Genomic DNA, 55,509 nt, shown 5'->3' on the forward strand with positions numbered 1-55,509 from the left:
CCCTGCCCGCCCCCGGCGGCGCGGGGGCGCGGGGCGGCCCGCCGCCGCCGCCGGTGGCCGTGCCCGCGCCCGCGCCGCCCGGCGTCGGCCTGAACCCGCTGGCGCGCGCCGCCGCGCCGCTGCTCGAACTCGTGGTGCCGCTGCGTATGCTCGCCACCGCGCCCGACCTAACGGCACTACGCGCACAGCTGAGCGAGGCCGTTCGCCGTTTCGAAAACGATGCCCGCGACGCCCGCATCGACGCCGAGACCATCGCCGCCGCGCGCTATGCGCTGTGCACCCTGGTCGACGAGACCATCTCCAGCACGCCCTGGGGCGGCGGGGTGTGGGGCGGGCGCAGCCTGCTGGTGGAGTTCCACAATGAGGCCTGGGGCGGCGAGAAATTCTTCCTGGTCCTGCAGCGCCTGAGCGCCGATCCGCGGCGCCACCTGGACGTGCTGGAACTGATGTACCTGTGCCTGGCGCTGGGCCTGGAAGGACGCTACCGGGTGCTGGAGCGCGGCCACGAGCAGCTGGCCTTGCTGCGCGAGCGCCTGCTGGCGCTGATCGACCAGCAGCGCGGCCAGCGCGAGCAAGACCTGTCGCCGCACTGGCGCGGACACGAAAAGGCGCAGCCTCGCATGCTGATCTGGCCGCCGTGGGTGATGGCGGTATGCGCCGGCGTGGTCCTGCTGCTGCTCCAGCTCACCTATGGCGCGCTGCTCAACCGCGCGTCCGACCCGGTCTACGCCCGCATGGCGGCGCTGCGCGCGGCGCCGCCGGCGCGCGTGCTGGCCGCGCCCGCGCCGGCGCCCGGCCCGACGCCGTTGGCGGCCGCGCTGGCGCTGGAGATCGCCGCCGGCCAGGTCAGCGTGAGCGGCAACGCCGAGCGCGCGGTGCTGACCCTGCGCGGCGACGGCGGTTTCGCGTCCGGCAGCGACGAAGTATCGAAACGCCTGCTGCCGGTGCTGGAACGCATCGGCGACGTGCTGCGCACCCAGCCGGGCAGGGTGGTGGTGATCGGCCATACCGACGACACCCGGCCCTCGCTGTCGGCGCGGCTGCCGTCCAACTTCGACCTGTCGAAGGCGCGCGCGCGCACCGTCGCGGCGCTGCTGGAGAAGCGCGCCGGCGGCGCCGGACGCTTCGCCAGCGAAGGCCGCGCCGACACCGAGCCGGTGGCGCCCAACGACGGCCCCGCCAACCGCGCGCGCAACCGGCGCGTCGACATCGTCGTGATGGCGCCGGCGGCATCCACTTCACCGCGCCAGCCGGCCGGCCTTGATTGAGAGATCCATGAACCGTTTTATCCCCCACTGGCTGCGCAAGCCGTGGATACCCACCTTGATTGCACTGGCCCTGCTGGCCATCCTGATCTGGTTCTGGGCGCCGCTGCTCGAAGCAGGCTCCAGCCTGCGCTGGATGCTGATCGCGCTCCTGATGACGCTGGCGGCGGCCTGGTTCGCCGCCCGCCTGTGGCTGGCGCGGCGCCGTCACCGCGCGCTGATGGACGGCATCGCGCCGGCAGCGCCGGCAGCGCCGTCCGCTGTCGATTCCGACCCGGCGGCGGCCGACCTGGCCGCGCTCGGCCAGCGCATGCGTGCCGCGCTGGCCGTGCTGCGCACCGCGAACCCCGGCTGGCGCATGCGCGGCCGCTACCTGTACGAGCTGCCTTGGTATGTGTTCGTGGGCGCGCCGGGCAGCGGCAAGACCACGGCGCTGACCCGCTCCGGACTGGAATTCCCGCTGGCCGAGACCCTCGGCTCGGACGCCATCGGCGGTATCGGCGGCACCCGCCACTGCGACTGGTGGTTCACCGACGAGGCGGTGCTGCTCGACACCGCCGGACGCTACACGACCCAGGACAGCCAGCTCGAAGTCGACCGCGCGGCCTGGAGCGGCTTTCTGGGCCTGCTGCGCAAGCACCGTCCGCGGCGCCCGATCAACGGCGTCATCGTCACCATCAGCGTGGCCGACCTGCTGCTGCAACCGCGCGCCGCGCGCGAAGGCCAGGCGCGCGCGGTGCGCGCCCGCATCCAGGAACTGCAGGAGCGCCTGGGGCTGGCGTTCCCGGTGTACGTGATTGTCACCAAGAGCGACCTGCTGGCCGGCTTCACCGAATTCTTCGAACCGCTCGGACGCGAGGAGCGGGCCCAGGTCTGGGGCATGACCTTCTCGCTGGCCGACAGCGCTGCCCCGGCCCCGGCCCGGGCGCTGGCGGCCTTCCCGGCGGAATTCCGGGCGCTGGAAACCCAGCTGCAGCTGCGCATGCTGGAACGCATGCAGCAGGAACGCGACCTCGGGCGGCGCGCCCTGATTCATGGCTTCCCGCGCCAGTTCGCGGCGCTCGAAGAAGCACTGGCGAGCTTCCTGCAGGCGGTGTTCTCGGCCAACCGCTTCGAGCAGCCGGCGCTGCTGCGCGGCGTCTACTTCACCAGCGGCACGCAAGAGGGAACACCGATCGACCGCGTGATGTCGTCGCTGGCGGCCTCGTTCGGCCTGCGCGACCGCGCGCTGCCGCCCAGGCCGGAGAGCGGGCGCAGCTACTTCCTGACCCGCCTGATGCGCGACGTGATCTTCCGCGAGGCAGGGCTGGCCGGCCTGAACCCGCGCGCCGAGCGCCGGCGCCGCCGGCTGCAATGGGGCGTGCTGGCCGGCGGCGCGGCGCTGGCGCTGCTCCTGGGCCTGGCGCTGAGCGTCAGCTACCTGCGCAATGCGCGCCTGGTCGAGGAGTCGGATGCGGCGGTCGCCGCGCTGGCGCGCCAGGCCGCGGCCGCGCCGCTCGACGGCGACGAGCTGGGCGTGCTGCCGCTGCTGGCGGCCGCGCGCGCGCTGCCTGCCGGGTATGCCCAGCGCGAGCGCGACGTGGCGCTCCTCGAGCGCATGGGCCTGTACCAGGGCGAGAAGCTGGGCGACGGCGCGCAGGCCGCCTACCGGCGCCTGCTGCGCACCACCCTCGAGACGCGCATCGTGGCGCGCATGGAAAACGTGCTGCGCCGGGGCGACACCGGCGGCCTGGACCTGTTGTACGACACCCTGCGGGTCTACCTGATGCTGGGCCAGCGCCAGCACTTCGACCCCGCCGCGGTCCAGGCCTGGGTCGAACTCGAGTGGGAGCGCGGCCTGACGGGGGCCGGGGCTACGGAGCGCGCGCAGCTGGCGGCGCACCTGGAAGCGCTGCTGGAACAGGGCGACGCTCCCGAACCGGTGCAGCTGGACGCGGCGCTGGTGGCGCAGGCGCGCGAGGCGCTGGCCGGGATGTCGCTGTCGGACCGTATCTATGGCGTGGCCAGGCGCCAGGTAATGCAGGAGGCGCTGCCCGAGTTCAGCGTCAGCCGCGCGCTCGGGCGCGACGCCTCGGGCGTGCTGGCGCGCGCCAGCGGCGAGCCGCTGGGACGCGGCGTGAATGGCTTGTACAGCGTGGCCGGCTACCGCCGCTTCGCCCAACTGAGCTGGCTGGCGGTGGCCGACATCGCGCGCGACGACTGGGTGCTGGCGCGACGCGAAGCCAGTAGCGGCCCGCTCGACGTGGCGGCGGCGCGCGAGGCGGTGCTGCAGCTGTACTTCGCCGACTATATCCGCGCCTGGGATGCCTTCCTGGGCGACCTGCGGCTGGCGCCGCTGGCCAGTCTGGACGATGCGGCGCGGGTCAGCAATGCCCTGGGCGGCGCCGATTCGGCCTTGCGCGCGCTGCTGACCGGCGCCGCGCGCGAGACCGCGCTGGCCGCGGTCAAGGCGGACGGCTTGCCGCCCGGCGTCGGCAAGCTGGTACGGGACAAGGTCGGCCGCGCGCGGCGCCAGCTGGAGGCGGTGTTCGGCTCCCAGCCGGCCGCGCCACCGCAACCGCCGCAGCAGCATCCGGTCGACAGCCACTTCGCGGCGCTGCACCGGCTGGTCAAGGGCCCGGCGCCGACCCAGCTCGAGCAGATGCTGGCCCTGGTCAGGGACGCCGCGCTGTACTTCGATGCCGCCGAGGGCGCGCGCCGCAGCGGCGCGCCGGCGCCGGCGCAGGACGCCCTGGTGCGCCTCAAGCGCGCCGGCGAAGGGCAGTCGGCGCCGCTGCCGGCCATGTTCAAGGGCATCCACGACGCCGGCGCCGGCCTGGCCCAGGGCGGCGAGCGCGCGCGCCTGAACGCGCTGTGGAATGCCGGCCCGGTGCAGTTCTGCCGCGACGCCATCGCCGGGCGCTATCCGCTCGACCGCGCCAGCGCGCGTGACGCCACCGCCGACGATTTCGGCAAGTTCTTCGCGCCCGGCGGCCTGATGGACGATTTCTTCACGCGCCACCTGGCCAGCCTGGTCGACATGGGCGGCGCGCGCTGGCGCTGGCGCGCGGCGGGCGATCTTGCCGGCGCCTCGCAGGCGGCGCTCGACGCCTTCCAGCGCGGCGCGCGCCTGCGCGATATGTTCTTCGCCGGCGGCGTGCGCCAGCCCACCTTGCGCTTTACGCTGCGTCCACTGGCGGCCGACGCCGGCCTGGCAGGGGCCAGGCTCGAGATCGACGGCCAGGAAGTGGCCGCCGTCGGCCAGGCGGCGGTGTCCCTGTTGCTCCCCAGCGGCAAGGGCGACGGCCAGGTGCGGCTGTCGGCGCCGGGAGTCAGGGCCGACCTGCGCAGCGACGGTCCCTGGGCCTGGTTGCACACCGTCGACCGCGGCGTGCTCGAGCCGCTACAGCCCGAGCGCTACCGTCTCGGCCTGAGCCTGGACGGCCGCAAGGCGAGCTGGGAGCTGACCGCGGGCAGCGTGATCAATCCATTCCGGCGCGAGGTCACCGGCTTCGCCTGCCCGGCTGCGCTGTGAGTTTCGCCATGGCGGCGCCGGGCCTGTTCGGCAAGCTGGCCAGCCATGGCGACTTCGTCCAGCGCCGCCTGCCGCCGGACTTCGTCGCGGCCTGGGACACCTGGCTGCAGCAGGGAATACGCGAAGGCCGCCTGCGCCTTGGCGCGGCCTGGCCCGAGCGCTTCCTGCACGCGCCGCTATGGCGCTTCGTGCTGGCTCCTTGCGTGTGCGGGCAAACCGCGATGGCCGGCGTGCTGCTTCCCAGCGTCGACCGGGTCGGGCGCCATTTTCCGCTGACCCTGGCGGCGCCGCACGAGCACGCGGCGTCCTGCCTGCTCGACCTGGCGACAACCGGCATGGACTGGTTCGACCGGCTGGCCGACCTGGCCGTGTGCGCGATATGGGGCGACCTGGCGCTGGAAGAACTCGAGCCGGCCCTGGTGCGCCTGGGCGGACCGCCGCGCCAGGCGTCCGGGGCGGCATCGGCGTTTCCCGAAGCCCGCGCGTGCCGGGCCGTGTTCTGGACCGAGGGCGAGCCTGGCGTGGAGCCGCTGCTGATGCTGCACCACGACTTGCCCGATGCGGCGACCCTGGGCGCGATGCTCGCGCAGGCGTGCGACTGACTCAGGGCGCGTCTGCCAGAGCGCGCGCCGCATCGATGAAACGCGCGCGCGCGGCGGGCGCCTCGATCTGCCCCGCCACCAGGTCGACCAACGCCGTGCGATCGGCGGCCCGGGACAGCGCGCGTTTGACGACGATCGCGGCGATCGGCCCGATCTCCACCGCCAGCAGCTGCGCGAGCGCGGCGCCGAAGGCGGGGTCCAGGGGCGGCGGCGCCGGATCGTCCATTTCAGGCGCTTGCCCGAGCGCCGCCAGGCTGGCGGCGAAATCGGCGCGCGCAGTGGGCGAGGGGATATGCTCCAGCAGCCGCTCGCCCAGGGTGGCGAGATCGGGCGCGTCGGCCGCGATCCGGCGCAGCAGGAGCCGCGCGACGGGACCGATCTGCGCCGTCAACAAGGCTTCCAGTTGCGGCAGCACGGCCAGCTTCCAGGCCGTGAGGTCGGCCGTCAGGCCATGCCGTGACGGCTCGGCGGCGGTCGCTGGCAGGGCCGGGGGCGCGGACAGCAGCACGGTGGCGTCGGCATCCGGGCCGGCGGTGGCGGCAGCTTGTTCCAGCGCCTGCAGGAAGGCGGCGGCATCGGCGAAGCGCGCCTCCGCCGTCTTGGACAATGCGCGCATGACCACTGCATCGAGCGCGGCCGGCAGCAGGGGATTGATGCGCGAAGGCGGCGTCGGGCTGTGGGTCAGCACCTGCTGCATCACGGCCGCGGTGGAACCGGAAAACGGGCGCTGGCCGGTCAGCAGCTGGTACAGCACCACGCCGGCCGAGAACAGGTCGCTGCGGCTGTCGATGGCTTCGCCTCGGAACTGTTCGGGCGACATATAGCTGGGGGTGCCGAGCATGGCGCCGGTCTGGGTCAGCGTGGACGACTCGATGCGGGCGATGCCGAAGTCGCCGACCTTGATGTGGCCGTCGCGCGTGACCAGCAGGTTGGCCGGCTTGATGTCGCGGTGGACCACGCCGTGGGCATGCGAATAGGCGAGCGCCGCCAGCAGGTCGCGCATCCAGGCCAGCACCTGGGGCAGTGCGCACGCTTCCACGCCGCACATTTCCGACAGCGGGCGGCCGTCGACGAATTCCATCGCGATATACGCCAGGTCGTTCGCTTCACCGTATTCGTGCACCGCCACGATATTCGGATGCATCAGCCGGCCGGCGGCCTGGGCCTCGGTGCGAAAGCGCCGCAGCAGTTCCTCCGCTCCTTCGGCGTCGCCCAGGCGGTGCTGGACGGTCTTGAGCGCGAGCGTGCGTTCGATCAGTGGATCGAAGGCGCGGTAGACCACGCCCATCGCGCCCCGGCCGAGGATGGCGTCGAGCCGGTACTTGCCGATCTGGCGCGGCAACGCATCGACTTCACTCATTGGCTTCACTTAGCGACTTCACTCATCGAGCATTTTCATCGCGCTGTTCAAGCTGGTGCGCATGCGGTCGAAGGAGCGCGCCAGGCCGGCCAGCTCGTCGCCACCCCGGGTGTCGATGGCGGCGGCGTCGGCGCGGCCCAGGCTGACGTCGTCGGCCACGCGCGACAGCTGGCCGATACGGCGCGTGACGAACAGGTGCACCATCACGTTGAGCGCCACGAACAGGAAGCCGAAGATCCCGAGCAGCGACAGCATATAGGTCTGCAGCAGCGTGCGCGCGCGCGCCAGCGGCACCTCCATCGGCACCGACACCACGTGGGCGCCGATGGTCTCGCCCAGCTTCCAGCCGAAGCCGCGCTCGCTGCCGTAGATGTCGCGCATGGTGGACGGCGCATCCTCGGGCTTGCCGTGGCAGGCCAGGCAGGCCGCGTCGCGGATGCGGATCGGCCGCGCGACATACAGCGCCGGCCCGGCGGCGGCGACGTGCTCGCCCACCAGTTCGGCGGTCTGCGGCTCGGCGCGCAGGCGCTCGACCAGTGGTTTCTCGAATTCGTCGGCGCGGTTGCGCGGATTGGTCGGGTTGAGCGTGGCCTGTTTGTAGCCGTAGTTGGGATAGGCCTTGAGCAGCTGGTTCAGGTGCTCGATGGCGGCGAACGTCGGCACGGCTTCGGGCAGGAACTCGAACTTGAGGCGGTTTTCCAGCAGCGGCGTGACGTGGGCGCTGGTGTACCTGGTGGCCGCGTCGGAGGCCTGCATCAGCAGGCGCGCGTGCTGCAGGGTCTCTTCGCGGGCATTCTCGGCCAGCATCGCATCGGTGACGACGCCGGCGGCGCAGAAGCCGAACACGGACACGGCCAGGAAGACCAGGTTGAACTTGGCGGCGAGCGAACGGATCTTCATGGTCAGAACAGGTGGTTGATCGGGGTGTTGGCACGGATTTTGACGGCGCGCTGGCGGCGCAGCGCGTCGCGCCACTCCGGCTGGTCGGCGAGCAGGTCCTCGACTTCGTTGCGGAACACGGCGTCCTCGAGGCGCGCGGCGAACTGCGCGGCCAGGCGGCGACGCAATGGCGGGCCGGCGTCGCGCCAGGCGGCGATATCAAAGGCGGCGATCTCGCGCTGCACCTTCGGTTCTGCGGCGCGCGCGCGTGCCGCGACCTGGACCAGGGGATCGAGGAAGGCGCGCGGCAGCTGCTGCACGAACAGCCGCGGCGCGCGCGGGGCGAGCGCGAGCGGGCGTGTGGACAATCGCGCCGCATACTGCTCGCGGCCGACCGCGACGGCGCGCGCGCCGCCGGGGCCATTGTCGTTGACGGCGACGGCGCCGCTCTCGACGAACAATTCGGTTCCGTCGGGCGCCAGGCGCAGGATGCCGCTGGCGCCGGCGGCCGGCAGCGACAGCAGGCCGGCGTCGAGCGCCAGGCGCCCGCCCGCCGGGGCGCCGGTGGCGAACTTGCCCCAGCCGCGCAGCAGGCTGGCCGCGGGCGCTGCGCCGGCATCAAGCACGAGCACGCTGCTGGCCGGGCCGAGCGCGAAGCGGGCGCCGTTGGACCATTCGATCTGGACCGTGCCGGCATTCGATTCGACGATGTCGCCGGCCTGCAGGCGCACCCCGGCCGGCGCCTGGTAGACGGTGGTCTTGCGGATCAGGCGCGGCGGATGTTCGGCGTGCGAGACGAGGGCGTTCTGGGCCAGCGCCGGCGCGGCGGGAAACAGCTGCGCCAGGGCGCACACGAGCAGGACGAGGTCCCACCGCGGCCTGCGCGACGGGCCGCGTAATGGGTGAAATGAGTGCATGGGCGTGGGTCGGGTAGTGGGATCCTACGCCGACTTACGCGCGCCATGCGCGTTTGGATGCAGTCTTTCAGCGCTGGCGTGCGCGGCCCCGGCGCGCGATCTCGGCCGACGCTTGTTCTGCCAGCCGGGTGAGGATCTGCGCCTGGACCGGGTCGAGCGTGCGCGCCTGGGTATCGATCACGCACAGGGAGCCGAGCGCGAAACCCTGCTCGTCGACGATCGGCGCGCCGGCGTAATAGCGAAAATGCGGCGCGCCGGCGACCGCCGGGTTGTCGGCGAAGCGCGGGTCGCGGTCGAGATTGGACAACTCGCAGACGCCGGTGCCCAGCAGCGTGTAGTTGCAGAAGGCCCAGCTGCGCGGCGTTTGCGGCAGGTCGAGGCCGACCCTGGCCTTGAACCATTGGCGGTCTTCGCTGAGCACCGTGATGAGGGCCACCGGCGCGGCCAGGCTCAGGGCAGCGAGCTGCGCGATATTGTCCAGCGCCGCTTCCGGCGCGCTGTCGAGGATGGCGGCGCGGTGGACCGCCAGCAACCGCCTGCCTTCGTCGGCGCCGACCGGGAACGGGGCGTCCAGCAGGGCCGGCGGCAATGGCTGCAGCGCCAGCGGCGCCATGGCCGTGTGCCGCACCAGTTCGCGCGTGAGCTGGCCGGGCGCGCCGTCGAGCAGCAGGTGCTTGTAGGGCAGCGCCGGGCCGACGATGGAAGCGACGGTGCCGGCCGACAGGCGGGTGGCGATGACGATCTGCAGCCGGTTCAGCGCCGGCAGCGCGTGCAGCGTGGACAGGAACTCGGGGGCCAGGTCGCCGGGCCGGTCCACCTGGACCGCGAACACGTCGGGCACGTTCGCCCCCAGTGCGACGGCGGCGGCGACCGGATTGTCGGTGCAGGTGACCTCGGCCACGTCCAGCGCCGCCAGGGCGCGCTCCCAGTCCGCATGGTCGCGGCCGGGGGCGAGCACCAGCACCCGGCGGCTGCCGGGGCGCGCGTCGTCATTGGCCGCCAGGGCCGCGAGCACGTCGGACTCGAACATGCGGCGGTGCCCCCCGGGCGTCTTCCAGGAGGGAATCACGCCGCTCTCGATCCAGAGCTGCGCCGTGCGCGACGAGACGCCGAGGATCTTGGCCGCCTGCGGCGTCGTCAGGATTGGACTGGAGCTTGGTGTATTCATCGCCGTAACTATATCGGATGCGGGGACGGCGTGTGGCGCGGCCGGTGGGTTCTCCATCAGGAGGCGTCCGGCCCGGCTTCGTCCAGCAGCTTGTCGAGCAGCGGCAGGCGCGCCCTGACACCCGGGAATTGCATCGGTTCGTAGTGCGCGGGCAGCGCGCCGCCGGCATCGCGCACGGTGAGCCGGATCTTGTGGCCATGGTGTTGAGAGACCACATGCCAGGCCATCAGCTCGGCCAGGTCTTCCGCCGGCGCGGCGGTGGCGTAGAGGCTGACGAAGGGTGAACTGGCGAGCGCATCGTAGGTGGTGCGCGCGCGGCCGGCCGGGATCAGGCCGGCGCCGCGGAACCTGGATGCGGCGACGGGGGATGAGGCCAGGTGCGGCGCCAGCGTGACGCCATCGTTGCCGGAAGCTTGCCAGATGCCGCTGCCGAATGCATTGCCGGCCTTGTCGGTGAGTTGCCGCGACATGTCGAGGATATGGGTCGCCTCGTGCAGCAGCAGGTAGGTGAGGGCGTCGGCGCCATCCGCCTCGAAGCTCACCGACTGGCCCGAGCCGTCGGCGTCGAACAGGCGACGCTCCTTGGTGGTGAGGAATTCGGCCAGCGATTCGCGCAGCGCGCTGGCGCGCACGGTGATGTCGAACTGCGTGGTGTCGCCGACCTTCGAGGTCAGCGCCGTCCCTTGTCCCGGCACGCCCTCGACGAAGCCCAGGTGGCGCAGATTGCTTGCCAGTACGCGCCGGTGGAGCGCCGGCAACCTGGCCAGCGCTGTTTCCACCTGCGCCAGCTCGGCCGGCGTCAGCACGTAGGGACGGACCGAACGCATGCCCGCTGCCTCGAAGTGGCCGAGGATGTCCGGGCCCGGCGTCGCGATCCGGCTCGCCAGCGCGGCCGTCGGCGGTGCGCCGTGCGCTGCCGGGAACTTGGCACTGGCGATGACCAGGGCGGCGATGATTCGCACCACTACGCGTGTTCGCATGTTCTGCCTCTCTTCTCGTTGTGTTCTCTCTGGTGGAATTTCAATCTTACCTACGCCTTGAGTGGGCTTGTCGGATGCGGGCTGCGTCCGATCGCAGCCGATGCGCGTAATTCGTTGGGCCGCCGGCACCGACGCCGGCGCCTACTACAAAAGGAAACCTGAACCATGATGAAACCAAGCACCCACGCGACCCTTTTCGCCTCGATGATCGTCGCCATTGCCCTGTCTTGCGCCGCTCCCCGTGTCGCGGCGGCCGCGGTTGTTCCGATCGATCCGCATGACATCGTCCCCTCGTCGGAAGACGACCGCGCCACCATCATCGCCAAGAACGAGACCGCCCGCATGCATGCGGCGCTGCGGGCCGAAGAGCGTAAGCCGGCCTCGGCAAGCATCAAGCCCGACCTGGCGCAAGCCCCGGCCGGCGCGGACGTGGCGGGCGGCCGTGACAGCGTATGCCAGATCCCGTCCAGCAATGGAGCAGGCGATGTCTGCCGTGCGCCTTCCAGCGGACCGGTCGGCTCGGCCGGGACGCCCTATCTCCATCCTGGCTACGGTACCAGGATGGGGCCAAGGACCTACATGCTGCCGCTGGACGAGTCGCAACAACGCGACTTCTGATCGGCTGGCCCGCAACCGGCCATCAGGAAAATCGATGGCCAGCCATCACGACTTTGAATCGATAGAATCGTCAGAATCGATATAATCGGAAAGATGCATCGGATGTGAACGGTGCCAACCCACTGCGCCGTGAACGCCGATCCGGGCCAGGCGCCATTTCAGAAAAGTGAACCCCATCATGAACAATACGACTACCAATGAAAGCGCATTCGCCGAATCGGTCCAGCGCAACCAGCTCGGGCAGCGCGAGGGCTTGAGGACGACTTACGACTTCATCGTGTGCGGCGCCGGCTCCGCAGGCTCGGTGGTGGCGGCCCGCCTGGCCGAGAACCTCGACGTGAAGGTGCTGCTGCTGGAAGCGGGCGGCAGCGACGAAGTGGCCAGCGTCATCGAGCCGGCGCAATGGCCGCTGAACCTGGGAACGGAGCGCGACTGGGCCTTCATGGCCGAACCGAACCCGTACCTGAACGGCCGCGCGATCCCCATGAACATGGGCAAGGTGCTGGGCGGCGGCTCCAGCATCAACGTGATGGTGTGGTCGCGCGGCCACCGCGCCGACTGGAACTACTTTGCCGCCGAAGCAGGCGACGATGCGTGGAACTACGAATCGGTGCTGGCCGTCTATCGCCGCATCGAAAACTGGCATGGCGCGGCCGACCCGAGCCGCCGCGGGCAGGGCGGTCCGATGCATGTCGGGCCGGCGCGCGATCCGAAGCCGACCGCGACCCTGATGCTGGAAGCCGCCCGTTCGATCGGCGTACCGACCTTCGACAGCCCGAACGGCGCGATGATGGAAGGCGACGGCGGCGCCGCGATCAACGACCTGATCGTCCGCGACGGCAAGCGGCAGTCGGTGTTCCGTTCCTATACCTATCCGCGCATGGCCCAGCCGAACCTGACGGTGCTCACCAATGCGCAGGTGGCCAGGCTGCTGTTCGATGGCGACAAGGTGGTCGGCGTTGACGTGTTCCTGGATGGCCAGCCGCGCCAGTTCCGCGCCGAGCGCGAGGTAGTGCTGTCGCTGGGCGCCGTCAACACGCCCAAGGTGCTGATGCAGTCGGGGATCGGCCCAGCGAGCGAGCTGGCGCGCCACGGCATCCCGGTGCGCCAGCACCTGCCGGGCGTTGGCCAGAACCACCAGGACCACGTGTCCTTCGGCTGCATCTGGGAATACAGTGAGCCGCAGGAAGTCGGCAACGGCGGCTCGGAAGCGACGCTGTACTGGAAGAGCGATCCTTCGCTGGACGCGCCGGACATGCTGCATTGCCAGGTCGAGTTCCCGGTGCCGAGCGCGGAGAACGCCGCGCGCGGCGTGCCGGAGCACGGCTGGACCATGTTCGCCGGCCTGGCCCATCCGAAGAGCCGCGGCCAGCTGCTGCTGTCCGGCCCTAACGTGAACGATGCGATGATCATCCGCGCCAATACCTTGTCCGATCCCGACGACCTGGAAGCGGCCAAGGCCAGTGTGCGCATGTGCCGCGAACTGGGTAACGCCTCCTCATTCAAGCGCATCGTCAAGCGCGAAGCCATGCCGGGCACGCTGGGCGACGACGAGCTGGAACGCTTCCTGCGCAACGGCGCCGTCACCTACTGGCACCAGTCGTGCACCGCCAAGATGGGCCGCGACGAGATGTCGGTGGTGAACAGCAAGCTGGAAGTGTATGGCGTGCTGAACCTGCGCATCGCCGACGCCTCGATCATGCCGCGCATTACCACCGGTAACACGATGGCGCCATGCGTCGTGATCGGGGAGCGTGCGTCCGAGATGATCAAGGCCAAGTACCGCATCTGATGGATTGTTTGCCTGCACGCGGGGCGATGGCGCCCGGCGTGCAGGTGGCGAAGAGTAAATACTGGCTCAACCATGCGCCAGTACATCGGCCTACTCGATATGATTTGAATAACATCAATCACTATCAAGGACAATCCGATGTCGACTGTCGTTACAGCGAACCCGGCATATCGCACCCCGCCGGGCACGCTTCATACCATCCTGCTTGCGGGCAGCGTCTCGCTCTTCCTCGGCGCATTGCTGAGCGATCTCGCCTACTACAACACCTACCAGATCCAGTGGAGCAATTTTGCGTCCTGGCTGATCGCCGGCGCCGAGCTGTTCAGCGGGCTGGCGCTGGTATTCGCGCTGGTCAACCTGATCCGGGCGCCGCACAAGAAGGGCCAGGTGCTGACCTATTTCCTGCTGCTGCTGGCCACCTGGGCGCTGGGGCTGTTCAATGCCTTCCAGCACGCCAAGGATGCCTGGGCCGTCATGCCGGCCGGCCTGGTGCTGTCTGCCATCGTCTTCGTCCTGGCCTGCCTGACGGCCTGGGTCGGCCTCAATCCACGCGTGGGAGGTGCGCCATGAAACGATCGAACACACTGGTCGTGCTGGGCGTGAGCCTGCTCCTGGCGGCATGCACCGAAGGCGAGGGCGCCAAGACGCTGTCGCGCGGCGCCGACCCGCAGCTGCCGGATCCACAACGCGGCATCCTGCCGAGCATGAAGATCGCGGAACCGTCGCCATGGGGTGACCAGAAGCCGACCGTGCCTGAAGGCTTCAGCGTCACGGCCATCGCGACCGACCTGCAAATCCCGCGCCAGACCCTGGTCTTGCCGAACGGCGACATCCTGGTGGCCGAAGGCCGCGGCGGCAAGGCGGCCAAGCTCAAGCCGAAGGACGTGATCGCCGGCTATATCAAGGCCAAGGGCAATACCCAAGTCAAGAGCGGCAACCGCCTGACCCTGCTGCGCGATGCCGACGGCGACGGCCAGTACGAGTTGAAAACGGTGTTCGCGGCGGACCTGAATGCGCCTTATGGCCTGGCGTTTGCCAACAACAAGATCTATGTGGCCAACCAGGACGAGCTGGTGAGCTTCGATTACCAGGAAGGCCAGACCAAGGCCGGCGGCGCGCCGACCACGATCACCAAGCTGCCTTCCGAGATCAACCACCACTGGACGAAGGCGATGACCGTCAGCGCCGACGGACGTTATCTCTATGTCGGCATCGGCTCGAACAGCAATATTACCGAGCGCGGCATGGAGGCCGAGGTCGACCGCGCGATGGTGTGGCAGATTGACGCCACTGCCGGCACCTATAAGCCGTATGCGACGGGGCTGCGCAATCCGACGGCGCTGGCCATCAACCCGGAAACCGGCCAGCTGTGGTCGGTGGTCAACGAGCGCGACGAGCTGGGGCCGGACCTGGTGCCGGATTACCTGACTTCGGTGCGCGAAGGCGGCTTCTATGGCTGGCCCTACGCCTACTGGGGCCCGAACGTCGACCCGCGCGTCAAGCCGAGCGACCCGGAAAAGGTCAAGGCCACCATCAAGCCGGACTACAGCCTAGGCTCGCACGTCGCCGCGCTCGGCCTGCATTTCTCGTCGCCGGTGATGGGAGAGCAATTCGCCAACGGCGCCTTCGTCGGCGAGCATGGCAGCTGGAACCGCAATCCGCCGGTGGGCTACAAGGTGATCTTCGTGCCGTTCGCTAATGGCCGTCCGGCCGGTGAGCCGATCGATTTCGTCACCGGCTTCCGTACCGAGGAAGGCAAGACGCGCGGCCGGCCGGTGGGCGTGACCGTCGATCCGAAAGGAGCCCTGATCGTGGCGGACGACCTGGCCAATACCGTGTGGCGGGTGACGCGCAACCGTTGATGCGGCGGTAGGTAACAAAAGAACGGCGGCTTGCTCCAGCAATGCCGCCGTTCTTTTTATGTGCGTCCGCGCGCTGCAGTCTTCAGTAGGAGCGCAGGGAGCGCGGCTTGGCCGCTGTGCGTGCAGGCGCGCCGCGCAGGAACTTGAGCAGGCCATCGAAGTAGCAGCCGGCGTCGTCATACATGGTCGAGTGGCTGCCGTTCTTGCAGTACAGGAATTGTCCCTGCGGCAGGCGTTGCGCCATCTTTTTCATATGGGCCGGGTCCATGGTGTCGTAGCGCGCGCCGATTACCAGTGTGGGCACGTCGATCCGTTCGAGGTCGTCGAAGCGGTCCCAGTTCTCGAGCAGGCCCGAGACGCCCAGCTCGCTCGGCCCCTGCATCGGCTTGTAGATTTTCTGGTTCAAATGCCCGAAGCTGCGCAGCACCGGTTCGGGCAACTCCGCGAGCGGCCTGCGCAGGATGTGGCGTTCGTAGAAATGCGGGATCAGGAGTTCCATATAGCGCGGATCGTCGGTCCTGCCCTCGGCCTCGAGCTTGCGCACCTCGGCCAGCACGGCCGGGTCGATCTGCGGCGCGAGCACGTTTTGCGCGTAGGCGTTATAGGCCGGCGCGCTGGCCATCATGTTCGAGATCACCAGTCCTTTCAGCTTGCCCGGGTGGGCAAGGGCATATTCGATCGCCAGGATGCCGCCCCAGGAATGCCCCAGCAGGTAGAAATTGTCCTTGTCCAGGCCGAGCGCCTTGCGCACCTGCTCCACTTCGTCAGTAAAGCGCTCGACGGTGTACAGCGACGGATCGTCGGGCTGGTCGCTGAACCATGACCCCAGTTGGTCGTAGTAGTAGTACTCGATCGACGCGCCAGGGAAATAGTTGTCGAAGGTTTCGAAGTATTCGTGCGTAGACCCGGGACCGCCGTGGAGCAGCAGCACCTTGACGGTCGGGTTGTCGCCCATGCGGCGGGTCCAGACCTTGAAATCGCCTTTGGGGGTGTGGATCGGGATCATGCGCACGCCGGGGAGGGCCTGCTTAGCGAGCTGCTGTTGTTGCCGGGATGGTTCGGCGGCGCTGGCGCTGGCCAGGCCCAGGCCTGCGAGGAGGCAGGCGATCAGGATGTTTTTCATGTCAGGTGTTAGTCAAGATGCCAGGGGGCATGCCGCCGGGGGCGGCGGTGTTATTTCGAGTCAGGCATGGTGAGGCATGCGGGGCGGGTAGTGAAATCGAATCTTCGTATGGCTGGGCATGGCGTTTTTCGATGCAACCAGCCAGGGGATGCAGAAAACTCAAATGCGAATAATAATGCGAATGATAATGACAATCATTCTCATTAAACATATAATTGTTTTTCCAGCTAGAAAGCCTTGCAAGAAGAGGGGAGGTAGCTGGCTACTTATTCGCCTGAGAGAGATGACATGAATAGATATGCCGTACAGGGTTCAACCCCCGAGCGGGGCCCGCTTGGGGCCCATCGTCCGACGCCGCTTCCGGAACGCGCCGTTCTGGCTTGCGCGATCTCCGCCTTGCTCATGACGCCCGCGTTTGCCCAGGAGGATGTCAATATGCCTTCCGGCGTCGCGGACACGATGCCCCGGATCGACATCATCGGGCAGGCATCGACTGACGCAGGGACCACCGCGACGGTCAGTGGCGCCGACCTCGAGCGAGCTAACAATCTGAAAGACGTGGTGCGCAACCAGCCGCTGGTTTCCGCTCCCGGTACTGCGTCGGGCACGACGCGCAATCGCAGCACCTTCGACCGGTCCGGATCCACTGGCTATAACATCCGCGGCATCGAGGGCAATCGTGTTGGGATGGACATCGATGGCATTGAAATGCCTGACGCCACCAGCCGTCCGTATGTCAGCCGCGTGGGCGCCAATACCTTCGGTGTCGGCCGCGACTTCATCGATCCCGAAATGTTTTCTTCGGCCGACATCCTGTTCGGCACGACCTCGGCCAAGCGGTCGGCAGGCGGCATCGGCGGGGCGGTGAGCTTCAAGACCAAATCCGCCGACGACTATCTGCGCGGCAGTAAGGTTCATTACTATGGTGGCAAAGTTGGCTACGACTCGGCCGACCGCTCCTGGAACGAGAGCCTGACTGCGGCAGGCCGAAGCGGCAACCTGGATGGCCTGGTCAGTTACTCGCGCCGCGACGGGCACGCAACCCGGAACAATAGCGATATCGTCGACAGCATGCCCAACGACTGGGATTCCGATGCCCTCCTGCTCAAGGGCGGAGTGCGCATCGATGCCGCCAATCGACTCGAGCTGTCCGCCGACTTGTACCGGCGCAGGAACGACACATCGTTCCATGGCTGGGATACGAACAGCAGCTTCATCACCGAAAATTCTCAGCAGCACAGCAAGACCGCTCGCAACACGCTGCAGTTGACGCACCAATGGAGGCCAAACAACAGCTGGGCCGACGAGGCGGATTCGCGACTGTATTTCCAGAGCACCGATACAGAAGACACGACGGACACGACGACATTGGCGACCAACGCCAGTGTGCGTAATGTTTCCGAGAACGAGACGGCGACCTGGGGCGTGTCGAGCGTGGTCACGAAGCGGCTGGACCGGCACCATCTCAGCTATGGCATCAATGCATCGACACAGGATGTCGAGCGGCCGTGGAATGTCGCCGGCTACATGAAGCCGCAGCCTGACACGACGACTGTGCGGGCAGGATTGTTCTTACAGGACGACATCGACTTCGACCTGGGAGGGCGTCGCCTGGTGCTGACGCCGGCCGTGCGTGGCGACTATGTCAGGATCAAGATGCGTGACCTGGGCAATTTTGCGACGGGCATCCTGACGCCAGCCGACGTGGAAAAGATGTACGGGAGCCCCAGCAATACCATCTGGAGTCCGAGTCTCGGCCTGAGCTACGCCATGATGCCGAACGTGCTGGCGTATGCGCAATACAAACGCAGCGGACGTGCGCCCTCGGCCGGCGAGATCTTCGGCACCTGGAACCTTGCCAGCAATTACGCCACAGGCAACCAGTATGCGCTGGTCGGCAACCGCGCGCTGAAAGAGGAAACCAGCGATGCCGTCGAAATCGGCATCAAGGGCAGGCCGACGCCGGGAATGGCATTGCAGACGTCGGTGTTCTACACGAAGTACAAGGATTTCATCGCCTACACGCGCTACGCCCGCGCCGCGTTCCCCAGCATGTTCGCGAATGTGCCCCCGCACATCGGCACCATCTACCAAGCGGAAAATCGCGACGACGCCAAGATCTATGGTTTTGAACTCAGCACCCGGCTCGAACACGGGCAATGGAGTCCATACGCCAAGGGTTTTTATACGACCTGGGCCATGGGGGTGAGTCGCGGCACCGCTAAATCGAACTACGCCGGCGACAAGGACGTCCCACTCGATTCCGTGTTGCCGCGCAAGGCGGTCATCGGCGCCGGTTACGACGCGCCACTGAAAGCATGGGGACTGAATCTTGTCGGCACTTTCGTCGCTGGCAAGCAGGCCGTGGCGACCAACCGGGATGCCTACACCAACGCCGGACCGGCGTTGACCGATTCCACCACGGCGCTGTTCCGGGTGCCAGGCCGTGCCACCTTCGATCTGGTCAGTTACTGGCAGGTCAACAAGAACCTGCGCCTCGACGCCGGTTTCTACAACCTCGGCGACAAGCGTTACTGGGATTACTCGAGCTCGCGCAATCTGCAGCCTTCTGTAGCACGGGACCGGCGCGATATCGAGCTGTTGACCGAACCGGGCCGCACGGTGGCCATGTCCTTGCGCATGGCATTCTAATTTTATTCAACACAAACGAGGCACGCATGAAAAAGCAGAATATCCAGCCCGGCACGCACGGGTTCCGTCTTGCCATGACCGTCATGGTGGTCGCAATGACCGCGTCCGCTCCATCGGGAGCAGCAGAGGGACCCACGGCGCCCGCTGGCGGACACGGTTTGGCGGCATTTACGGGTAGCTACGACGCCAACCGCGACGGAGTCGTAACACGGGAAGAATACGACACGGTACGCAAGCAGCGCTTTGTGGCGGCCGACGTCAACCGCGACGGCTGGCTTAGCGAAGAGGAATACGTGGCCGAGTACGAAGGACGCCTGAAGCAGCAATACGCCGGCAAGGCGCAGGACGAACGGTACGCCAGCTCGATCAAGCAGGCACATGTGCGCTTCAAGATCCTGGACACCGACAAGGACGGCCGATTGACGGTGGAAGAAGACATCGCGATCGCCGACAAGACGTTCAAGCAAAACGACAAGAACGGCGACGGCAAGGTCGATCAGGCAGACGGAGCGAAGCCATGATGCCCGCTTCATCACTGCGCACGCTGCTGCTGGCAGCGTGGCTTGTCGCCGGCGCAGCGCACGCGCATACGCCCTTTTTGTTGCCGAATAACTTCGACGTTCAGCCGAAGGGATCGATCGGTGTCGAGGCGGGGTTCACTGAAAAGTTCTTCGTTTCGGACGTTGCGTTCGGCGACACGGCGTTTTCGATCGTCACGCCGCAGGGCGAGCGCGTTCCCTTCGGCGACATCCATCAGTTCAAGCAGCGGACGGTGGCGGAGCAAGGACTTCCCGACGAAAAGGGAACGTATCGCCTGAGCACAGGACCGCGGCTGGGCGCCGTGTTTCGCACTTGGGAGCGCAACGGCAAGACCGAGTCTGCACGGGATCCGAAGCAGGTCATGCCTGCCGATGCGAAGTTGCTGGCCCATTATCAGTCGCTGTCGATTTCCGAGGCCTACGTCACTGCCGACAAGCCATCGGTGAAAGCGCTGGCGCCGGTGGGCAAGGGATTGGAAATCGTCGCCATCACCCATCCGAGCGACCTGGTTGTCGACGAAAAATTCGAATTCATCGTGCAGTTCGACGGCAAACCACTGGTGGACCAGAAGGTGAGCATTTATCGTTCTCCGATGGACCTGGCAAGCCAGAGCACCGTGCAGAACATCTCGACCGACGCTCAGGGGAAAGCGGTCTTGCCGTTGGCGAAAGCGGGCATCTATCTCGCGCTGATCCGGCACAGGGCGCCCGCTCCGGTCGGTGCTGCTGCGCCGAGCTACGGGCACAATTACACATTGACGTTCCGCGTGTTGGATCAATGATCGGCTGAATGCTCTTTCTGCGTGTTACTTGACCTCAAGTGCGCTTGAGCCTTTATAACGTCCGTAAATCAGGAACAGGAAGCCGAGCTATGGCTGGCTGCATGCTTTCGAAGTTGGGTCTTCAAGCATGCTGACCGTCATCGATCGGTCCTGTTCGTTTCGAAAAAGGACATGTGAATGGCTGATGTAAAGGTGCTTGAAAAGATGCTGGCTGATGGACGCGATAGTGCCCTGTTGCGGTTCGGTCTCGGCAAACTCTATATCGATAACAATGATTTTTTGCAGGCGGGACAACATCTCGAAGCCTGCCTCGCGATCGACGAAAACTATTCTGCCGCGTGGAAACTGCTAGGAAAGGCAAGATTCGGCTTGAACGATCTCTCCGGGGCTGGAGATGCCTGGCGGCGTGGAATGGAAGCGGCAAAAAGAAATCGTGATAAGCAGACGGAAAAAGAAATGTCCGTGTTTTTGCGCAGGCTGGAAAAGAGTTAATTGACGTTGGCTGGACGGGCGCACATGCGGCAGCCCGCGCTCAGTTCTTAAGAGCTTGCCTGGGCCACGGGTCTGGGTCGCATCCCCCCGCCCATTCCCCATTCGAATAAGTGTGATGCCTTACCTGGCTCTTCCGCCATGGCAGGCCAGCGCATATCTTTCTTACTGCACCACGCATCGTGGTCTGCCAATTCTCCAAAAATTCTACATCCACATTCAAGGAATACTATGACCATTCAAATCCATGGCGACCTGGGTTCGGGCAGTTTTCGCCGCGTTGCGACTGCTGCAAAAATCATGGGCGTCGACATCGAGCATATCAACGTCGATCTGTTCAAGGGCGAAAGCCATACGCCAGCGTTCCTGAAGCTCAATCCACACGGGCTGACGCCGGTCCTGCAAGACGGCGATACCATCATTTGGGAAGCATCTGCGATCAATATCTACCTTGCCGAGAAGGCCGGCTCTGCGCTGTTGGGCAAGAGCGCGAATGACCGTTACCAGGTCTTGCAGTGGATGTTCTGGTCCGGCGAGCAGTGGCGCGTCTTCGCGACGCTGCTGTTCAACGAGCGTGTGGCCGGCCGCGTGATGGGGCAGGCCGAGGACCCCTCCATCGTCAATCTCCTGCTCAAGAATATGCGGGCGGCAGCTTCGGTGCTCGACGCGCATCTCGCAAGCCGCCGGTTTATCGTCGGCGACGAACTGACGCTGGCGGATATCGATATCGCGGCGCCGTTCTCCCAGGTGTTCCGGACCAAGGCGCCGTTTGTCGAGTTCCCGAACCTCTGGGCGTGGCAAGAACGTCTCCTGGAGACGGTGCCTGCGTGGGCAGATACCAGGCGGGATCTCGACGATCGAATGGATACCTTCCTGAGCGCCAACGGTGTCACGTTCTGAGATCGGTCGGAACGAGGCGGTAGCCTAACGAACCCCATACCGCGTTGCCGCCAGCTGCTCCTCGACAAACGCGATGAAGGCGCGCGCCTGGGGACTGGCGTGGCGCGCTCCGCCAGGCAATACCGCCCAGAGGTCGAGGTCCGGCATGCGCCAGTCGGCCAGGACTTCGACGATCTGGCCGCTATCCAGTTCGTCTTCGAGTATCCATTCGCTGGCAACCGCCACGCCCAGGCCGGCCAGCAGCGCCGCCCGGATTCCCTCCAGTGCGCTGATGCGCAGCCTGGGTTGGAGCACCACCTCAGTCGCGATGCCGTCCTTGTCGAAGGCGATATGCTCACCGCCTTCGCCGCGGGACAGGACGATGGCAGCGTGCCCGACGAGGTCGCCCGGCTGAACGGGAATGTCATATTGCTTCAGATAGCCCGGTGTCGCAACGACGATGCGGCGACACTGGCCTATCTTGCGCGCCGTGAGGCTGGAGCTGGCCAGTTTTCCCATTCGGAGAGCGACTTCCGCACCTTCCTCCACGAGACCGACGTTGCCATCGTCGAGAAGTAAATCGATGGAGAGGTGAGGGTGCAGAGCCATGAAGTCGGGCAGCTTCGGGATGATGTGCTGGCGCATGAACGTGATGGTGCCGCTCACACGCAGTCTTCCCGTCAGGGGCGCATTCGCGTCCTTGACCGCCTTCATCGCCAGGTCGGCTTCGTCCAGCGTACGGAGCGCGTGCTCGTAGAATTTCTGTCCGGCGTCGGTCGGCGCGAGGCCGCGGGTGGAGCGCAGAAAAAGTTGTACGCCCAGCTTCTGCTCGAGCTGCGCCATCGACTTGGAGACCGAGGGCTGGCCCAGGTTCAAATCCTTGGCGGCCGCGCTGAATGAACGCGTTTCGTAGACGCGCACGAAAGACCGCATGCTGCTAAGGAGGTCGATTGCTATTCTATTCCCGGCATGAATGAAGGTGGTGCTCAAGTATACTGTGCTCCATCGCCAACATTGCCGCCATCGCGGATGCGGCGCAGCCAGGGTTTAGCTTATCACTACTGGTTCCCGACAGTATTCGTCGCCCGCGCGGGCGCCGACAAGACCTTTCCAGCATGAGCCTCACCTCGACCATTCCGGGGACTGCCGTCGCCCCTGTCCAATCAAATTTCGGGAGCATCGTGGTTTCAGATGCAGGCGGCCCTCAAGCACCAATTCCCGATATCGCCGCACCGCTAGGATTTCGCTCAAAATTGAACGAGATCACTGAAGAGCGCGAGCGAACTGCAGCTTGAGGCGTTTGACTGAGGTCATTGTCAGAAGCCACCTTCGGGTGGTTTTTCTTTTGAGCATGTTGGTATTTTTAAGTTAGTGAACTGAAGCCTGCTTAGTGAGCAGAACGGTAAGAACCTTCAGGTCGCTTAGCATCAATGCGGAATTTAATCGTAGCAAGCGGAACTGGGCGGATGCTGTGATGGTCGCTCGACTATTGACCCTGAAATCGCGGCAACTGCTATAACGTCGCATATCTTTCGGGAAGTTACCGAATGTAAAAGATAGAGTGGAGAATGTGGCACAGTCGCTTTCGGCCGAATAGGACCGGTGTCAGGTCTGACATTCGGACACAAGCTCAACTATCCATGTTGCCTGGACTTACCGGGCAGTCAGTTAGGCGTTGGCGCTCAGGCCGGCTGCACTCCAGCGGCCGGTGCCTGAGTAATGCGTTTGCAAAACTGTTCCGCACCAAGCGTGCGGTCCGGATAGCATTGGCTAATCATTGCGGGTTGTCGACAGTATCCGTCGCCCTCTTACTGGCGACCGCCCCTCTCAGCATGAGCACCACCTCGACTATTCCAGGCATCGCCCCAGTCCCTGTCCAGCCATCGCGCTGCCTGTCGGTCGCCCCCATGATGGACTGGACCGAGGAATTCAATTCCCCATAGTGCGTGTGTTGAGTTTGGAGTAATTCTGGAGTAGTGGGAAAATGCTTGGGGTCGCTTTAGGTGCAACTCAAGCGCTGGCTAGCCAAACGCCGAACAGCGGGAAGTATCGAGCGCCTAATAAAGTCACTTGCTTGTTTGGACGTGAGTAGTGCCATACACTGACCCATCTCGACCGTCTGCTTTCGGCCAGGAGCGGACGTCTACTCATATCCCCATCGTTGAGACTCACCTATGACAGACACACGTTCATTCATGGAGTATTGTTTTGCCAACAGAGTCGAAAATTTGCCTGCGGAGGCGTTAGCGGAAGTTTTTGACAGGTTAATCTGGTGTTTCGCTGACAATGGGCAAGCTATTTGTGCTGTTAGAGACGAGTGGTTGCAATCAACGGATGAACATAAGGTCGAGATAGTCTTGTCCATGAACGAGGTCTTTCCGTGTTCAACGAAGGTGGAATTGGAGAAGCAATTGCACAGGATCGCTTTACAGTTTCCAAGGCTACGGGAGAAATGCGCCATGTGGCTTGACCGAGCGAAGACACTTTCCTAAGGGCCGCTTTGGGTCGAAAGCGGACCTGACCGCGCGTCTCCAACTCGTCAATTCGTTAAGCTGTTGTAAGGGCGCTATGCTCAGTGCATGAACGATCTCTTCACGGGTAGTCCCTCTAGGATATTAGAGTATTATTTCTCTATTGCAACTATTAGGGATGTTGAAATGGGATCGTATGTCAATCGCAATCTGGCCGTCGATGAGAAGGTCGTCTATGAGGCGCAGGTGTCTTGGGTATCGCAATGGTTCCTGTTCCTTCTCGGGCTGCTCACCATCGGCCTCATGGGCCTGGGCCTAGTCTTTATCGCGGTCGCTGTGATTAATGTCCTGACTACCGAGCTGGTCATCACCAATAAGAGGGTCGTTGCCAAATTCGGCCTGATCAGTCGCAAGACTGTCGAACTGAAGAACAGCAAGGTGGAGAGCGTGCAGGTCGACCAGTCGATCGTCGGACGTATGCTGAACTTCGGTAGCATCGTTGTGTCGGGCGCTGGTGGCCCGCAGGCCCCGATCCCGAATATTTCGGATCCGTTGGCGTTCCGTTCGAAGCTGAACGAGATGACCGAGGAGCGCGAGCGCGCTGCTGCGTAAGGGATGGGGGCCGTTCTACGGCTGCTGCTGAAAGCCACCTGCGGATGGCTTTTTCATTTGCGGTGAAGCGTTGGTCCGTGTGGCTTAGCGTTTGCGGATGAGGCGGTCGTGCAGGATCCGTTCTAGCGCATCCCCGAGCGTCATGTCCTTGAACTGGATGAACTTGTACAGGGCCTGTTGGACTTCGCGTGAAACCGCAATGCGCGGCAGTAGGGCTTTGCCCTCAGCCTCAAGCTTGGCCACGCGGCGAGCCTGCCGATCGGCCGCACTCATTGCCTTGCCGGTCGGAGGTCGACCACGCTTTGGTGAGTTTGCCGGCTGCGTGTCTTCGTCGTTGGTCCGTTCCATGTTTATCTCGCTCAGGAATTACCGTGAGAACTCACGTATTTGCAGCGGGCTTCTTTCCAGCCTCGCGGAGTTCGTCGACGTATGCCGCTACATCGCGGATGTCGGCGTGCAGCGGGTCGCCCGACATCGGGATAGGGAAGGTCTGGGCCGACCGGTGGTTGTACGCGGTCTTCAACGACATGCCGATCGCCTGGCAGACCTCCTTGAGGGTCAGGCGTGGCTTGTTGTAGATCGACAGGAGCATGAATTCGGTTTGCATGTGAGCGCTCGGTAACTTGATTAAGCAAAATTCTTGAATGGGCAGGTGCCCTTGTGCGGCTGGCCAGCTCGCTCGCCGCCGGCCGCGCAGCGCGGTTCGCATCGATGGGAGCACGTGCAGCGACGGCCCTGGCTGCAGTCGTGGGTGCAGGTGTCTTGCGGCAAGGCTTGGGTGATCCTGTTGAGGCCCGCCTGCAGCGGTTGCAGCAATGTCGTGAAAATCGCGATGGACATTAGCTATCCCTCCATGATCTGCATTTCGGAGCTGTCGAAGCCTCCGACCTTACCGGCCAGGTAGACGGTCATCGAGATGCGTCCGCCGTCGCGGTTGGCCGTCAAGCAGCTGATGAACTGCTTCAGCCCTTCATGCACCACCGGGCGAGCGCAGTGCATGGACTTGAGCAATAGCAGGTGATGCTTGTAGGCGGTCGGGTCATTCGGCTCGTCTTGGGCGCCGGGTACAGGGCCAGTCATGTTTTCTCCCCCTGGCTGATCGAGCTGTCAGGCCAGTGCTGGAAAATGACTAGACCGTCTTCGCTGCACGCGGAGTCTCCGATGGCCTTCGTCCAAACCCTGCCGGCAGGGCCTGCAGGGTGTTCAGTCACTGGCCGGGCGATCTGATCGAACTTCGCGCGATCGCCGACGATCACATACACCACGCTGCCGCCGGCCACCGGGCCTACGTAGTCGCTCGCAAGCAGGCTCATGCGGTCCTCCTGTCGTCGACAAATGTATAAGTTGGTGGTGGGGTGTGCTCGTTGAATGCGCCCATGTCGAGCCCGTGCATCAGATAGTCTCGAAAAGCGTCGACGCCGCCCTCGGCAATCTCATGCACGACAGCCTGGTAGAAGGCGCGCTGCTGCCGGGGAGGTACTTCGATGACCATGAACTGGCGGTTGCCGACGTCGGCCGGCAGGAAGTCAGGGCTGCTGGTGACGTAGATGAAGTTCAACCGGTTCGATACCACGCGCGAAGCTTCTCCCTTGCGCTCGACGACGAACGATTGGGCCGTCATCGCGGCCTTCATCTTTGCGATGTGCGATCGGGCAAAGTCACCGTCGACCACCGCGAGGTTCGCATCTTCGATCCATCCGTGGGCCACCGCAAGGCTCCTACCTTCGATCCATCCGTTGAACGTGCGGTGTAAGTCACGTGGCCGGATCTTGGCGGCACTATCGCCGTATATCTCGGCGACGACGAAATTCATGAACAGCGATTTGCCCGAGTCTTCGCTGCCGTTGAAGACCAGGGCGGTGGACATCCTGGCGCCCGGGTTTCGCAGCGGGAATGCCAGCCAGCGAAGGACCCACAGGCGCAGTTCGTCGTCCATGTCGCAGAGGTGGGCGAGAAGCGTCATGATGTTCCCGCAATGGGCCGGTCGTGCATCGATCGGCGTCGAGGCCGGTGCGGTCAGCGCAACATTGAGCTTGGCGATGTAGGCATTGGTAGCGGCAAAGTGCGGCAGCAGTTCCCTAGTGGCGGCCGCCTTGAAGTTTGCAACGGCCTTAGCGAAAGCTTGGGTGTCGAAAATGGGCTTCATGCGTTCTCCGTCGTTAGTGTTGGTGGGATGCTGTTCGCGATCGCTGGCCAGTCCGGTCGCTGCTTCAACCAGGGTGCGAGCACGTCGGCCAGCTCCGCCAAAGCGCTCGCGTTCTCATGCAGCTCATGACTGATCGCCGCACCCGAATGCGGATATCGGCGGATGCGGCCCGGCGTGCTCCAAAACAAGAGGCTTTCGTCGAGCGCCTTGCGTTCATTGAGCAGCGCCCTGGCGATCGCGCTGATGCTTTGTTCGCTCAGCGTCATTGCATCACCTGCGCGGAAGCCTGATTAGTTGCTGCAGGTGTAGCGTGGACCTGCACGCCATCGAGCGTGTTGCCGCTTTCGATCCATTCCTGGACCCATTTCGGCGCGCGGCCGCGGCCGGTCCAGGTCATCATTGAGTTGGGGTGCCGGTAGCGGACATCAGCCGAAGCGGCGCCGATGGGTGCATCGACGACGGCCGCCGGTGCAGTCTCAGCCGGCTGTTCGACTTCGGGCAGAAGGGCTTGCGCTGGTCCCTTCTTCATCGCCTTGTCTGCCGCCTTCGCCTTCTTGGCTGCCTTCTCGGCCGCCAGCTTTTTAGCCTCGCCGACAATTGCTTTCTTCATCGTATTGACATCGATCCCGAGATTCACGGCTGCAGCGAGCATGAGTTCCGGCTGGTCTGCCTTGTTGAACGAGTAGGTGCTGACCTCTAGTTCGCGGATGAGCGTCATGTCGCGGATCAGCTGGCGGGCGTCATCCGCACTCAACGCACGAATCGCATCACCAATCCGTGTTGAGCTGTGGATGTACTTTCCGTCCCAAGTGCCCGACTCGAACTCAGGTCCGGTCCAGCCGTAGAGCTTCCTGATGAAGTTTTCCTCAGACCCTGGGGAGTTGCGGAACAAGAGCGCCGCTACCTCCTGCTCGTTAATCGGCGTGGATTCGACCCGACTGGCGTCTCGGATGGCCACGAATAGCTCGCGGCGGAACCGCTTCTCCACCGCGGCCGCTTGCTCTTGCTGTTTCTCCTGGGCCTTCTGCTTAGCGGATGCGGAAGCCTCAGTCTTGCCGCTGCCAGCAACCGTCGTGACCAAGTCCTCTAGCTCGTCGATCTTGGCAATGGTGATCAGCTTGCCTGGCTCAAACGGGCTTTCCAGCAAGACGCCTTTCGGGGTTAGCTTGCCGAGTATTTTGCGGTAGCTCGTCGACCCACTCCCCGATACATAAAATTCGCGGTCGACATCGGCGTAGCCGCCCTTGAGATTGCCGTAGGAGTTCGGCATGATCTTCTTGGCTTCGGCGCCGCTGATGACCGAATGGCCGCGGTCCTCAGCCTTCTGCTTTGCCTTCTTTGAGTGCGCGGCAGTCTTCTCGGCGAAGCAGTCTGGATCAGTGCAGAGATTCTCGTGTTTCTCTCCCTCGAAGGCCTCCTGCTGATTGCCGCTACGCTTCGGGCATTCGACGCACGTACCGACGTCCGCCAGGAGTGCTGCATCCTTGATCGCAAACACAGCGCTTTTCAGATCAAGCATGAAGCGCTGGCGCAGCAAGTCCCGTTGCGCGCGGTAGGACCTCGGCTCGCCCCAGTAATCGGTCTCGCAGACTTCCTTCGCTGCCCGCACCTGCAGGGCTGGATTGGGAATGCGCGCGATCAGCAGGGCAGTCGCCGCGCTGAATTTGTCCTCGAGGAACTGTTCGCGCACGCTTGTGGTCAGCGCACACAACTTGAGGCGGCCGTAGACATAAGAACGGCTCTTGCTCAGCTTGTCGGCCAGCTGGTCGACGTCATAGTTCCGCTCAAGCATGAGTCGCTCGTAGCCTTCGGCCTCTTCTAGCGGGTGTGGATCGTCCCGCTGCAGGTTCTCGAGGATCTGCAGCTCCAGGGCTTCGACGTCGGTCAGCGTGCGAAGCATCGCCGGGATCGTTGGCAATCCGGCGATGATCGAGGCGCGGAAGCGGCGCTCGCCGGCGACGATCTCGTATTTTTGCGGTTCATCCGCAGTCGGCTCGACCGGCCGGAGCAGGATGGGCTGCGCCACGCCCTTGGCTTTCACACTCGCGGCCAGCTCGTCGAGCTTCGCCTGGCTGAATCGCTTCCGATTGGTTTTCGAGATCCGGATGTCGACCAGGTTGAAGTAGCCAAACTCGCCGGCATTCGTCACCAGCTCGACGGCGCCGGGCGCATCGGTTTCCGCCGGTATCTGAGGAGCAGGAAGAAGGGTCAGGGTGCTAGGGGTCATGTCTGTCCTGGTTGAAGTTAGTGGGATGGGGTGTAGAACCCGAGGTCGAATTCGACGCGTCCAATACGGATGTGCACGACCCACGCGGTGAGGCCTTGCCGTGCTTTCGGCTGATGCTGCGGTTTGATCGGAGCGGACACTTCATAGCCCCGGCTGCGCATGAGTTGCAGGACGCTGGGCAGGTGCAAATGCGTACCGTCCTCGGACACGTCAGCCGGAGTGCAGACGTGTGCACTGCAGAACTGGCTCAACGCTTCTCGGTCGCGCATCGTCGTCAGTGCCTGGTGAAGTTCTCCAGTACCCAGCGGGACACGTGGAGGCGCAAGAACGGCACTCATGCGCGCACCACAGTGATGGAGCAGGGGAGCGCGAACAGGTCGAAGGCATCGATCGCTGCCTGGCTGCTGGACGTCGAGATGGCGATGTAGCTGACTCGGCCAGACTCAGTAGAGACGGTGACGCGGAACGGGGTCATGTGATCCTTGATCGATAGAACGTTTGACCGTATTAAACATCATGTTTAATTCCGAGTCAAACAAACTGTTTAATCCAGGATGGATTTCACACGCCGTGTTTTTGTCGCAACACCTGAGGGCAAAAAAATGCCCCGCTGGGCGGGGCTGAGGATTTGGAGGTCAGAACGGCGGGTCGCTGTCGTCTGGTAGCGGTTGGGCTAGGTCGATCTCCTTGAGGAAGATGTCGTCCAGGTTCAGCGCTTCCAGGAAGGGGGCGCTTTGGAATGTCGCATACGAACGTTCATCGCCATACTCCAGGGTCACCAGCATGATGCCCATGGTAGGGAAGAACGGCTGCAGCTTCCTGATGAGAGTGTCGCCAGCGCCTGGGCCTACTTCGTCCGGGTCAGGGAAGGCCAGTGCAAGCCGAACCCCTAGAATTTCAACGACCGCGGTGTTGATGCGCATGCCTAGAGGCGCCCTTTTAGGGCGCGCCCTGGTTGGTAGACCACTCGTCCGACGATGTCACATTGGCCGCTGCGCACGTTCACTGGGCCAAAGTCTGGATTCATCGAATAGAGGTACCACTCGTTATTCCGAAGGACCAACTGCTTGATCAGTGACTCTCCGTTGAAGTTCACCGCATAGAGCTCTTTGCTCACTGGTTTGATGTCCTGCGTGTCGATAACGACAAGATCGCCGTCAAACAGCATTGGTTGCATGCTGGGGCCTTTGACAGGCGTCGCTAACAGCCAGTGTGGAACAAGACCCAGCGTGTCGATCGCCTCACGTGGCATTTGATAGACGCCGCCATCGTCAGGCTCCACGACTGTCTCAAAACCAGTCGCCCCCGCCCGCAGCTTGATCCTCACTCGCCTGACAGGGATCGTATCGGGCTCTTCGCCGATGCGTACCCGCGAAAACGGCGACGGCGTGATGGACTCGGCCGACGCCCCAGGCTCAGGAGTCGGGCGGGTATTGATCTGCATGTCGCCTTCGCCTGTCAGTAGCCAGGTAGCGGAGCATCCAAACGCGGTCTGCGCCTTAAGTGCGCCGAGCTTCGAGATGCCGCGATTTTCCCAGTTGTACACCGTCTGAGGTGATTGTGCGAGCGCATTCGCGACCTCGGTTTGGCCCTCGATTCCTCTTAGTTCTTTGGCTGCCTGATACAGCCTCTCCATCTGTTTGTGCATCAGACGATTATCCGGGGAACTAAACAGATTGTGTTAAACATGGTGTTGACGAGACTATTAAACATGGTGTTTAATGGCGCCTGACCACAACGATTTTGGCGGGCTTATGTCAGACGATAAGGAAGTGATTGCGCAGTTGGGTGGGGCCACGAAGGTAGCTCAACTGCTGGGCTATTCGATCCAGCGCGTCCAGAACTGGACCGTGCGCGGGATTCCTGCGCAGGTGAAGGTTGATCATCCGGATCTGTTCCTCCAGCACGCCCTGGCTAGGGCTGCGCAAACACTCACTGACGATACGGGTCTCAAGCGGCGCAAAGACGACATCCTGCACGCCGATCATCTATCTTGATCTAGCCGCTCAGCCGCATCGAGGAGCTACGAGGCGCTGGATAGTCACGTTCGGAATATTTCCATCAGGAAATTTTTTCATAGAATCTATTTTCATTTGGCAAGAATATGTTGGCGTCACGACGGCGACAACCACCGGAAAAAGGGGGAGTTGTGAATATCAGGCAATCTTATCTCTCGATGATTAAAGCCTTCCCGGGCGGCTGGGATGCTTTGTCCGCCGCGCTCGGAATGAGCCGCGACGCATTGGAGAACAGGGTGTACGAGCGCAAGGGGCAAGGCATCACAGTCGAGACCGCACTGCAGGTGCAGGCGTTCTCACAGACCACGCACTTCGCTGAAGCGATCGCTACGGCAAGCGGCGGCACCTTCCTCAAGCTGCCCGCCGATCTGGACGAAGGCAACGAGCTGCTGATGTCCAAGTTCCAGACGCTCTACGCCCGGCTGGGCGAGTTCTCCAAGGACTTTACCGCGGCGACGGCGGACGATCTGATCGACCGCCGGGAGCAGGCCATTCTCGAGCACGACGCCGCCGAGCTGCACAAGGTCGTTGCCGAACTCCTCGCGCTGACCTTGCGCATCTACGCGCCCCAGGGCGGCAAGGAGCCGGAATGACGCTGCATCGCATGCCGCGCGCGGGTAGCCGCGCTCATTCGGTCCTGCTGCATCTGGCGCGGTGCGGCGGCACGTCGACGCCATTAGCGCTGCTGGGCGCGATAGATTATCCGCGTACGCGCGCGGAGTTCGACGTGGCCGTCATCGGACTGCTGGAGCGCCAGGGCCTGGTGGTCAGGAGTAACGAGACGGTACTGCTGACGGTCTGGGGCCGCCAGCTTGTAGAGCCAGAGCCGGCGCCAGCAGCCGAGGCCGCGGTAGTGACGCCCGGCCGCTACGCGCCGCCGATGCGGCCGCTGTCCCTCAAGAATCGCCCACGCCTGGTGTCGATGCGGCCAGGTTCGCTCGCATATCGCGACATCCCCTCGCGTATGGCAAATGAACTCGTCGATCACGTAGAGAAGGCGACTGCGTGACCGGCCAAGATTTTATTGCTGTTGGGCGCGCAGCGCTCAACCAAATTGAAACACTTCTCGCCGAATGGTTCCCGAACGGCGTGCGGGAAGGCCACGAATTCTGCATTGGATCGCGCGACGGTGAGGCTGGCCAGTCGCTGCGCATTCGTCTCACCGGCGACAAGGCCGGGGTTTGGTCTGACTTCTCCGACGGCGAAGCCGGCGGCGATCTGATCTCGCTCTACGCCTTCGTCAACAGCCTCTCTCCCGGCCGCGCCTGCGCGGCCCTGGCCGAGCGCCTTGGCATTCCGCTGACCCCGCGCGATAAACCGAGTGGTAACGGAAGCGCACCGATCGTCTTGAAGCCGAAACAGTCACCTATTCGCACGCCTGCGCAAGCCGGCAAAGGGGTAGAAGCACCTGCCGAGAAAAAATCACGGACGCCATGGGAGCCGATGTTGCCGGTCCCCCAGGACGCTGGATCGCCACCGAAAGCCCACGTGGTCCGTGGCCGACCCGAAGCATCTTGGGAATACCACGACGTCGACGGCCAACTGCTCGGCGTGATCTACCGGTTCCTGCGTTCTGACGGGGGCAAGGAAGTGCTGCCCTGCGTTTATGCGCGCAACGCGGACTCCGGACGAAAGGAGTGGCGTTGGATGGCCTTCCCTGAGCCGAGGCCGCTCTACCTTCGTGGGCCACACCGGCCCGAACTGCCGGTGCTGGTCCTCGAAGGCGAGAAGTGCGTCGATAAGGCTGTTGGACTTCCTGCGGTGCATGAGAACTTCGAGGTGCTGACGTGGTCCGGCGGCGGCAAGGCTGTCAAAAAATCTGATTGGTCCGCGATCCGCAGCCGCAACGTGATCTTGTGGGCTGACGCCGACGCAAAGGTCTACAAGGAAGGCCACGAATACGCCGGCCAGATCATGCCTGAATGTGAGCAGCCGGGCATGGTCGCCATGGTCCAGGTCGCGGCGATCCTGCAGGCGCAGGACTGCAGCGTGTTCTTCATCGATATTCCTGCACCTGGCGATGTGGCCGATGGGTGGGACATTGCCGACCTGATCGATGGCGGCGCCACCGAGGAGCAGGTCGTCGCCTGGCTCACTAGGCTGCGCGTCGATCAGGCGGCCGAGGATGACGACGAGCTGGTGCAGGAGCCGTCTGCTGACGATGTGCCAGCATGGGTAGCCGAGCAGCTGGACGCGGCGCCGGCAGGCACTTCCACCCCTTTGCCGGCTGGCGCGGGCGTGTCGAAGAAGCAGCTTCGCCAGATGCTGATCCAGACGGCGAACGGCGGCGTGAAGGGGTGCCGTGAGAACGTCTACATGGTGATGGAGAACGACCCGCGCCTGATTGGCCTGGTTGGCCTGGACATGTTCTCCGGCCTGCAAATGAAGCGCCGCCCGACGCCGTGGCCAAGCGAGACAGGCGAGTGGACCGAGTCCGACGATTTCCGCCTGGGCATGTACATGGCCGAACATCACAGTCTCGTCCTGGCGTCGATCGGTGACATCGAGCGCGGTGTCGCCCAGGCCGCCCGGGAGCACTCGTTCAATCCGGTGGTGGATTACTTCGACCGCTGCGCTTCCATGTGGGATGGCCAGGCGCGAGTTGCAACGGCGTTCACCAGGTACTGGGGTGCAGCCGACTCGGAGTACCTGCGCCTGGTCGCCACGATGTTCTTCATCGGGATCGTTGTCCGGGGCTACCGGCCGGGCGTGAAGAACGACCACGCGCCAGTATTCGAAGGTGGTCAGGGCCGCGGCAAGTCGACTGCGCTCAAGGTGCTGGGCGGCGACTGGTTCGCCGACACGCCTTTCCGGATGGGGGAGAAGGACGGCTACCTGTCGATCCAGGGCGTGCTGCTGTATGAGGTCGCCGAGCTCGAGCAGTTCAACCGCTCCGAGGTCACGGCCATCAAGGCCTTCATGTCCAGCACCGTCGACCGCTTCCGCGAGCCATACGGCCGCCGCATGAAGAACATGCCGCGCCGATGCGCTTTCGCCGCGACGACGAATGAAGACGCCTATTTCAAGGACTCAACCGGGAACCGGCGCTTCTGGCCGGTCGAGACGGGGCGCCTGGACATTGAAGCGCTGATCGCGGATCGCGACCAGCTGTTCGGCGAAGCGATCGCGCTGATGAATACCGGCGTCCAGTGGTGGCCGACATACGAGCAGCAGCAGCGCCTGATCAGTCCGATGCAGGAAAGCCGCGAGATCCCGGATCCATGGCATGGACGCGTGTACGAATATCTGGAAGGGATGGACACCGAAGGCAAGCCGACGATGGTTGGCAAGGTCATGCGCATCACCGCGCGCGAGCTGCTGACCAGGGCGCTGCACTTCGAGCTGTCGAAGATGGGGCCAGCGCGGGCAGAGACGATGCGTATCGGCGCGATCATGCGCAAGCTGGGATGGAGCAAGGAGCGGAGTACGGAAGGCGCACGCGAGTATTTTTACGAGCGGCCGAAGGCAGCTCCGGCAGGGGCCGAGGTGGGAAATGGCCTGCCAGGTTAAACACGCAGCCGTAGTCATGACGGCGACTCACCAGGGATCGCGGGCGCATCGTGCGCAGGCGGAAAAGGTGCTGTCGTCGCTGATCAAGGTAGCGATTCTCGGCCAAGGACGGACAACCGTCCAACCTCGCTTTTTTGAGGTTAGACGGCTGAAACCCGCATGGATAGTGGGTTTCCCAACCTCCCAACCTCGCCAACCGACACGCGCCCCCGCGCACACCCGCGTATACGTGCGCGACGGGTCGATGCGGCTCTTGCCCCTTTTGGCAAAACTTAGAAAGAGGTTAGGTAGGTTAGGAGGTTGGCAAACACAGCAACCATGCGGGTTCCAGCCGTCCAACCTTTTCGCCAACCCTTCAGCGGTTGGACGAATCGAAAGCAGGTCGACCAGTGGATACGGGCAGTTCGGATATTGGGCAGGCCGATGTTGAAGGACAGGCAGGGAGTAACCCGGCAAGGATCGGGCAGGGCAGTGACGATGAATGTGAGAACAGCAAAGGGGCAGGACATGGAAGGGGTGCAGATGCAACATGAGGCGAACGAATGGATCGAAGTGGCCGCGGCTTCGGAGGGGGCGGGTGAGATGGTATTAGCCGGCCACGGCGTAGGCGGCGCGGATCTCGAGCGGGACAGCCCGTTTCGGAAGGTGATGAAGACTTGGGCGCGATGGATGACCCTGGCTGATCAGCAGCAGTCGAATGGGTGGGCGAACCCACAGGACGTGAAGGAATTCATGGCATGCGGCTCGGCGGTCGAGATCATGATCGACAACCTGCCGCGGGTCCAGTGGTGGGCGGTGCGCAAGGCGTTCGGAATCGCGACGGTGTGGCGATTCCCCGAGCACTCCTACGAGCACGCTTTGGAGGAAGCCGAGCGCACGCTGTCCAGGGCAATGCAAAGGAATATTGCCACGAGACGATATTTCCATTAGGATACGCGTGCTAGATGTCGATATTGCGTCTAACACACGAGCAAAGCCCGCCCCCGAAAGGTCGCGGGCTTTTTTGTTTTCAGCAAGTTTGTCGTTGTCGGACTAACAGGAACCCATGGTAGTGGCTTAGGTTCCAATGCTCAAGAGAAAGCTGGACGCCGAATCGACACCAGTTGTGGATGGCCTCGCGGCTGGACTTTATTTAATGAGGAGCACCCGATGAAGCTAGATGTGCACTTTCCGGGCAATAAATTGACTGTATGGCAGAACGAGAGGGCAACAGAAGCCCTCTGTTCGTTAGTTGCAAACAACGCTCTGGGTATTTCTCCAGCTGCGGCTGCCGAGGAGCTTAGTAAAGCAATCCTGCTCCTTAACGGCCAGACTGTTCGCGAGTAGTTAAATACGTCGAGTAGTTCTCGATGAATTCGGAGCAGAAATTCGCGATCAATCTACCGCTTGTTCTGCCGTGTCCATGTTCTGACACGAGCAAGTTGGGTTGAGTCGTCAAGATTTTGTGAAGAAGATTCTCAGCTTCGGTCCGTGCATCGTTCATTTCCATAAAACCTCCTAAGGTTGTTGAAATGAAACTATAGCGTATTAGTTCTCCTGCGCTCTGTTTTTGCAAACGTCTGCACTCTTCAGGCTTCTTATGACGGTTAATGTTCGTAACGCGATTTCTCAGCTCACTACGGGCATGCTCGTCGAGGAAAAGCAGGTGAAGTTCGCTACACGTGTAGCCCTGACCCGCACGGCCAAGAGAGTCGAGGCCGCAGAGCAGCATGAAATGCGGGACAGCTTCGACCGGCCCACGCCGTTCACGATGTCGGGCCTTTTCGTGCGGCCAGCGACAGCATCCAACCTGACTGCCGAGGTCAAGCTCAAGGACTTCGCAAGCAAGAGCAGCACACCCGCAGCGAAGTACCTTGAGGCGCAGATCAAAGGTGGCGCGCGCGGACAGAAGCGCTTCGAGCGCGCGCTGGAATCGATCGGCGCCCTGCCGCCTGGCTACCGTGTCGTCCCTGGCGAGGGGGCAGAGCTGGACGCCTACGGCAACATGAACCGTGGCCAGATCGTACAGATCCTCGCGTACCTCAGGGCGTTCCCGGAAGCTGGGTACAAGGCGAACATGAGCGACAAGCGGCGGGAGGCACTGCAGCGCGGCAGCAGGACGCGCCAGGGCGTTTCCTACTTCGTCGGACGTCCTGGTGATCGCCTCCCGCTTGGCGTTTACCAGCGTGTCCACTTCGCACGAGGCACGGCAATCAGGGCGGTGATGATCTTCGTGCGCAATGTCGTGTACCAGAAAACGTTCGACTTCGGCTACGTGGCCACGTCGACGATTGAACAGCACTTCGCCGGCGAGTTCTCACGCGCGCTGGCCGAGGCGCGGGCGACGCAGCGCTGACCTTTTGCGATTTCCAAGGTACTCCCGCGAGGGAACCCTTCAAGGGTAATTCGAACCCCGAGTTTTCTCTAGTCACAGACCCGTCCTAAGGGGGTTGTATTGTCCACCATTGACCTATCCATGCCGATGACACAGGCAGCATTCGGTGCGCTCGTCGGCGTCAGCCAGCAGGCCATCGGCAACCTGGTCGGCAGGGGCATCCTCGACAAGGGGATGGACGCCGAGCAGCTGCTGCTGGCGTACTGCTCGCACCTGCGCGAACAGGCTGCCGGCCGCGCCGCCAACGGCGAGCTGGACCTGGCGACCGAGCGCGCAGGCCTGGCGAAAGCGCAGCGTGAAAAGATCGAGATGCAGAACGCCGTCACGCGCGGCGAGCTGGCGCCCGTCGCGCTGATCGAGGAAGTGCTGTCCAAGGCCGGCGGCCGCATCGCCGGCATCCTCGAGGCGATCCCTGGCGCCGTGAAGCGCCGGGTGCCCAGCTTGTCGGGCGACGAGATCAAGAACATCGCGGGCGAGATCGCGCGCGTGCGCAACGTGGTTGCCGCCATGTCGCTGGAGGATCTGCGCGAACCAGACGAAGAAGAGGCCGACGCCGAGGGCGAGGAGCTGGCGCCATGAGCAGCATGCACGAGGTGCTGAACTGGCAGTCGCCCGAGCTGTCCAGGACCGTGGCGCGCGGCCTGGGCACGTTCGGGGTGCCGCCGCCGATGACGCTCGAGGAGTGGGCCGCGGAGCATTTCTACCTGTCGGCCGAATCGTCGTACGTCGAGCAGGCCTGGCGGCCGTGGCCATTACAGCGCGGCATCCTGGCGTGCATCAGCAACGACGACATCCGCGCGATCGACTTCAAGAAGTCGGCCCGGGTCGGCTACACCAAGATGCTGCTGGCGGCCGTCGGCTACTTCGCCGAGCACAAGCGGCGCAACCAGGCACTCTGGCAGCCGACCGATGGCGACAGCGACGAGTTCGTCAAGACCGAGCTCGACACAATGCTGCGCGACGTGAAGGTCATGCGCAAGGCCATGCCGGCGCACGTCTCCAGGCACAAGGACAACACCCTCGCGCAGAAGAAGTTCCTGGGCTGCTTGCTGCACACGCGTGGCGGCACGGCCGCGCGCGCGTACCGCCGGATCTCGGTCGACGTCGCGCTGCTCGACGAGCTGGATGCGTTCGACCGCGACGTCGAGAAGGAAGGCTCGCCTGACGTGCTGGCGGCCAAGCGCGTGGAAGGCGCGACCTTCCCGAAGATGATCACCGGCTCGACGCCGAAGCTGCAGGGCTTCTCGCTCATCGACGACCGCTACCAGGCGGCGGACGTGCGGCTGAAGTACGCGATCCCGTGTCCGGAGTGTGGTGAGTTCCACGCGCTTACCTGGGGCAAAAAGGACGAGCAGCACGGCTTCAAGTGGGTGAACGGGGATCCCGAAACGGTGCGGCACCTGTGCCCGCACTGCCACTGCCTGATCACCCAGGCGCAGTACCTGGCCGTGGCCGACCAGGGCCGCTGGCAGAACGACGACGGGAGTATCACGGTGGACGCCGCCGGCGTGTTCCGCAACGCGGCCGGCGAGGAGATTGCTGCGCTCGAGCATATCGCCTTCCACGTCTGGACCGCGTACAGCCCGCTGGTGACCTGGACGCGGCTGGTGGAGGAATTCCTGGAAGCCTACGAGGCGGCGCAGGGCGGCGACATCACCAAGCTCAAGACGTTCACCAACACGACCCTGGGCGAGGTCTGGGCGCTGGAGCAGGAGAAGAGCGACGCCGACCAGCTGAAGGAGCGCTCCGAGCCCTACAAGCTCGCCACGGTCCCAATGGGGTGTGTGCGGCTGCTGGCCGGCTGCGACACTCAGGACAACAGGATCGAGGTCACGGTGCGCGGCTATGGCCGCGGTTGCGAGACATGGAAGATCGACCACCGCATCTTCTACGGCAACCCGAGCGAGGACCAGGTCTGGCAGGACGTCGCCGAGTACCTGTTCGAGACCGAGTTCCCGCATGTGGGCGGCCAGCTGTTGCGCATCTACGCGGCTGCGATCGACACCGGCGGCCACCACACCCAGGCCGTGTACAGCTTCGTGCACGCGCAGGCGGCGCTGGGCCGGAAGGTGTTTGCCGTGAAGGGCCGCTCGGGCCGCGAGAAACACATCAAGGATGGCGTCTCGAAGGTCGACATCGACTGGCGCGGCAAGACAAAGAAGCGCGGCCTGTTCCTATGGCAGGTCGGCACAAACCTGGCCAAGGACCTGATCTACGGCCGCCTGCAGATCACGAAGCCGGGACCCGGCTACATGCACTTTTCGAAGGAATCGACGGATGAGTACTTTGCGCAGATGGCAGGCGAAGCACGAGTGGAGCGGGCTACCGCCGGCGGAAAGGAATCGCGCTGGACGGCGTTGCGCAAGCGAGTGGAAGCGTGGGACTGCACGGTCTACGCGGTCTGGCTCGAAACCCACTTCGAGCTGGCCAAGAAACCGGCCAAGTGGTGGGAAGCGCTGGAGGCCGAAGTCCAGCCAGCGATCGGTGACCTTTTCAGCCAGCCGGCTGCAGCGGTCCCCACGCCGGTGAGGATGACACTGCTGGCACAGCAACGAAAGCCACTAGCATCGGCAACACCGTCGGCGCCGGTACAGAACAGGAGCGCGGACAATCGATTCGCGTCAGATGATTGGTCTAATAGGGGTTTCAGTTAATGCAGAATGAACACGACATTGTGGGCGCGCTTGTTAGCCTGGTTGGTGCTACGCTCGGGATGGGGGTCTTTACACCTGAGAAGCAGCGCCTAGTTGAAAAAGTGATTCGATCCCAGTGGGGCGGACAAGAAGTCTACGTCAAAAAGCAAAATGTCGATCTTGAGACTAGAGCGGTAGAGATAAGAGCCAAGTACAATGGACGCAATAGACGGGAGCTCATGTCAGAGTACAACGTCAGCCGGTCGCAATTTTATCGGTTCATCAAGGGCGGGTAGCCATAACGGCTAGCATTAGTACTCGCTAGCCGTTATGACTTGTGTAAATATCGAGTCTAAGAAATTAGTCCACACTCAAGTCCTGAGTCTTTAGGATATCGAAGAAGGTTATATCGTTCGGCAATGCTAAATCGCTCAGAAAAATTTTCTTTCTAATCGCGGGATTAATTTAGAAGATAGGTGCGAGGTCAGGTATGCCGATAGTCTCAATCTCAATATGCTCTGACGGTGATGGCGTCGTAAAGCCAGGGTTTGTCGGCTGGTCTGGGTCTGGCTGACTAGGGTTGCCGACCCAAGTGCCGCCGCCGCCGCCGCCAACACTGCCGCCACCGCCACCGCCACCACTGCCACCGCCACCGCTGTCACCGCCGCCATCTGGTGGCTGTGGCGCAGTATCGATAACTTTAACGTTCGGATCAAACTGAGGGCCTTGGACAATCTGGCCATTATCTACTTTCTGCCAATACCCTCCCTTGGTGTGCGCAGTCGAGTTATCTACCTGCACAAGCGATAAGAACTTGTTAACATGGTAATAGCTTTCCCTGACGGGCTCACCTGCTTGCCGTGCTACATCCGCTTCGAGTTGAGTGGCGAAGCTCTCAGCAACGAACCGGTCCATTCCACGCACGTGATTTAAGTACCAATGGGCGATCTCGTGGAACAGGCCGAGGGCTGCAGACTGCGCGCCAATTGTTCCATCTGGCTGAATCACCAACAGTGCGGAAGTTGGGTCAAAGTAGATAGTTTTGGTGTCCGGATCGTAGCTCATATCTCCGTTGAACGTGAATGCAAGGGTTACTTCATTGGACATCATGAAAGCCGAGATGGCAGGCTGAGCCAATGAGTTTCCTTGTAAATATCCGATTGACTGATTGAAGATGCTGATGTTCGTCGGGCTAGAAGTTGCACTGTCAAACCTTGGCATAATTATTCCTTCGTCGGGCGTTCAATTAAGGCAGGTATCAGAAAACCTTTGATCTAAAGTGTCGGGGCCTGCCAACGTCTTGAGTTGGTCGATAAGATCACTTTTGGCAGTAATCTGTGATGAAGTGGAGTTTTCGATTAAAGTTCCGGTTATTATCCCCTTGGTATTACTAGCATTGAAAAGGTAACGGTATGTTGAGCCGTCTGTGCCGTAAAGGTAGATGGCGGTACGCAAATTTGTCGGTTCCGCGGAGTTCGATGAGTCGGGTTGAATAGTATCAGAGATAATATTAGTCAAGTCATCGATTTTTTTCGATTGGGATATTTCAAATTTACACCCCTGCCTGTTCAGATGCTCTTCTGTGATTGGAATGCGAGTGAACTTGTCAGGAGAGATTGCTACAACTTTCGCTTTGGCAATCCTCGGTTTTTTCGAAGTAGCATTTAGATTATCTTGGCTTATGGCAGACGAAATAATCGAAAATGGCAAAAATAGAAATAACGCCTTAAGAAAATTTCGAATAATCGACATATTCGTCTCCATTAAAAGATTGCAATAAAATTGAGGTGCACGGTAGGTTAAGAATACACCGTCAAGAAGAGTGATTTGTCACGCAATGTCACGCTTGAGCTGTAACATTTATTTTATTCATTTCGGATGAATTTTCCGGTTTGCAATATTTGTCTCACTTTTCCCTAGAGCTGGGACTGCATGGGCGCTAATGTTAGGTCCCTTAGACAAGGGATCCCCAATGACTACTGCAGCAACCATAGTTTCCGAATACGTACGGGCCGAGATTGCCGTCCTCGCCGGCAAAACGATAACCTTCCAGGGCCGCTCGATGGGCATGGAAAACCTTCAGGAGATTCGCGCTGGCCGCCGCGAGTGGGAAGCGCGCGTGGCGCAAGAAAAGCGTGCCGCCAGCGGTCGCCCATCGATTGGCGGCATGTCGTTCTCAGTTGCCAGCTTCGGAGACCGCTGATGATGAAGCCGGCCCCGAAAGTGCAGCTCAACTTCTTCGACCAGGCGATCGCATTCTTCTTCCCCGGCGCCGGTGTGCGCCGCCTAGCTGCGCGCAACGTGTTGAGCCAGTATGAAGCGGCAAAGCCTTCGCGGCTGCGCAAGGGGCGCAAGGCAAACGGATCGCCGAACGCTGGCTCGCAGATGGGCGCAGCAGGCTTGCGCGGCCTCGCGCGCCACCTCGAATCCAACCACGATATCGCGCGCGGAGCGCTGCGCACCCTGGTGAACAATGTAGTCGGCCCAAGTGGCATCGGCATCGAGCCGCAGCCGCGGCGTCGCGACGGCTCCATTCACGCCGAGTATGCGGCCGCGCTGCGCACGGCATACCGCAACTGGGCGCAAACCCCTGAGGTCACGCAGCGACACCACTGGAGCAAGGTGCAGCGCCTGGTGGCAAAGACCTGGCTGCGCGATGGCGAGTGCTTTTCGCAGCGCCTCATCGGCGCCGTGCCGCTGCTCGACCATGGCACGAAGGTCCCGTACTCGCTCGAGCTGATCGAGCCCGATCTGATCCCATTCGACTACTTCGACCAGGCGCGCGGGATCCATCAGGGCATTGAGCGCAACACCTGGGGCAAGCCTATCGGCTACTGGGCCTACAAGAGCTTCCCTGGGGGCGACACCTGGACGAAGGGCAGCTACGAGCTCAAGCGCATCGAAGCCGGCCGCATGCATCACATCGCGTCGATCGACCGCATCGGGCAGATGCGCGGCGTGTCCGAGTTCGCCAGCGTCATCGGCCGCCTCGAGGACATCAAGGACTACGAGGAGTCCGAACGCATCGCTGCAAAGGTCGCCGCATCCCTGACGGCATACGTCAAGAAGGGCTCGCCCGAACACTACCCGGAGGTGGGCGATGGCGCCGCAGCCGGCCAACCGCGCGAGCTGCACTTCTCGCCCGGCATGATCATCGACAACCTGGGCGTGGGCGAAGAGATCGGCATGATCGACTCCAACCGCCCGAATCCGAACCTGGTCACGTTCCGCCAGGGGCAGCTGCGCGCGGTCGCGGCCGGCCTGGGTGGCAGCTACTCGAGCATCGCGCGCGACTACAGCGGCACCTATTCCTCCCAGCGCCAAGAGCTGGTCGAGCAGTGGATCCACTACGCGGTGCTGTGCGACGAGTTCGTCGGCCAGTTCGTCCAGCCGACGTGGAATGACTTCGTGCTGGCGGCGCGTCTGTCCGGCGTGGTGCCGATGCCGGCTGACGTGGATCCCGAGACCGCGGACGACGCGTTGTTCGTCGGGCAGTCAATGCCCTGGATCGATCCGCTGAAGGAGGCGATGGCCTGGCATTCGCTCGTGCTGGACGGCTTCGCCAGCGAGGCCGAGGTCATGCGCAAGCGCGGCGCCAATCCGCGCGACGTGATGGAGCAGATCGCGGCGCACCGAAGCGAGTGCAAGGACCGCGGCCTTGTGTTCGCTTCCGACTTCGCCAACACGAACAAGTCCGCGCCACCGGCGCCTCCCCCCAAGGACGACGACAAGGACGAGTGATTCTCCGCTCACCCGAGGCCACCACCAGGTGGCCTTTTTTTCGTCCATGCACAGCAAAAACTGTCTCATTTCTCCCTAGAAATGGGACTGCTGGAACAACAAACTGATGACTTCAAAACGCAGCATTCGACAAGGAAAACGGACGATGGCTACAGCCGATCAAAACCAGCCGCCGAAGTGGTACACCATCCGCCCCAACGCGCGCGCAAGCGCTGCCGGCGGCGTGCAGGCCGCCGCTGCGGAGATCCTCATCTACGGCGATATCGGCGAGAGCTGGTACGGCGACACCATCGCGGCCGCGTCGTTCGTGCGTGACGTGATGGCCCTCGACGTCGAGCAGCTCACCGTGCGCATCAACAGCTACGGCGGCTCGGTGACCGACGGGATCGCGATCCACAACGCGCTCAAGCGTCACAAGGCAACCGTCACGACCGTCGTCGATGGCATCGCCGCTTCGATCGCCAGTCTGATCGCCATGGCAGGCGACACCGTCGAGATGGCCGAGAACGCGCAGATCATGATCCATGCTCCCTGGGGCTGGAACTCCGGCAACAGCGCTGCCATGCGCGAGTACGCCGACATGCTCGACAGTTGGGCCGACGCGATGTCGACCACCTACGCATCGAAGACCGGCGGCGACAAGGCCGAGATGCTGGCCCTGCTCACGGACGGCAAGGACCACTGGTACACCGCCGAGCAGGCGCTTGCCGCCAAGTTCGTGGACGTTGTCGTTGCCGGCCTGCCTGTGGCGGCCAGCGCACATCTGAAGGATTCCATCAAGGCGCGGTACGCATCGTTCCCGCAGCCGACCACCCCGGCGGCATCTGCCGCGCCTCAACCCCAATCGAAGGAGAGCAACACCATGGCAGGAGCCAATACCCCGGCGGGCGCCGACCCGACCCAGGACGCCGTGAAGGCTGCAGCACAGGCCGCCCTGGCCGCCGACAAAACCCGTCGCACCGGCATCGCTGCAGCGTTCGCATCGTTCGCCAGCTTTGAAGGCGTCGCTGCCCTGCAGACGACCTGCGCGGATGATCACGATTGCACCATCGAGCAGGCGAATACTAAGCTGCTGGCTCACCTGGGCAAGGGCTCGACGCCGATCGCTGGCAGCTACATCGTCACGCTGGAAGACGAACGCGACAAGTTCCGTGCCGGCGCCCAGGCATCGATTCTGGCGCGCAGCAACCTGGCGAAGGAGGACAAGGCGAACAACTATCGCGGCCTCACGCTGATGGACCTGGCGCGCGAATGCCTGGCCCACGCAGGTGTGAACGCGCGTGGTATGTCGAAGATGGACGTGGTCGCGGCCGCGTTCACCAACACCAGCTCGGACTTCCCGCTCCTGCTGGCCAACGTCGCCGACAAGGCAATGATGAAGGGCTACGAGGAAGCCGAAGAGACCTTCCAGCTGTGGACCTCGGTCGGTACCCTGGGCGACTTCAAGCCGGGCAAGCGCCTGGACCTGAACACCTTCCCGTCGCTGGACAAGATCCAGGACGGCGGCGAGTACAAGTACGCCAACGTGGGCGAGCGCGGCGAGACCGTGCAGCTGGCCACCTACGGCAAGATGTTCTCGCTGACCCGCCAAACCATCATCAACGACGACTTGGACGCCTTCACCAAGATCCCGCGCCGCATGGGTCGCGCCGCGATCCGCACGATCGGTGACCTGGTGTACGCAATCCTGACCGGCAATCCGCTGATGGGCGACGGCAAAGAGCTGTTCCACCTCGATCACAAGAATCTGCTGGCCGCTGCCGGCATCTCCACTGCAGGCGTCGACGCCATGCGCGTGGCGATGGCGCGGCAGACCGACGGCAATGCCACGCTGAATATCCGCCTGGCCAAGCTGCTGGTGCCGGTCGCGCTGGAAGGCACTGCCAAGGTTGTGAAGGACAGCGAATTCGAAGTGGGCGCTAACGCGAAGAACAACACGGTACCGAACTCGGTGCGCGGCACCTTCGAAGTCATCAGCGATGCCCGTCTGGACAGCGCGCCGACCACCTGGTATGGCGCCGCCGACCAGAACGTCCACGACACCGTCGAAGTGCAATACCTGGACGGCAACCAGGCGCCGACGCTGGAGCAGCAGGACGGCTGGACCCGCGATGGCGTTGAGTTCAAGGTGCGCATGGATGCTGGCGTCAAGGCGCTCGACTTCCGCACCCTGGCCAAGACCCCAGGCGCTGCATAAGCCCTCCCCATAACCCCGGCGTCGCGCTTGCGGCGCCCCCTGAATCGAAAAGGAGCCAGCAATGGCAAAGAATTACGTGAGCGAGGGCGACGTGCTCGACTACACCGCCGGCGCAGCCGCCGTCGCGTCGGGTTCGGTCGTCGCCCTGGGCAAGCGCATCGGTATCGCACTGGCGGATATTCCTGCCTTCGGTACCGGTTCGGTCGCCGTTACCGGTGTCTGGACCGTTCCGAAGCTGCCGGCCGACGATGTCGCGCAAGGTGAACTGCTGTATTGGGACCCAGCCAACTCGCGCCTCACCGAGACTGCTGGCGCTCTCGCAGTCGCTGGCTATGCCGCGGCCCCGGCCGGCGCCGGTGTGACTACCGTCCGCGTCAAGATCAACGCCTGATGTTCGACCAGCTCGAAGCCCGGCTGAACCGGCTTGCGATGGAGCGGCTGTCGAATGCCATTGCGCGCATTCCTGGCGTCGAGGGCGACATCCCCGTCATCTTCGACGCCGAGTACAGGAATGGCATGGTCGGCATGGGCATGGGCGCTTCGGCGCCGCAGATGGTCATGGCCAACGACCGCGTGCCGGCCGGCTTCGATGAGATGCGCATTACCGTCAACGGTGCGGCCTGGAAGGTGGCTGACTGTCAAGCCGACAGCTACCTGCCGACAGGTCTGAGCCTGGTGTTCCTGGAGAAAGCATGACGACCCAGCACATGGCAATCGTGCAGGCGATTGCACAGCGCCTGCAGGAAGACCCGGCGATCGTCGTCGATCGTGTCTACGTCAACCGTCGGCGACCGCTAGGCAACGACAAGAACCGGGCGATCGTGGTCCGCCTCGGTCGCTCGCTGTCGCAGGAGGTGAAGCAGCTGGGCGGCCGTACGACCTGGGACACGCTGCTGGAGATCGAGTGCTACGGCCGCGATGGCGCTGAAGACGTGCCCGGCACGGTCGCTGACCAGGTGCTCGACGCGGTCTTCGACAACCTCGATGGCGGCTCGTGTCTCGGCTACGGCGTGATGGATATCGCACCGTTGGCTGGCGACACCCTGGCCTGGGACTTCGAGGAGCTGGACAACAGCGTGGCATGCGTCAGCGCGCGCTTCGTAGTGAAACACCAAACCAACGGGAGAACCCTGAAGTTATGAAAGACGTGAACACAGCCGGCGCAAGTGCGCCGGACCTGCTCAAGCCTGACGAAGTGCAGACGTCTGCACTGGCACCTGTGCCGCAGCAAGACCCTGCGGTGGGCGGTAGCTATGTCCGCAATGTTGGTACCGGCGAGATTACCAAGCTCGAACCGGTCCGTGAACCGAAAGAACAGGAGTAACACATGGCTGTGGAAACCCAACGCCTGATCCGTAAGACGGCGATCCTCGCGAAGCTCGAAGAGGAGTACGGCGTCGACTCGATCCCAGAAGGTGCAGCCAACGCGCTCGTGATCAGCAACGTCTCGATCAATGCGCTGAACGCCGAGTGGATCAGGCGCGACATCATTCGCGAATACCTGGGCGCGTCGGAAGAGCTGCCAGGCGCGTCGTACGTCGAATGCGGATTCGACATCGAGCTGGTCGGCGCCGGCACGGCGGGCAAGGCGCCGGCGTGGGGGCCGCTCATGCGCTCGATCGGCTTTGCCGAGATCATCACAGCCGGCGTTCGCGTCGATTATGTCCCGATCTCCGGCGGCTTCGAGTCATCGTCGATCTATTACTTCGACGACGGCGTGCTGCACAAGCTCCTGGGCGTGCGCGGCACCGCCTCGCTGAACCTGACTGTCGGCGAAAAGCCAGTGATCAGTTTCAAGTTCATCGGCGTCGATGGCGGTATCGCCGCGCTGAACGCTCCGTCTACGACCTTGACCGCTTGGCGCGTGCCGCAGATCGTCACCGACGACAACTCGGGAAACATCACGATCGGTGCTACGCATGCTATCGCCAATGCTCCAGCCTTCGTTGGCGGCCTTGAGTATCCGAGCCAGGGCTTGACCATCGACCTGGGTGTCACCGCGACCTTCCAGAAGATCCTGGGCGGGAAGTCGGTCGCCATCACCGATCGCGAGGTTACCGGCGCCGTCAAGCTCAAGCAAACCGCTGCCCAGGAGGTGTCGTTCATGGGCATGGTCAAGAGCGCTACGAAATCGACGCTCGGCCTGATCCACGGCACCGTCCCGAACGACAAGGTTGCCGTGTTTTTGCCGGCGGCCCAGTTCAAGGAACCGACCAAGGACGAGCTGAACGGTGAGCGCCTGATTGGCTACAACCTGCGCGCCACGCCCGTCGCCGGCAACGACGAGATCCGCATCATCACCAGCTTTGCATAACCACGCGGGCCACCTGGCCCGCATTGACCTAGGAAACATTATGAGCAAGCGCTTCACCACCGTTATCAGCCCAACCGTCCTCGTCACCGTCAGGGGCGCCACCAAGGATGGCAAGGGCCAGCCCGTGCCGTTCAAGTTCACGCTGACCTGCTCGCGTCTGCAGGCGGACGACCTCAAGCAGCGCATCAGCAGCGGCGAATTCGACATGAAGGACGTGCTGCGCGAGGTCACCACCGATTGGAGTGGCCAGCGCCTGGTTAACGACGAGGAGACCAGCCAGCCTGCTGCCTTCTGCCCCGAGGCATTCGATGCGCTGCTGAACATTCCCGGCATGGCCCTGGTGTGCTTCAACGCCTTCGCCAAGGAGACGAGCGCCGAAGCAAAAAACTAGCGCAGGTCGCGCGCTATGCGGCCTTGGGGTGGATCGTCGACGAAGAGCAGGAAGAACTCGACGACGAGACGGTCAGCGAGGCTGCGGCCGCATTCGGCCTGGCGCCGGTTTATGAGCGGCAGCGGGCCGAACCTCTCTACCTCTGGCCTGAATGTGTCAAGGCCTGGAACTTCTTCCAGGCCGTGTCGACCCAGTGGGTCGTCGGGCCAGGCGGCGCAGTCGGCCTGAATTACCAGAGTGTCCTGGTAGTGCGTGACGCTTGGAAGATCAAGCGCAAAGACTGGCCCAAGTTGTTTTCGGAAGTGCAAGCGATGGAGCGCGCGACCTTGTCAGGATGGAGTGAACGAAAGAAGTGAGCGAATCTCGAGTAATCATCACAGCCGTTGCCGATCGCGCAATTTCCGAATTCCGCCGGTTCCGCGAACAGGCGACCGGCGCCTTGGAAACGGTGTCGCAAGCTGGTGGCGTCATTGGTGGCGTGCTTGGTGCGGTCGGGGCCTCGCTGTCGATCGCGGCGTTCACGGGCTGGATCAAAGGTGCGATCGACGCAACTGACGCAGCAAGTGACCTGTCACAACGGATCGGCGTTGCGGTCGAAGACCTGGCCGGCCTCGAGCTGGCCTTCCAGATGGGCGGCATGGAAGCGAGTGCCCTTGAAGGGGCGATGACGAAGCTGTCCAAGCAGATCGTCGACAACGGTGACGCGTTCGCGAAGCTGGGGATCAGCTCGAAAAACCTGGACGGTTCGTTCAAGAGTAACAAGGAGATGCTGTACGAGCTGGCGGATGAGTTTGCCAGCATGGAGGAGGGCGTCCAGAAGGTGGCCCTCGCCCAGGAGGTGTTCGGAAAATCGGGGGCGGCCATGCTCCCGCTGCTCAACGGTGGCTCCGAAGGCCTGCGCGAGATGGATGCGATGGCGCGCCAGCTCGGCCTGTCACTGAGCGAAGAAGCGGTCGAGCATGCCGGATCCTTCAACGATACCCTGGACTTGCTGATGCTCGGCACCCAAGGCGTGGCTCGGGGCGTGGCCGCAGAACTGTTGCCGACGCTGAGCACCCTTGCCGGCCAGTTCCTCAAAACCGCTACGCAGGGCGACACCCTCAAGAACACTGCGCAGTTCTTGGCATCCGGACTCAAGCTGCTCTATACCGTCGGCGTTGGCATCGTTGAGGTATTCTCGACGGTCGGCAAGACCCTCGGGGCGGGTGCTGCCCAGCTGGTCGCGTTCATTCAGGGCGATTTCAAGATGGCAGCGGAGATCGGCCGCCAGTGGCAAGCCGACATCGGAAAGAGCTGGTCGGACACGGCAAGCTCGATTGCAGCCGCCTGGGGCGCCAGCGGTGACGCCTCCGTTGAGGAGATGGCCGCTATCGTGCGCCATGGAACCGTGGTCGGCAAGAGCGCCGCCGAGATCGCGGCCGAAACCAAGAAGCTGAATCAGGAGCAGCAGGCTCAAGCCAAGCTGCTGTCCGAGCTGTCGGGCCTGAGCGGTACCTTTTCCCAGGAGTGGGAAGCGCTCAGCAAGGCATATGCGAACGGCGCGATCTCGGTCGACCAGCTGACGAAGGCGCAGGCCGACCTGCTCGCCAAGCAGCCTGCGATCAAGGCTGCAAACGATGCGGCTGCGAAGGCTGCTGCTGACGAGAAAAAGCTGCTGGACGAGGCTACTGCTGCGGTTGACCGCGACATCGATGGAATCGTCAAGCAGACCGAAGCCCTGGAACTGAAGATCCGTACCTACGGCATGCTGCCGGAGGCGATCACCGATGTCCAGATCGCTGAGCTCGAGGCGGCTAAGCAGTCGCTCGTCTTGTCGGACGCTGGCGTCGCCGACATCCAGCGGAGGATCGACGCCCTGAAAGGCCTGCGTAATGCCCAGGCCGCGGCGACCATCCATGATGCGGAGATCGAGGCGGTCAAGAAGTTGGCCGACGAGGGCAAGCGCATGGCCGAGACGATCGAATCGTCACTGACCGATGCGTTGTTACGTGGGTTCGAAAACGGTGAAGGTCTCGCCGAGAATTTCGTCGACACGCTGAAGAACATGGTCAACACCCTGGTGCTTCGTCCGATTATTCAGGGCGTGCTGCAGCCGGTCTCGGGGGCATTGAATGGACTCGGGCAGAGCGTGCTTAACCAATTTGGCCTGGGCGCCGTTCCAGGTGCAAGCGGTGCTGGCGGCGCCGGCGTCGGTAGCGCGATCAGCTCGGTCAAGGGAATCTACGACGCGATGCAGGGTGGCTTCGCCGCCCTTGGCGACACCGTGGCCGGTTTCGCACAGAACATCATGAGCTCGATGGGCTACACGCCCCTGGCATCGCAAGGGCTGGCGACCGCGTCTGGCCAGGCGCTGACCCCACTGGCCAATGGTCTGGGGGCAGCCGCGGGGATCGCCGGCGGCGTGTTCGGCGGGGTAATGGGCGGTCGGGCACTGTCGAACGGCTATTCGGCGTTTGGTGGATCGGGCAATTCAACGGTCAACGCCGGCACCGCAATCGGCGCCGCTGTCGGCACGATTGTTGGCCCACTCGGGACGGCCCTCGGCTCGCTGGTCGGTGGCCTGCTGGGCGGCGCTGTGAACCGGCTGTTCGGCCATAAGCCAAAGGAAGTCGTGGGCAGCAATCTCGCCGGCACCCTGGGTGAAGGTGGCTTTGACGGCAAGGTGATCCAGGAGTGGAAGCAGAAGGGCGGCTGGTTCCGGAGTGACAAATCCGGCTTCGATCGCGTGGACGTGGCGCCAGAAATGGACCAGGCGCTGTCTGATGCCTATGGCGTCATGAAGGTGTCCACGAAGGCCTTCGCCGAAGCACTCGGCGTGGACGCGTCGAGCATCGCCCGTCGAACCGACGCAATCAATATCGCGATCGGGAAGACCGATGCCGAGACGCAGGCCAACATTACTGCCTACTTCGAGGGGCTTGCGAACACCATGGCTACCGATCTGGTGCCGGAGCTGGCAAACGTGCAGCAGAAAGGAGAGTCGGCATCGGCCGCGCTGCAGCGCTTGGCGACGAGCTATGCCGTGATCGACGACGCGCTGGCCTCCATCGGGGTGACGTTCGGCGCGGTTGGCGTCTCGTCGCTGGCAGCTCGCGAACGACTCCTCCTGGCGGCCGGCGGACTGGATGCGTTCGCGTCTGGCGTTCAGTTCTTCCAGCAAAACTTCCTGTCCGAGACCGAGCGCAATGCGCCGGTGCTGAAGGCAGTAACGGAGCAGATGGCGGCCCTTGGCCTGGCCAGCGTCGACACCCGCGACGAATTCAAGCAGGTCGTGCTGGATCTGATCGACAGCGGCGCTCTGGCCACCGAAGAAGGCGCGAAGCGGTATGCGGCGTTGATGGCTCTGCAGGCCAGCTTCGCCCAGGTGTATCCGGCGGCCGAGAGCGACGCACAGCGGGCATCGGCCGCGCTGGAGCAGCGAAAGCAACTGCAGGCTGAGTATGACGCTCTCACCATGACGTCGGCGCAGCAGCAAACGGTGGCACTCGAGCAGCAGCGCGCCGCCTTGGACGAAAGCGTGCGTGCGTTGTTCGATCAGGTCCAGGCCCTGAAAGCCCAGAAGGCGGCTGCCGAAGACGCTAAGGCCGCTGCCGCAACACTGCTGAGTGGTGTCGACAGTGCGTTCGCGACCCTGCAGCGTGTGGTCTCGCGCGAGAAGGCGGCCCTGCAGGCGAGCGTGGATGTACATGCCGCTGCGGTCAATCGGCTGCAGAGCCTGGCGCAGCTGCTCAACGGCACCCTCAGCAGCATGTCGTCTCCGGAGCAACAGTTGGCACAGCGCGCCGCGGCTCAGGCTCAGATTCGCGCCGCGTTAGCCAAGGCGCAAGCTGGAGGCGCGCTGCCCGATGCCGACAGCTTGCGTGATGCGCTAAGCGCGGTATCCCGTGATGCATCGAGCCAGTTCAGCTCATACAACGACTATCTGCTGGATCTGTACCAGACGCAAAACGATATTGCCTCGCTTGCTGGCATCACCGATGCCGCGTTGTCAGTCGAGGAGCGTTCGCTTCGCGCGCTCGAGGACCAGCTAACACGCCTGGATCAAATCGTGGAAAACGGACAAGCGCAGATCGATGCATTGAACGGTCAGGCTACTGGATTGCTGACTCTCTCTCAGGCGGTGGAAGCGCTTGCTGCTGCGCTCGGCGCGGCCCAGGCCAACCCGATTATCGGTGGAACTTCGGCAATTACCGACGCCTACCAGCAGTTGCTGGGTCGGGCGCCGGATGTGGATGGCTTAGCGTACTGGCAGGATCGGCTCGCTAACGGTGCTTCGCAGGATGCGGTTATTGACTCGATCAAGAATTCGCCCGAAGCACAGATCAAGAAGCTCTATGGCGAGGTGCTCGATCGCACCGCCGATGCTGAAGGACTGAACTACTGGATGGACCGTTTGAAAGGGGGCATTAGTCTCGATGCCATCCGGGACACCTTCCAGAACAGCGATGAGGCAAAGAAGCTGCGCGGCATACCTGGCTTCGCTACGGGTGGAGACTTTGCCGGCGGCTGGAGGATTGTCGGCGAAGACGGGCCGGAGCTGGAGGCAACCGGTCCTGCTCGAATTTTCAATGCGAACCAAACCAAGGACATGTTCTCGAGGCTCGGCAACCCAGCAGATAACGGGGTGGTGTTGGCACGAGCCGTCAGCGACATGCACGTCGAGTTGGCGCGGCTGCGCGCGGAAAATACTCAGCTTCGTCAGGAGATGAATGCTGGCCTGGGCGCTATCGCCAAGAACACTATGGACACGGCTGACCACCTGGACGCGGCGACCAGGGGAAGCGTGCCGTTTGCAACGAAAGTAGTCGTCGAATGATTATTGTTGAACCTGTCGCGGTCGGCGACGTTGCGTGCATGCGCCCGTCCCTCAAGTGGGTGTGGGACCGAACCGGCACGCTAGTCGAGGTGCCGCCGGATACCCTGGGAGTGACCTATGACCCCTCCGACCTGAGCAAGGCGCCGTATGCGCTGATCGAGCCGGAGACAACGAACCACGTCCGTAATAACACGATGGTCGGGGCGGTTGTCGGCACGCCGGGTACTCCGCCGACGACCTGGGGTACGGTTGACCTGGGGGTGAATGCCGGGATTACGCGCTCAATCGTGGGCTCTGGCATTGAGAACGGCGTTAATTATTTGGATTTTCGCTATGAGGGTGTCGCCTCTGCATTTAGCGCCTCGTTTGTGAGGTTTAACCCGGCCGGTGCTGTGCCTGCAGCCATTGGGGAAAAATGGGCGCAAGGTGTGTTCCTTAAAGTGGTCGAGTCGGGTCCGACCACCCCGGAGGTGCGACTGTTTATAACTGAACGCGATTCGGCAACAGCCAGCGCCGGCATCGGGGAGTTGCTGATTGACCCTACCGAGGTTCTTCGGGAATTCGGTATGGAATACACCATTTCGTCACCTGCTGCCGTTTCAGCCTACTCCGGCTTTTCGGTCCAATGTGCGAGTGGGCAGACCTACAACTTTACGATTCGTGTCGGCCTACCGCAGCTCTGCCGCGAAAAGCTGCCAGTCACGCCCATTCGCACCAGCGGCGCGGCCATCACTCGCGCTGCTGACGTAATCGGCCCTGGAGCTGGCCTGGTGTATTCGAACGTCCCTATCGCCGAACCGATCTACGACAGCAAGGCTTCTTACGCAAAGGATGCTCTCGTCTACGACCCCGCGACCCGCTCGATATTCATGTCGCTGGTGGCCAACAATACTGGCAAGGCTTTGACCGATACGGGCGCCTGGGCACCGCGTGGCGCCGCCAACCGATCTGCGATGTTCGACGAATACAACAACACACAGACCGTGATGCAAGACGAGATCTTGGTTGTGTTGACGCCTGAGATGATCGCGCAGGGACTCTACCTCGGCAACCTTGATGTCGACCAGGTGCTGCTGACCGTTGTCGACGCTATTGAGGGTGTCGTGCACAGCGAGATTGTGGAGCTGATCGAACCGAATTCGCAATCGAGCTTTTTCAACTGGGCGTTCAAGCGGATCAAAAAGCGAACGTATTTCTTCACTTTGGCATTGCCGGTGTACGCCAATGCATTGGTGACGCTGTGTCTTCGTAAGGCCACGGGCCTAGCCAAGTGTGGAATGGCTGCGATCGGGCCAGTAGAGGAGTTTGGCCCGACCCTGCTCGGGTTGTCCACCGAAGGTAAAGACTTCTCCAGCACGACCTTCAATTTCGACGGCACCAGCAAGACCCAGATCCGGCCCTACGCCAAGCGCATGTCTTGTGAGGTGGTGGTCGCGAATAGCGACATTACTTATGTCCAGGATCGCCTATTTGAGCTCCGCCAGCGGCCGCTTGTGTGGGTCGGAGGTCCCTACGGGATCACGGCTGTATTTGGTCGATACGGAAGTTTTAAGAATGTGATTCCTTACCAAATGGAATCCCGAATGAGTTTGACAATCGAAGGAGCTGTCTAATGGCTATCACTACTTTTCTCGACCCAACGAAGCTCCCATTTCGGACGCAGGAGCAGAAGGTCTTTGATCTCTTCATGGCAGAGTTTATGCGGCTGCTCCCTGTCTTCGGCGGCGAGATTAATGCTGCCTTGGGGGCCTTCAACGCGATCGCTGCCGGCGGAGCATATGCGCTGCCTTACATCTTCGATACGGCGACCGCGGATAGTGACCCTGGTGCAGGCCGCCTACGCTTGTCGAGTGCTGCACAGAACACATCGGCAGTCATTCGCCTGGACCTCGTGGCGGCAGGACAGGACCGCACCACGCTGCTCGATACCTTCGACGCGTCGACCAGTACCGTGAAAGGATCGCTGCGCCTGATCAAGCAGGGCGATTTATCCAAGTGGATGACGTTCGACGTCGTCGGCCGTGCGGCGCCTGCAGGGTACCGGAACATCGCTGTGGTTTGCACGGGCAGCAGTTCTGCAAGCCCGTTCGCTCAAAACGAATCACTGCTTCTCTTTTTCCAGCGCACTGGCGACAGAGGCGAAGATGGCTACAGCGGATATATGAAAGTCTCGGATCGCAAGGGGGCGGCAGTGCACGGGGGATCTGCTTCGCCAGGGACCAACATCCGGACGCTGAATACGGTCGACTGGAATGGCATCACCGGAGCATCGCTAGCTGGCAACCAGGTCACGCTTCCCGCTGGTACGTACGAAGTATTCGGTCGTGCACCAGGCTTTTTGGTTCGTGGGCATCAGCTCATGCTGCGTAACGTGACTGACGCGCAGCTGATCGTGCATGGATCGACGACGGTGGCGCACCCGACCTACGCAATCCAGACAGATTCAATCATTACTGGGCGGTTTTCGATTTCGTCGGCCAAGGCTTTCCGTCTTGATCACTACGTGGAAGAAGCCATGGCCAGCTATGGGCTTGGGCAGGCGGCGAACCAAGTTTCCAGCGTTTATGCAGAACTCATTTTTAAGAAGGTAGCTTGATGAAATCGTATGTCACCTATGACGCTGTTGGGCGCCTGACGG

General features: G+C 63.1%; 57 protein-coding genes (1 of these 57 only partly in view). 37 read left to right on the forward strand and 20 right to left on the reverse strand.

Features of this window, described 5'->3' with window-relative positions:
- From icmH to tagF, 3 genes are all read left to right on the forward strand, one after another.
- Positions 1 to 1,268: type IVB secretion system protein IcmH/DotU (gene icmH / locus SOM28_RS24940; protein ID WP_320469788.1), on the forward strand; the 1,268-nt coding region annotated here is incomplete at its 5' end.
- 7 nt (positions 1,269 to 1,275) lie between these two features.
- On the forward strand, positions 1,276 to 4,779 hold the full coding sequence (gene tssM / locus SOM28_RS24945) for a type VI secretion system membrane subunit TssM (RefSeq protein WP_320469789.1): 3,504 nt from the start codon (positions 1,276 to 1,278) through the stop codon (positions 4,777 to 4,779).
- A complete protein-coding gene (gene tagF / locus SOM28_RS24950; RefSeq protein ID WP_320469790.1) occupies positions 4,776 to 5,381 on the forward strand; it encodes a type VI secretion system-associated protein TagF in 606 nt (201 codons plus the stop codon). The genes tssM and tagF overlap by 4 nt, the downstream gene beginning before the upstream one ends.
- A 1-nt stretch (position 5,382) precedes the next feature.
- Here tagF and SOM28_RS24955 read toward each other — a convergent pair whose 3' ends face one another.
- The 5 genes from SOM28_RS24955 to SOM28_RS24975 form a co-directional block, all read right to left on the reverse strand.
- A complete protein-coding gene (locus tag SOM28_RS24955) occupies positions 5,383 to 6,741 on the reverse strand; it encodes a serine/threonine-protein kinase (RefSeq protein WP_320469791.1) in 1,359 nt (452 codons plus the stop codon).
- Between the two features lie 18 nt (positions 6,742 to 6,759).
- A complete protein-coding gene (locus SOM28_RS24960; protein WP_320469792.1) occupies positions 6,760 to 7,641 on the reverse strand; it encodes a Tll0287-like domain-containing protein in 882 nt (293 codons plus the stop codon).
- Positions 7,642 to 7,643: 2 nt separating this feature from the next.
- Positions 7,644 to 8,537 carry a FecR family protein gene (locus SOM28_RS24965; protein WP_320469793.1) on the reverse strand — a complete coding sequence of 298 codons (894 nt, stop codon included), beginning with the start codon at positions 8,535 to 8,537 and terminating at the stop codon, positions 7,644 to 7,646.
- Positions 8,538 to 8,604: 67 nt separating this feature from the next.
- Positions 8,605 to 9,705 (reverse strand): GAF domain-containing protein, encoded by a 1,101-nt coding sequence (locus SOM28_RS24970; protein WP_320469794.1) that lies wholly within the window; start codon positions 9,703 to 9,705, stop codon positions 8,605 to 8,607.
- 56 nt (positions 9,706 to 9,761) lie between these two features.
- Positions 9,762 to 10,685, reverse strand: a complete 924-nt coding sequence (locus tag SOM28_RS24975) for a hypothetical protein (RefSeq protein WP_320469795.1) — start codon at positions 10,683 to 10,685, stop codon at positions 9,762 to 9,764.
- A gap of 165 nt (positions 10,686 to 10,850) precedes the next feature.
- On the opposite strand from SOM28_RS24975, the gene SOM28_RS24980 reads away from it, so the two are divergent.
- The 4 genes from SOM28_RS24980 to SOM28_RS24995 all read left to right on the forward strand — a co-directional run bounded on the left by SOM28_RS24980 (position 10,851) and on the right by SOM28_RS24995 (position 14,957).
- Complete coding sequence (locus tag SOM28_RS24980; RefSeq protein WP_320469796.1) at positions 10,851 to 11,303, forward strand: hypothetical protein; 453 nt, start codon at positions 10,851 to 10,853, stop codon at positions 11,301 to 11,303.
- A 178-nt stretch (positions 11,304 to 11,481) separates the two neighbouring features.
- A complete protein-coding gene (locus tag SOM28_RS24985) occupies positions 11,482 to 13,095 on the forward strand; it encodes a GMC family oxidoreductase (RefSeq protein ID WP_320469797.1) in 1,614 nt (537 codons plus the stop codon).
- Between the two features lie 138 nt (positions 13,096 to 13,233).
- Positions 13,234 to 13,665, forward strand: coding sequence for a DUF2231 domain-containing protein (locus tag SOM28_RS24990; RefSeq protein WP_123068437.1), 432 nt, complete (start codon positions 13,234 to 13,236; stop codon positions 13,663 to 13,665).
- Entirely contained in the window at positions 13,662 to 14,957 is a 1,296-nt protein-coding gene (locus SOM28_RS24995) for a PQQ-dependent sugar dehydrogenase (protein ID WP_320469798.1), read from the forward strand. The genes SOM28_RS24990 and SOM28_RS24995 overlap by 4 nt, the downstream gene beginning before the upstream one ends.
- Positions 14,958 to 15,039: 82 nt before the next feature.
- On the opposite strand, the gene SOM28_RS25000 is transcribed toward SOM28_RS24995, so the two are convergent.
- Positions 15,040 to 16,080 (reverse strand): proline iminopeptidase-family hydrolase, encoded by a 1,041-nt coding sequence (locus SOM28_RS25000; protein ID WP_320469799.1) that lies wholly within the window; start codon positions 16,078 to 16,080, stop codon positions 15,040 to 15,042.
- Positions 16,081 to 16,515: 435 nt separating this feature from the next.
- On the opposite strand from SOM28_RS25000, the gene SOM28_RS25005 reads away from it, so the two are divergent.
- The 5 genes from SOM28_RS25005 to SOM28_RS25025 all read left to right on the forward strand — a co-directional run bounded on the left by SOM28_RS25005 (position 16,516) and on the right by SOM28_RS25025 (position 21,442).
- Positions 16,516 to 18,732: a TonB-dependent hemoglobin/transferrin/lactoferrin family receptor gene (locus tag SOM28_RS25005; protein WP_320469800.1), complete on the forward strand. Its 2,217-nt coding sequence runs from the start codon at positions 16,516 to 16,518 to the stop codon at positions 18,730 to 18,732.
- A gap of 26 nt (positions 18,733 to 18,758) precedes the next feature.
- On the forward strand, positions 18,759 to 19,253 hold the full coding sequence (locus tag SOM28_RS25010; protein ID WP_320469801.1) for an EF-hand domain-containing protein: 495 nt from the start codon (positions 18,759 to 18,761) through the stop codon (positions 19,251 to 19,253).
- Positions 19,250 to 20,053, forward strand: a complete 804-nt coding sequence (locus SOM28_RS25015) for a DUF4198 domain-containing protein (protein ID WP_320469802.1) — start codon at positions 19,250 to 19,252, stop codon at positions 20,051 to 20,053. Before SOM28_RS25010 ends, SOM28_RS25015 begins: the two co-directional genes overlap by 4 nt.
- A 177-nt stretch (positions 20,054 to 20,230) precedes the next feature.
- Positions 20,231 to 20,545 (forward strand): hypothetical protein, encoded by a 315-nt coding sequence (locus SOM28_RS25020; RefSeq protein WP_123068443.1) that lies wholly within the window; start codon positions 20,231 to 20,233, stop codon positions 20,543 to 20,545.
- A gap of 228 nt (positions 20,546 to 20,773) precedes the next feature.
- Positions 20,774 to 21,442: a glutathione S-transferase family protein gene (locus tag SOM28_RS25025; RefSeq protein WP_123068444.1), complete on the forward strand. Its 669-nt coding sequence runs from the start codon at positions 20,774 to 20,776 to the stop codon at positions 21,440 to 21,442.
- 24 nt (positions 21,443 to 21,466) lie between these two features.
- Here the strand turns inward: SOM28_RS25025 and SOM28_RS25030 are convergent, their stop codons facing one another.
- Positions 21,467 to 22,411 (reverse strand): LysR family transcriptional regulator, encoded by a 945-nt coding sequence (locus tag SOM28_RS25030; RefSeq protein WP_320469803.1) that lies wholly within the window; start codon positions 22,409 to 22,411, stop codon positions 21,467 to 21,469.
- Between the two features lie 1,589 nt (positions 22,412 to 24,000).
- Between SOM28_RS25030 and SOM28_RS25035 the strand changes: the two genes are divergently transcribed.
- Positions 24,001 to 24,504 (forward strand): PH domain-containing protein, encoded by a 504-nt coding sequence (locus SOM28_RS25035; RefSeq protein WP_320469804.1) that lies wholly within the window; start codon positions 24,001 to 24,003, stop codon positions 24,502 to 24,504.
- An 84-nt stretch (positions 24,505 to 24,588) separates the two neighbouring features.
- Here SOM28_RS25035 and SOM28_RS25040 read toward each other — a convergent pair whose 3' ends face one another.
- From SOM28_RS25040 to SOM28_RS25090, 11 genes are all read right to left on the reverse strand, one after another.
- Complete coding sequence (locus SOM28_RS25040; RefSeq protein WP_320469805.1) at positions 24,589 to 24,852, reverse strand: hypothetical protein; 264 nt, start codon at positions 24,850 to 24,852, stop codon at positions 24,589 to 24,591.
- Positions 24,853 to 24,883: 31 nt separating this feature from the next.
- A complete protein-coding gene (locus SOM28_RS25045) occupies positions 24,884 to 25,111 on the reverse strand; it encodes a helix-turn-helix transcriptional regulator (RefSeq protein WP_229446534.1) in 228 nt (75 codons plus the stop codon).
- 236 nt (positions 25,112 to 25,347) lie between these two features.
- Positions 25,348 to 25,584, reverse strand: a complete 237-nt coding sequence (locus tag SOM28_RS25050; RefSeq protein WP_320469806.1) for a hypothetical protein — start codon at positions 25,582 to 25,584, stop codon at positions 25,348 to 25,350.
- Entirely contained in the window at positions 25,581 to 25,817 is a 237-nt protein-coding gene (locus SOM28_RS25055; RefSeq protein ID WP_320469807.1) for a hypothetical protein, read from the reverse strand. Before SOM28_RS25055 ends, SOM28_RS25050 begins: the two co-directional genes overlap by 4 nt.
- Complete coding sequence (locus tag SOM28_RS25060; protein ID WP_320469808.1) at positions 25,814 to 26,650, reverse strand: DUF5906 domain-containing protein; 837 nt, start codon at positions 26,648 to 26,650, stop codon at positions 25,814 to 25,816. Before SOM28_RS25060 ends, SOM28_RS25055 begins: the two co-directional genes overlap by 4 nt.
- On the reverse strand, positions 26,647 to 26,916 hold the full coding sequence (locus SOM28_RS25065; protein ID WP_320469809.1) for a hypothetical protein: 270 nt from the start codon (positions 26,914 to 26,916) through the stop codon (positions 26,647 to 26,649). Before SOM28_RS25065 ends, SOM28_RS25060 begins: the two co-directional genes overlap by 4 nt.
- Positions 26,913 to 28,877 (reverse strand): ParB/RepB/Spo0J family partition protein, encoded by a 1,965-nt coding sequence (locus tag SOM28_RS25070; RefSeq protein WP_320469810.1) that lies wholly within the window; start codon positions 28,875 to 28,877, stop codon positions 26,913 to 26,915. The genes SOM28_RS25065 and SOM28_RS25070 overlap by 4 nt, the downstream gene beginning before the upstream one ends.
- A 17-nt stretch (positions 28,878 to 28,894) precedes the next feature.
- A complete protein-coding gene (locus tag SOM28_RS25075; RefSeq protein ID WP_320469811.1) occupies positions 28,895 to 29,215 on the reverse strand; it encodes a hypothetical protein in 321 nt (106 codons plus the stop codon).
- Positions 29,212 to 29,352, reverse strand: a complete 141-nt coding sequence (locus SOM28_RS25080; RefSeq protein WP_320469812.1) for a hypothetical protein — start codon at positions 29,350 to 29,352, stop codon at positions 29,212 to 29,214. Before SOM28_RS25080 ends, SOM28_RS25075 begins: the two co-directional genes overlap by 4 nt.
- 160 nt (positions 29,353 to 29,512) lie before the next feature.
- On the reverse strand, positions 29,513 to 29,800 hold the full coding sequence (locus SOM28_RS25085) for a hypothetical protein (RefSeq protein WP_320469813.1): 288 nt from the start codon (positions 29,798 to 29,800) through the stop codon (positions 29,513 to 29,515).
- 2 nt (positions 29,801 to 29,802) lie between these two features.
- The gene (locus tag SOM28_RS25090) at positions 29,803 to 30,525 is read right to left on the reverse strand and encodes a S24 family peptidase (protein WP_320469814.1); all 723 of its coding nucleotides are present in this window, start codon (positions 30,523 to 30,525) and stop codon (positions 29,803 to 29,805) included.
- A 106-nt stretch (positions 30,526 to 30,631) separates the two neighbouring features.
- Here SOM28_RS25090 and SOM28_RS25095 point away from each other — a divergent pair, with 106 nt between their 5' ends.
- The 10 genes from SOM28_RS25095 to SOM28_RS26345 all read left to right on the forward strand — a co-directional run bounded on the left by SOM28_RS25095 (position 30,632) and on the right by SOM28_RS26345 (position 39,708).
- A complete protein-coding gene (locus SOM28_RS25095) occupies positions 30,632 to 30,874 on the forward strand; it encodes a helix-turn-helix domain-containing protein (RefSeq protein ID WP_320469815.1) in 243 nt (80 codons plus the stop codon).
- Positions 30,875 to 31,026: 152 nt separating this feature from the next.
- Positions 31,027 to 31,488, forward strand: a complete 462-nt coding sequence (locus SOM28_RS25100) for a YmfL family putative regulatory protein (protein ID WP_320469816.1) — start codon at positions 31,027 to 31,029, stop codon at positions 31,486 to 31,488.
- Positions 31,485 to 31,904, forward strand: coding sequence for a hypothetical protein (locus SOM28_RS25105; protein WP_320469817.1), 420 nt, complete (start codon positions 31,485 to 31,487; stop codon positions 31,902 to 31,904). Before SOM28_RS25100 ends, SOM28_RS25105 begins: the two co-directional genes overlap by 4 nt.
- Positions 31,901 to 34,405 (forward strand): VapE domain-containing protein, encoded by a 2,505-nt coding sequence (locus SOM28_RS25110; protein WP_320469818.1) that lies wholly within the window; start codon positions 31,901 to 31,903, stop codon positions 34,403 to 34,405. The genes SOM28_RS25105 and SOM28_RS25110 overlap by 4 nt, the downstream gene beginning before the upstream one ends.
- A gap of 507 nt (positions 34,406 to 34,912) precedes the next feature.
- A complete protein-coding gene (locus SOM28_RS25115) occupies positions 34,913 to 35,335 on the forward strand; it encodes a hypothetical protein (protein WP_320469819.1) in 423 nt (140 codons plus the stop codon).
- Positions 35,336 to 35,554: 219 nt separating this feature from the next.
- Complete coding sequence (locus SOM28_RS25120) at positions 35,555 to 35,731, forward strand: hypothetical protein (RefSeq protein WP_320469820.1); 177 nt, start codon at positions 35,555 to 35,557, stop codon at positions 35,729 to 35,731.
- Between the two features lie 253 nt (positions 35,732 to 35,984).
- On the forward strand, positions 35,985 to 36,740 hold the full coding sequence (locus SOM28_RS25125) for a hypothetical protein (protein ID WP_320469821.1): 756 nt from the start codon (positions 35,985 to 35,987) through the stop codon (positions 36,738 to 36,740).
- A gap of 120 nt (positions 36,741 to 36,860) precedes the next feature.
- Positions 36,861 to 37,358: a terminase small subunit gene (locus tag SOM28_RS25130; protein WP_320469822.1), complete on the forward strand. Its 498-nt coding sequence runs from the start codon at positions 36,861 to 36,863 to the stop codon at positions 37,356 to 37,358.
- Entirely contained in the window at positions 37,355 to 39,433 is a 2,079-nt protein-coding gene (locus SOM28_RS25135; protein WP_320469823.1) for a phage terminase large subunit family protein, read from the forward strand. The genes SOM28_RS25130 and SOM28_RS25135 overlap by 4 nt, the downstream gene beginning before the upstream one ends.
- Before the next feature lie 59 nt (positions 39,434 to 39,492).
- Complete coding sequence (locus tag SOM28_RS26345; RefSeq protein ID WP_414675218.1) at positions 39,493 to 39,708, forward strand: Mor transcription activator family protein; 216 nt, start codon at positions 39,493 to 39,495, stop codon at positions 39,706 to 39,708.
- 169 nt (positions 39,709 to 39,877) lie between these two features.
- On the opposite strand, the gene SOM28_RS25140 is transcribed toward SOM28_RS26345, so the two are convergent.
- Together SOM28_RS25140 and SOM28_RS25145 are read right to left on the reverse strand one after the other, a co-directional pair.
- A complete protein-coding gene (locus SOM28_RS25140) occupies positions 39,878 to 40,633 on the reverse strand; it encodes a hypothetical protein (protein ID WP_320469824.1) in 756 nt (251 codons plus the stop codon).
- 21 nt (positions 40,634 to 40,654) lie between these two features.
- Positions 40,655 to 41,164 (reverse strand): hypothetical protein, encoded by a 510-nt coding sequence (locus SOM28_RS25145; RefSeq protein WP_320469825.1) that lies wholly within the window; start codon positions 41,162 to 41,164, stop codon positions 40,655 to 40,657.
- Positions 41,165 to 41,384: 220 nt separating this feature from the next.
- Here SOM28_RS25145 and SOM28_RS25150 point away from each other — a divergent pair, with 220 nt between their 5' ends.
- The 14 genes from SOM28_RS25150 to SOM28_RS25215 form a co-directional block, all read left to right on the forward strand.
- Positions 41,385 to 41,615 (forward strand): DUF6148 family protein, encoded by a 231-nt coding sequence (locus SOM28_RS25150; protein ID WP_320469826.1) that lies wholly within the window; start codon positions 41,385 to 41,387, stop codon positions 41,613 to 41,615.
- Positions 41,615 to 43,153, forward strand: a complete 1,539-nt coding sequence (locus tag SOM28_RS25155; protein WP_320469827.1) for a phage portal protein — start codon at positions 41,615 to 41,617, stop codon at positions 43,151 to 43,153. Before SOM28_RS25150 ends, SOM28_RS25155 begins: the two co-directional genes overlap by 1 nt.
- 145 nt (positions 43,154 to 43,298) lie before the next feature.
- A complete protein-coding gene (locus tag SOM28_RS25160) occupies positions 43,299 to 45,350 on the forward strand; it encodes a ClpP-like prohead protease/major capsid protein fusion protein (protein ID WP_320469828.1) in 2,052 nt (683 codons plus the stop codon).
- A gap of 61 nt (positions 45,351 to 45,411) precedes the next feature.
- Positions 45,412 to 45,741, forward strand: a complete 330-nt coding sequence (locus tag SOM28_RS25165) for a DUF2190 family protein (RefSeq protein WP_320469829.1) — start codon at positions 45,412 to 45,414, stop codon at positions 45,739 to 45,741.
- A complete protein-coding gene (locus SOM28_RS25170) occupies positions 45,741 to 46,046 on the forward strand; it encodes a head-tail joining protein (protein WP_320469830.1) in 306 nt (101 codons plus the stop codon). The genes SOM28_RS25165 and SOM28_RS25170 overlap by 1 nt, the downstream gene beginning before the upstream one ends.
- Positions 46,043 to 46,492: a hypothetical protein gene (locus SOM28_RS25175; protein ID WP_320469831.1), complete on the forward strand. Its 450-nt coding sequence runs from the start codon at positions 46,043 to 46,045 to the stop codon at positions 46,490 to 46,492. Before SOM28_RS25170 ends, SOM28_RS25175 begins: the two co-directional genes overlap by 4 nt.
- Complete coding sequence (locus SOM28_RS25180; protein ID WP_320469832.1) at positions 46,489 to 46,674, forward strand: hypothetical protein; 186 nt, start codon at positions 46,489 to 46,491, stop codon at positions 46,672 to 46,674. Before SOM28_RS25175 ends, SOM28_RS25180 begins: the two co-directional genes overlap by 4 nt.
- 3 nt (positions 46,675 to 46,677) lie before the next feature.
- Positions 46,678 to 47,664: a phage tail tube protein gene (locus SOM28_RS25185; protein ID WP_320469833.1), complete on the forward strand. Its 987-nt coding sequence runs from the start codon at positions 46,678 to 46,680 to the stop codon at positions 47,662 to 47,664.
- Between the two features lie 40 nt (positions 47,665 to 47,704).
- The gene (locus SOM28_RS25190; RefSeq protein WP_320469834.1) at positions 47,705 to 48,055 is read left to right on the forward strand and encodes a hypothetical protein; all 351 of its coding nucleotides are present in this window, start codon (positions 47,705 to 47,707) and stop codon (positions 48,053 to 48,055) included.
- Complete coding sequence (locus tag SOM28_RS25195; RefSeq protein ID WP_320469835.1) at positions 48,007 to 48,411, forward strand: DUF1799 domain-containing protein; 405 nt, start codon at positions 48,007 to 48,009, stop codon at positions 48,409 to 48,411. The genes SOM28_RS25190 and SOM28_RS25195 overlap by 49 nt, the downstream gene beginning before the upstream one ends.
- On the forward strand, positions 48,408 to 52,871 hold the full coding sequence (locus SOM28_RS25200; RefSeq protein ID WP_320469836.1) for a DUF4214 domain-containing protein: 4,464 nt from the start codon (positions 48,408 to 48,410) through the stop codon (positions 52,869 to 52,871). Before SOM28_RS25195 ends, SOM28_RS25200 begins: the two co-directional genes overlap by 4 nt.
- A complete protein-coding gene (locus SOM28_RS25205; RefSeq protein WP_320469837.1) occupies positions 52,868 to 54,484 on the forward strand; it encodes a hypothetical protein in 1,617 nt (538 codons plus the stop codon). Before SOM28_RS25200 ends, SOM28_RS25205 begins: the two co-directional genes overlap by 4 nt.
- Complete coding sequence (locus SOM28_RS25210) at positions 54,484 to 55,467, forward strand: hypothetical protein (RefSeq protein WP_320469838.1); 984 nt, start codon at positions 54,484 to 54,486, stop codon at positions 55,465 to 55,467. Before SOM28_RS25205 ends, SOM28_RS25210 begins: the two co-directional genes overlap by 1 nt.
- On the forward strand, positions 55,467 to 55,509 hold the 5' portion of the coding sequence (locus SOM28_RS25215) for a hypothetical protein (RefSeq protein ID WP_320469839.1). It continues 542 nt past the right edge of the window; 43 of the gene's 585 nt are visible here — the first part of the coding sequence; its start codon is at positions 55,467 to 55,469; its stop codon lies off the right edge, out of view. Before SOM28_RS25210 ends, SOM28_RS25215 begins: the two co-directional genes overlap by 1 nt.

Origin of the sequence: Massilia sp. CFBP9026, assembly GCF_034045165.1 — a bacterium.
In the GTDB taxonomy this organism is placed as follows: Bacteria; Pseudomonadota; Gammaproteobacteria; order Burkholderiales; family Burkholderiaceae_D; genus Telluria; species Telluria arenae.

Bases quoted from the DNA above. Each gene is read 5' to 3' on its own strand.
- tssM (WP_320469789.1), top strand. From the start codon at position 1,276: ATGAACCGTTTTATCCCCCACTGGCTGCGCAAGCCGTGGATACCCACC.
- SOM28_RS24955 (WP_320469791.1), bottom strand. From the start codon at position 6,741: ATGAGTGAAGTCGATGCGTTGCCGCGCCAGATCGGCAAGTACCGGCTC.
- SOM28_RS24960 (WP_320469792.1), bottom strand. From the start codon at position 7,641: ATGAAGATCCGTTCGCTCGCCGCCAAGTTCAACCTGGTCTTCCTGGCC.
- SOM28_RS24965 (WP_320469793.1), bottom strand. From the start codon at position 8,537: ATGCACTCATTTCACCCATTACGCGGCCCGTCGCGCAGGCCGCGGTGG.
- SOM28_RS24970 (WP_320469794.1), bottom strand. From the start codon at position 9,705: ATGAATACACCAAGCTCCAGTCCAATCCTGACGACGCCGCAGGCGGCC.
- SOM28_RS24975 (WP_320469795.1), bottom strand. From the start codon at position 10,685: ATGCGAACACGCGTAGTGGTGCGAATCATCGCCGCCCTGGTCATCGCC.
- SOM28_RS24980 (WP_320469796.1), top strand. From the start codon at position 10,851: ATGATGAAACCAAGCACCCACGCGACCCTTTTCGCCTCGATGATCGTC.
- SOM28_RS24985 (WP_320469797.1), top strand. From the start codon at position 11,482: ATGAACAATACGACTACCAATGAAAGCGCATTCGCCGAATCGGTCCAG.
- SOM28_RS24990 (WP_123068437.1), top strand. From the start codon at position 13,234: ATGTCGACTGTCGTTACAGCGAACCCGGCATATCGCACCCCGCCGGGC.
- SOM28_RS24995 (WP_320469798.1), top strand. From the start codon at position 13,662: ATGAAACGATCGAACACACTGGTCGTGCTGGGCGTGAGCCTGCTCCTG.
- SOM28_RS25000 (WP_320469799.1), bottom strand. From the start codon at position 16,080: ATGAAAAACATCCTGATCGCCTGCCTCCTCGCAGGCCTGGGCCTGGCC.
- SOM28_RS25005 (WP_320469800.1), top strand. From the start codon at position 16,516: ATGCCTTCCGGCGTCGCGGACACGATGCCCCGGATCGACATCATCGGG.
- SOM28_RS25010 (WP_320469801.1), top strand. From the start codon at position 18,759: ATGAAAAAGCAGAATATCCAGCCCGGCACGCACGGGTTCCGTCTTGCC.
- SOM28_RS25015 (WP_320469802.1), top strand. From the start codon at position 19,250: ATGATGCCCGCTTCATCACTGCGCACGCTGCTGCTGGCAGCGTGGCTT.
- SOM28_RS25020 (WP_123068443.1), top strand. From the start codon at position 20,231: ATGGCTGATGTAAAGGTGCTTGAAAAGATGCTGGCTGATGGACGCGAT.
- SOM28_RS25025 (WP_123068444.1), top strand. From the start codon at position 20,774: ATGACCATTCAAATCCATGGCGACCTGGGTTCGGGCAGTTTTCGCCGC.
- SOM28_RS25035 (WP_320469804.1), top strand. From the start codon at position 24,001: ATGAACGATCTCTTCACGGGTAGTCCCTCTAGGATATTAGAGTATTAT.
- SOM28_RS25040 (WP_320469805.1), bottom strand. From the start codon at position 24,852: ATGGAACGGACCAACGACGAAGACACGCAGCCGGCAAACTCACCAAAG.
- SOM28_RS25045 (WP_229446534.1), bottom strand. From the start codon at position 25,111: ATGCAAACCGAATTCATGCTCCTGTCGATCTACAACAAGCCACGCCTG.
- SOM28_RS25050 (WP_320469806.1), bottom strand. From the start codon at position 25,584: ATGACTGGCCCTGTACCCGGCGCCCAAGACGAGCCGAATGACCCGACC.
- SOM28_RS25055 (WP_320469807.1), bottom strand. From the start codon at position 25,817: ATGAGCCTGCTTGCGAGCGACTACGTAGGCCCGGTGGCCGGCGGCAGC.
- SOM28_RS25060 (WP_320469808.1), bottom strand. From the start codon at position 26,650: ATGAAGCCCATTTTCGACACCCAAGCTTTCGCTAAGGCCGTTGCAAAC.
- SOM28_RS25065 (WP_320469809.1), bottom strand. From the start codon at position 26,916: ATGACGCTGAGCGAACAAAGCATCAGCGCGATCGCCAGGGCGCTGCTC.
- SOM28_RS25070 (WP_320469810.1), bottom strand. From the start codon at position 28,877: ATGACCCCTAGCACCCTGACCCTTCTTCCTGCTCCTCAGATACCGGCG.
- SOM28_RS25075 (WP_320469811.1), bottom strand. From the start codon at position 29,215: ATGAGTGCCGTTCTTGCGCCTCCACGTGTCCCGCTGGGTACTGGAGAA.
- SOM28_RS25080 (WP_320469812.1), bottom strand. From the start codon at position 29,352: ATGACCCCGTTCCGCGTCACCGTCTCTACTGAGTCTGGCCGAGTCAGC.
- SOM28_RS25085 (WP_320469813.1), bottom strand. From the start codon at position 29,800: ATGCGCATCAACACCGCGGTCGTTGAAATTCTAGGGGTTCGGCTTGCA.
- SOM28_RS25090 (WP_320469814.1), bottom strand. From the start codon at position 30,525: ATGCACAAACAGATGGAGAGGCTGTATCAGGCAGCCAAAGAACTAAGA.
- SOM28_RS25095 (WP_320469815.1), top strand. From the start codon at position 30,632: ATGTCAGACGATAAGGAAGTGATTGCGCAGTTGGGTGGGGCCACGAAG.
- SOM28_RS25105 (WP_320469817.1), top strand. From the start codon at position 31,485: ATGACGCTGCATCGCATGCCGCGCGCGGGTAGCCGCGCTCATTCGGTC.
- SOM28_RS25115 (WP_320469819.1), top strand. From the start codon at position 34,913: ATGGAAGGGGTGCAGATGCAACATGAGGCGAACGAATGGATCGAAGTG.
- SOM28_RS25120 (WP_320469820.1), top strand. From the start codon at position 35,555: ATGAAGCTAGATGTGCACTTTCCGGGCAATAAATTGACTGTATGGCAG.
- SOM28_RS25125 (WP_320469821.1), top strand. From the start codon at position 35,985: ATGACGGTTAATGTTCGTAACGCGATTTCTCAGCTCACTACGGGCATG.
- SOM28_RS25130 (WP_320469822.1), top strand. From the start codon at position 36,861: ATGCCGATGACACAGGCAGCATTCGGTGCGCTCGTCGGCGTCAGCCAG.
- SOM28_RS25135 (WP_320469823.1), top strand. From the start codon at position 37,355: ATGAGCAGCATGCACGAGGTGCTGAACTGGCAGTCGCCCGAGCTGTCC.
- SOM28_RS26345 (WP_414675218.1), top strand. From the start codon at position 39,493: ATGGGGGTCTTTACACCTGAGAAGCAGCGCCTAGTTGAAAAAGTGATT.
- SOM28_RS25140 (WP_320469824.1), bottom strand. From the start codon at position 40,633: ATGCCAAGGTTTGACAGTGCAACTTCTAGCCCGACGAACATCAGCATC.
- SOM28_RS25145 (WP_320469825.1), bottom strand. From the start codon at position 41,164: ATGTCGATTATTCGAAATTTTCTTAAGGCGTTATTTCTATTTTTGCCA.
- SOM28_RS25150 (WP_320469826.1), top strand. From the start codon at position 41,385: ATGACTACTGCAGCAACCATAGTTTCCGAATACGTACGGGCCGAGATT.
- SOM28_RS25155 (WP_320469827.1), top strand. From the start codon at position 41,615: ATGATGAAGCCGGCCCCGAAAGTGCAGCTCAACTTCTTCGACCAGGCG.
- SOM28_RS25160 (WP_320469828.1), top strand. From the start codon at position 43,299: ATGGCTACAGCCGATCAAAACCAGCCGCCGAAGTGGTACACCATCCGC.
- SOM28_RS25165 (WP_320469829.1), top strand. From the start codon at position 45,412: ATGGCAAAGAATTACGTGAGCGAGGGCGACGTGCTCGACTACACCGCC.
- SOM28_RS25170 (WP_320469830.1), top strand. From the start codon at position 45,741: ATGTTCGACCAGCTCGAAGCCCGGCTGAACCGGCTTGCGATGGAGCGG.
- SOM28_RS25175 (WP_320469831.1), top strand. From the start codon at position 46,043: ATGACGACCCAGCACATGGCAATCGTGCAGGCGATTGCACAGCGCCTG.
- SOM28_RS25180 (WP_320469832.1), top strand. From the start codon at position 46,489: ATGAAAGACGTGAACACAGCCGGCGCAAGTGCGCCGGACCTGCTCAAG.
- SOM28_RS25185 (WP_320469833.1), top strand. From the start codon at position 46,678: ATGGCTGTGGAAACCCAACGCCTGATCCGTAAGACGGCGATCCTCGCG.
- SOM28_RS25190 (WP_320469834.1), top strand. From the start codon at position 47,705: ATGAGCAAGCGCTTCACCACCGTTATCAGCCCAACCGTCCTCGTCACC.
- SOM28_RS25205 (WP_320469837.1), top strand. From the start codon at position 52,868: ATGATTATTGTTGAACCTGTCGCGGTCGGCGACGTTGCGTGCATGCGC.
- SOM28_RS25210 (WP_320469838.1), top strand. From the start codon at position 54,484: ATGGCTATCACTACTTTTCTCGACCCAACGAAGCTCCCATTTCGGACG.